This window comes from Streptomyces sp. NPDC002868 (assembly GCF_055563295.1).
Genome location: NZ_JBVHDR010000005.1, coordinates 284539 through 342209, shown reverse-complemented (window position 1 = coordinate 342209; position 57671 = coordinate 284539). Strand labels below are relative to the sequence as shown.

General features: G+C 70.5%; 40 protein-coding genes and 4 pseudogenes (2 of these 44 only partly in view). 31 read left to right on the top strand and 13 right to left on the bottom strand.

Translation table 11 applies throughout. The annotated features are described in order from the left end of the window. The 3 genes and pseudogenes from hglS to ACZ3H8_RS18215 all read right to left on the bottom strand — a co-directional run. A protein-coding gene (gene hglS, locus ACZ3H8_RS18225) for a 2-oxoadipate dioxygenase/decarboxylase (protein WP_467402886.1) crosses the window boundary here: on the bottom strand, nucleotides 1–1102 show its 5' portion. 239 nt of this gene lie to the left of the window's left edge; the window shows 1102 of its 1341 coding nt (coding positions 1–1102); the start codon lies at nucleotides 1100–1102; the stop codon falls past the left edge of the window. A 32-nt stretch (nucleotides 1103–1134) separates the two neighbouring features. Then, nucleotides 1135–1515 (bottom strand): annotated as a pseudogene (locus tag ACZ3H8_RS18220) (NAD(P)/FAD-dependent oxidoreductase); the annotation flags it as partial. A 39-nt stretch (nucleotides 1516–1554) separates the two neighbouring features. After that, nucleotides 1555–1685, bottom strand: a pseudogene (locus ACZ3H8_RS18215) (sarcosine oxidase subunit beta); the annotation flags it as partial. Between the two features lie 164 nt (nucleotides 1686–1849). Here ACZ3H8_RS18215 and ACZ3H8_RS18210 point away from each other — a divergent pair. Beyond that, complete coding sequence (locus tag ACZ3H8_RS18210) at nucleotides 1850–2761, top strand: LysR family transcriptional regulator (RefSeq protein ID WP_467402884.1); 912 nt, start codon at nucleotides 1850–1852, stop codon at nucleotides 2759–2761. Nucleotides 2762–2769: 8 nt separating this feature from the next. Here ACZ3H8_RS18210 and ACZ3H8_RS18205 read toward each other — a convergent pair. Continuing rightward, nucleotides 2770–3234, bottom strand: a pseudogene (locus ACZ3H8_RS18205) (ABC transporter ATP-binding protein); the annotation flags it as partial. A gap of 254 nt (nucleotides 3235–3488) precedes the next feature. On the opposite strand from ACZ3H8_RS18205, the gene ACZ3H8_RS18200 reads away from it, so the two are divergent. From ACZ3H8_RS18200 to ACZ3H8_RS18180, 5 genes are all read left to right on the top strand, one after another. Continuing rightward, a complete protein-coding gene (locus ACZ3H8_RS18200; protein ID WP_467402883.1) occupies nucleotides 3489–3911 on the top strand; it encodes a secondary thiamine-phosphate synthase enzyme YjbQ in 423 nt (140 codons plus the stop codon). 63 nt (nucleotides 3912–3974) lie between these two features. Next, nucleotides 3975–4178: an IS3 family transposase gene (locus tag ACZ3H8_RS18195; protein ID WP_467403248.1), complete on the top strand. Its 204-nt coding sequence runs from the start codon at nucleotides 3975–3977 to the stop codon at nucleotides 4176–4178. A gap of 133 nt (nucleotides 4179–4311) precedes the next feature. Then, the gene (locus ACZ3H8_RS18190) at nucleotides 4312–8241 is read left to right on the top strand and encodes a hypothetical protein (protein WP_467402880.1); all 3930 of its coding nucleotides are present in this window, start codon (nucleotides 4312–4314) and stop codon (nucleotides 8239–8241) included. Between the two features lie 55 nt (nucleotides 8242–8296). Continuing rightward, nucleotides 8297–9850, top strand: a complete 1554-nt coding sequence (locus ACZ3H8_RS18185) for a phospholipase D-like domain-containing protein (RefSeq protein ID WP_467402878.1) — start codon at nucleotides 8297–8299, stop codon at nucleotides 9848–9850. Further along, nucleotides 9847–16254 (top strand): hypothetical protein, encoded by a 6408-nt coding sequence (locus tag ACZ3H8_RS18180; RefSeq protein WP_467402875.1) that lies wholly within the window; start codon nucleotides 9847–9849, stop codon nucleotides 16252–16254. The genes ACZ3H8_RS18185 and ACZ3H8_RS18180 overlap by 4 nt, the downstream gene beginning before the upstream one ends. A 158-nt stretch (nucleotides 16255–16412) precedes the next feature. Here ACZ3H8_RS18180 and ACZ3H8_RS18175 read toward each other — a convergent pair whose 3' ends face one another. Both ACZ3H8_RS18175 and ACZ3H8_RS18170 read right to left on the bottom strand, forming a co-directional pair. Further along, on the bottom strand, nucleotides 16413–17657 hold the full coding sequence (locus ACZ3H8_RS18175; RefSeq protein ID WP_467402873.1) for a PucR family transcriptional regulator: 1245 nt from the start codon (nucleotides 17655–17657) through the stop codon (nucleotides 16413–16415). 33 nt (nucleotides 17658–17690) lie between these two features. Next, nucleotides 17691–17873 (bottom strand): hypothetical protein, encoded by a 183-nt coding sequence (locus tag ACZ3H8_RS18170; protein ID WP_467402871.1) that lies wholly within the window; start codon nucleotides 17871–17873, stop codon nucleotides 17691–17693. Between the two features lie 239 nt (nucleotides 17874–18112). On the opposite strand from ACZ3H8_RS18170, the gene pgfA reads away from it, so the two are divergent. From pgfA to ACZ3H8_RS18130, 8 genes are all read left to right on the top strand, one after another. Further along, on the top strand, nucleotides 18113–19066 hold the full coding sequence (gene pgfA / locus ACZ3H8_RS18165; RefSeq protein ID WP_467402868.1) for a cell envelope lipid trafficking protein PgfA: 954 nt from the start codon (nucleotides 18113–18115) through the stop codon (nucleotides 19064–19066). 328 nt (nucleotides 19067–19394) lie between these two features. After that, nucleotides 19395–20603 carry a glycosyltransferase family 4 protein gene (locus ACZ3H8_RS18160; protein ID WP_467402866.1) on the top strand — a complete coding sequence of 403 codons (1209 nt, stop codon included), beginning with the start codon at nucleotides 19395–19397 and terminating at the stop codon, nucleotides 20601–20603. A gap of 78 nt (nucleotides 20604–20681) precedes the next feature. Then, nucleotides 20682–21359, top strand: coding sequence for a class I SAM-dependent methyltransferase (locus ACZ3H8_RS18155; RefSeq protein WP_467402864.1), 678 nt, complete (start codon nucleotides 20682–20684; stop codon nucleotides 21357–21359). 22 nt (nucleotides 21360–21381) lie between these two features. Beyond that, nucleotides 21382–25659 (top strand): alpha-(1->3)-arabinofuranosyltransferase domain-containing protein, encoded by a 4278-nt coding sequence (locus ACZ3H8_RS18150; protein WP_467402862.1) that lies wholly within the window; start codon nucleotides 21382–21384, stop codon nucleotides 25657–25659. Beyond that, complete coding sequence (locus tag ACZ3H8_RS18145) at nucleotides 25656–27266, top strand: condensation protein (protein WP_467402859.1); 1611 nt, start codon at nucleotides 25656–25658, stop codon at nucleotides 27264–27266. The genes ACZ3H8_RS18150 and ACZ3H8_RS18145 overlap by 4 nt, the downstream gene beginning before the upstream one ends. Next, nucleotides 27263–28054 (top strand): class I SAM-dependent methyltransferase, encoded by a 792-nt coding sequence (locus ACZ3H8_RS18140; RefSeq protein ID WP_467402857.1) that lies wholly within the window; start codon nucleotides 27263–27265, stop codon nucleotides 28052–28054. The genes ACZ3H8_RS18145 and ACZ3H8_RS18140 overlap by 4 nt, the downstream gene beginning before the upstream one ends. Before the next feature lie 3 nt (nucleotides 28055–28057). After that, nucleotides 28058–28963, top strand: coding sequence for a DMT family transporter (locus ACZ3H8_RS18135; protein WP_467402855.1), 906 nt, complete (start codon nucleotides 28058–28060; stop codon nucleotides 28961–28963). Continuing rightward, the gene (locus ACZ3H8_RS18130) at nucleotides 28960–29181 is read left to right on the top strand and encodes a Trm112 family protein (protein WP_467402852.1); all 222 of its coding nucleotides are present in this window, start codon (nucleotides 28960–28962) and stop codon (nucleotides 29179–29181) included. Before ACZ3H8_RS18135 ends, ACZ3H8_RS18130 begins: the two co-directional genes overlap by 4 nt. 385 nt (nucleotides 29182–29566) lie before the next feature. On the opposite strand, the gene ACZ3H8_RS18125 is transcribed toward ACZ3H8_RS18130, so the two are convergent. The 4 genes from ACZ3H8_RS18125 to ACZ3H8_RS18110 all read right to left on the bottom strand — a co-directional run bounded on the left by ACZ3H8_RS18125 (nucleotide 29567) and on the right by ACZ3H8_RS18110 (nucleotide 35480). Beyond that, the gene (locus ACZ3H8_RS18125; protein WP_467402850.1) at nucleotides 29567–31129 is read right to left on the bottom strand and encodes a DUF4139 domain-containing protein; all 1563 of its coding nucleotides are present in this window, start codon (nucleotides 31127–31129) and stop codon (nucleotides 29567–29569) included. A gap of 8 nt (nucleotides 31130–31137) precedes the next feature. Beyond that, nucleotides 31138–33243, bottom strand: coding sequence for a DUF4139 domain-containing protein (locus ACZ3H8_RS18120; RefSeq protein WP_467402848.1), 2106 nt, complete (start codon nucleotides 33241–33243; stop codon nucleotides 31138–31140). A gap of 530 nt (nucleotides 33244–33773) precedes the next feature. After that, nucleotides 33774–34595, bottom strand: coding sequence for an SCO6745 family protein (locus ACZ3H8_RS18115; RefSeq protein ID WP_467402846.1), 822 nt, complete (start codon nucleotides 34593–34595; stop codon nucleotides 33774–33776). A gap of 3 nt (nucleotides 34596–34598) precedes the next feature. Beyond that, entirely contained in the window at nucleotides 34599–35480 is an 882-nt protein-coding gene (locus ACZ3H8_RS18110) for an alpha/beta fold hydrolase (RefSeq protein WP_467402844.1), read from the bottom strand. 383 nt (nucleotides 35481–35863) lie between these two features. On the opposite strand from ACZ3H8_RS18110, the gene ACZ3H8_RS18105 reads away from it, so the two are divergent. The 11 genes from ACZ3H8_RS18105 to ACZ3H8_RS18055 all read left to right on the top strand — a co-directional run bounded on the left by ACZ3H8_RS18105 (nucleotide 35864) and on the right by ACZ3H8_RS18055 (nucleotide 47107). Then, nucleotides 35864–37063 carry an acetyl-CoA C-acyltransferase gene (locus ACZ3H8_RS18105; protein WP_467402842.1) on the top strand — a complete coding sequence of 400 codons (1200 nt, stop codon included), beginning with the start codon at nucleotides 35864–35866 and terminating at the stop codon, nucleotides 37061–37063. Between the two features lie 22 nt (nucleotides 37064–37085). Continuing rightward, on the top strand, nucleotides 37086–37811 hold the full coding sequence (locus tag ACZ3H8_RS18100) for an HAD family hydrolase (protein WP_467402839.1): 726 nt from the start codon (nucleotides 37086–37088) through the stop codon (nucleotides 37809–37811). 420 nt (nucleotides 37812–38231) lie between these two features. Next, nucleotides 38232–39746: an AMP-binding protein gene (locus ACZ3H8_RS18095; RefSeq protein ID WP_467403245.1), complete on the top strand. Its 1515-nt coding sequence runs from the start codon at nucleotides 38232–38234 to the stop codon at nucleotides 39744–39746. A 25-nt stretch (nucleotides 39747–39771) separates the two neighbouring features. Then, nucleotides 39772–40851 (top strand): TetR/AcrR family transcriptional regulator, encoded by a 1080-nt coding sequence (locus tag ACZ3H8_RS18090; protein ID WP_467402837.1) that lies wholly within the window; start codon nucleotides 39772–39774, stop codon nucleotides 40849–40851. Between the two features lie 436 nt (nucleotides 40852–41287). Continuing rightward, nucleotides 41288–42106 (top strand): SDR family oxidoreductase, encoded by an 819-nt coding sequence (locus ACZ3H8_RS18085; RefSeq protein ID WP_467402834.1) that lies wholly within the window; start codon nucleotides 41288–41290, stop codon nucleotides 42104–42106. Next, a complete protein-coding gene (locus tag ACZ3H8_RS18080) occupies nucleotides 42103–42915 on the top strand; it encodes an enoyl-CoA hydratase-related protein (protein ID WP_467402832.1) in 813 nt (270 codons plus the stop codon). Before ACZ3H8_RS18085 ends, ACZ3H8_RS18080 begins: the two co-directional genes overlap by 4 nt. Beyond that, nucleotides 42902–44131, top strand: coding sequence for an acyl-CoA dehydrogenase family protein (locus ACZ3H8_RS18075; RefSeq protein ID WP_467402829.1), 1230 nt, complete (start codon nucleotides 42902–42904; stop codon nucleotides 44129–44131). The genes ACZ3H8_RS18080 and ACZ3H8_RS18075 overlap by 14 nt, the downstream gene beginning before the upstream one ends. A gap of 1 nt (nucleotide 44132) precedes the next feature. Then, nucleotides 44133–44915 carry an SDR family oxidoreductase gene (locus tag ACZ3H8_RS18070; protein ID WP_467402827.1) on the top strand — a complete coding sequence of 261 codons (783 nt, stop codon included), beginning with the start codon at nucleotides 44133–44135 and terminating at the stop codon, nucleotides 44913–44915. Next, the gene (locus tag ACZ3H8_RS18065; RefSeq protein ID WP_467402825.1) at nucleotides 44908–45945 is read left to right on the top strand and encodes a phosphotransferase family protein; all 1038 of its coding nucleotides are present in this window, start codon (nucleotides 44908–44910) and stop codon (nucleotides 45943–45945) included. Before ACZ3H8_RS18070 ends, ACZ3H8_RS18065 begins: the two co-directional genes overlap by 8 nt. Nucleotides 45946–45957: 12 nt before the next feature. Next, nucleotides 45958–46269: an enoyl-CoA hydratase/isomerase family protein gene (locus ACZ3H8_RS18060; protein ID WP_467402822.1), complete on the top strand. Its 312-nt coding sequence runs from the start codon at nucleotides 45958–45960 to the stop codon at nucleotides 46267–46269. Nucleotides 46270–46315: 46 nt separating this feature from the next. Continuing rightward, nucleotides 46316–47107 carry a DUF429 domain-containing protein gene (locus ACZ3H8_RS18055; RefSeq protein ID WP_467402819.1) on the top strand — a complete coding sequence of 264 codons (792 nt, stop codon included), beginning with the start codon at nucleotides 46316–46318 and terminating at the stop codon, nucleotides 47105–47107. Between the two features lie 112 nt (nucleotides 47108–47219). Here the strand turns inward: ACZ3H8_RS18055 and ACZ3H8_RS18050 are convergent, their stop codons facing one another. Further along, entirely contained in the window at nucleotides 47220–48902 is a 1683-nt protein-coding gene (locus ACZ3H8_RS18050) for a CocE/NonD family hydrolase (RefSeq protein WP_467402817.1), read from the bottom strand. Between the two features lie 411 nt (nucleotides 48903–49313). On the opposite strand from ACZ3H8_RS18050, the gene ACZ3H8_RS18045 reads away from it, so the two are divergent. From ACZ3H8_RS18045 to ACZ3H8_RS18030, 4 genes are all read left to right on the top strand, one after another. Beyond that, complete coding sequence (locus ACZ3H8_RS18045; RefSeq protein ID WP_307664902.1) at nucleotides 49314–49517, top strand: cold-shock protein; 204 nt, start codon at nucleotides 49314–49316, stop codon at nucleotides 49515–49517. A 262-nt stretch (nucleotides 49518–49779) separates the two neighbouring features. Beyond that, nucleotides 49780–51330, top strand: coding sequence for a DEAD/DEAH box helicase (locus ACZ3H8_RS18040; protein ID WP_467402815.1), 1551 nt, complete (start codon nucleotides 49780–49782; stop codon nucleotides 51328–51330). Nucleotides 51331–51604: 274 nt separating this feature from the next. Next, entirely contained in the window at nucleotides 51605–52396 is a 792-nt protein-coding gene (locus ACZ3H8_RS18035) for a hypothetical protein (protein WP_467402812.1), read from the top strand. A gap of 147 nt (nucleotides 52397–52543) precedes the next feature. After that, entirely contained in the window at nucleotides 52544–53215 is a 672-nt protein-coding gene (locus ACZ3H8_RS18030; protein WP_467402810.1) for a class F sortase, read from the top strand. 23 nt (nucleotides 53216–53238) lie between these two features. Here ACZ3H8_RS18030 and ACZ3H8_RS18025 read toward each other — a convergent pair whose 3' ends face one another. Next, the gene (locus ACZ3H8_RS18025) at nucleotides 53239–54594 is read right to left on the bottom strand and encodes a glutamine synthetase family protein (protein ID WP_467402807.1); all 1356 of its coding nucleotides are present in this window, start codon (nucleotides 54592–54594) and stop codon (nucleotides 53239–53241) included. A 292-nt stretch (nucleotides 54595–54886) separates the two neighbouring features. On the opposite strand from ACZ3H8_RS18025, the gene ACZ3H8_RS18020 reads away from it, so the two are divergent. Beyond that, the gene (locus tag ACZ3H8_RS18020) at nucleotides 54887–55459 is read left to right on the top strand and encodes a MarR family winged helix-turn-helix transcriptional regulator (protein WP_467402805.1); all 573 of its coding nucleotides are present in this window, start codon (nucleotides 54887–54889) and stop codon (nucleotides 55457–55459) included. 29 nt (nucleotides 55460–55488) lie between these two features. Then, nucleotides 55489–55726, top strand: a pseudogene (locus ACZ3H8_RS18015) (acetoacetate decarboxylase family protein); the annotation flags it as partial. 121 nt (nucleotides 55727–55847) lie between these two features. On the opposite strand, the gene ACZ3H8_RS18010 reads toward ACZ3H8_RS18015, so the two are convergent. Further along, nucleotides 55848–57671: the 3' portion of a SpoIIE family protein phosphatase gene (locus ACZ3H8_RS18010; protein ID WP_467402803.1), read on the bottom strand. The gene runs 678 nt beyond the window's last position; the window shows 1824 of its 2502 coding nt (coding positions 679–2502); its start codon lies beyond the right edge, outside the window; it ends in the stop codon at nucleotides 55848–55850.

The window sequence follows — 57671 nt, the reverse complement described above, 5'->3', positions numbered from 1 at the left end:
CGCTCACCCAGTCGCCGTCGACGAGGCCCGCGAGATCCTGCGGCGGGGTGCGGCCGTCCCGGGGCCGGTCGGCTGTCGGCTCGTAGCGGAAGAACGCCTTTTCCTGGACGGCCAGTTGGCGTTCGGTGCGCGGGAAGCGGGCGGCCCAGACCTCGGCGGGCTCGGCGATCAGCTCGTCGTAGAGGGCTCGGCCCGCCCGGGTGAGCGCGATGCCGCGCGCCTCGACCTCGCCGAAGCGCACCCGCAGGGAACCTTCGCCGACACTCCCGTCCGGCTCGCGGAAGCGGCGCGGCTCCGCCAGCGCGCGGAACGACGTCTGGCGCAGCAGCACATCTGGACCGTCCCAGCGCGGCGGCCCCTGGATCCGGTCGATCATCGTGATGCCGCGCTCGCCCATGCGCCGGTAGAGCTCGTCGATGTCGAGCACCCGCGGTGTGAGGTGGTTGATATGGGTGCTGGTGACGCCGCCGATGTCGGCGGCGACGGCGGAGATCCTCTCCAGCTCGGCGTACCAGGCACGGTCCACCGGCTCCGGGGACAGTTCGAAGGCGGCCACGGCCAGGGTGAGGAAGCGCTCCGCCTGCGGGTCGTCGAGGCCCTGTTCCCGCTCGGCGCGCGCTGCCAGGTCGATGAGCTCGGTCGGGAAGAGTTCACGCCGGCCCAGGAACGACACGAGGCGGGCCTCGAGCCCGGCGTCGAAGAACCGGCGGTCGGCGGTGGTGAGCATGGAGGTGAAGACCCGGAAGGGGTTGCGTTCCAGCTCCTCGGCGTCGATGGGCCGGAACGCGGTGGAGACGACCGGGACCGCGCTGGCCGCGGCCTCACGTAGGTCGTAGAAGCCCACCGGCTCCATGCCCAGCGCGGCGAAGATCTGGGCGGCCTGGCGCATCTCGCGCGCGGTGCCGACGCGGATGGCGCCGTGCCGCTCCGCCGTGACGCGCTCGATGCCGCCGAGCCGTCCCGCGTCGCCGTTCTTGCCGATCACCTCGTCGTTGACCTGCGCCGACACCTCCAGAAGCGTGGTGTACGCGGGGACTTCCGTGCCGTACATGTCGGAGAGCCGACGGGCGAACGCGGCCCGCAGCCGCCAGGTGGGGATCACCAAGTCCTCCTTCCGGTCCGGTGGGGATGGGGTCAGATGATGTGGGCCTCGGGACGGACGGCCGCGGCATGCCCCTCGAAGCGGGCCGCGGAGAGCGGTCCGACATCGATGAACGGCGTCCTGTCCAGATAGAGGTCGCGGACGATCTCGCCGACCGCGGGCGCCTGTAGAAACCCGTGCCCGGAGAAGCCGGTGGCATACAGGAAGCCGCTCACTTCCCCCGCCCGGCCGATCAGCGCGTTGCGGTCGGGCGTCATTTCGTACAGTCCCGCCCAGCCGCCCTTCGCCTCCAGATCCGCCAGCGCCGGTGCCCGCCGCAGCGCCGCGTCGCGGAACGGCTCCAGCCACTCCCGGCTGTACTCCCGCCCGAAGCCCGGCTCCCGCGAATCCCGCCGATCGGCTTGCCCGACGAGCCGGACGCCGGCTCGTCGCGCTCCACCACCAGGACATCCCTGACCCCGGCCTCGGCCAGGTGGAAGGCGACGCTCGCCCCGACGACGCCACCGCCGACGATGACGACGTCCGCGGCCGCGGGAAGGGGAGCGGAGGGAGCGGAATCCGAACGGAGAGCACTGTGAACCATGAAAGAGCCGTCCCGTCTGCTCGACACATCCCGGTATACATCCCGGAATACATCTCGGTATGAGCCGGTATGAGGCGGAGTCTGTGCGGTGAGAGCCATGGTGGACGCCGCCGACTCTTCGCGTCCATTGACAGTTTCAGCAGTCGATCTTTTAGATCCTCTCCATGGAACTGGGCGGAGTACATCTGCGCGCGCTGGTCGAACTCGCCCGCTGCGGCACGATGACCGCTGCCGCGGCAGCCCTCGGCTACACCCCTGGCGCGATCTCCCAGCAGATCGCCCAGCTGGAGCGCACCGCGGGCGCGGAACTGATACGACGGGTCGGGCGCCGGGTCGAGCTCACGGACGCCGGGCACACCCTGGTCGTCCACGCCGGGCACATCCTGCGGGCCCAGGCCGAGGCGGCGGCCGCGATCGAGCGCACCCGAACGGAGATCGCGGCGCGGCTGCGGCTCGGGGTGTTCGGCACGGCGGCGGCCGCGTTCCTGCCGCCCGCCCTGCGCTGGCTCGGCGAGCACCACCCTGGCGTGCGGGTGGTCAGCCAGGAGGTGGACGTCGACCAGGCCCATGCGGAGGTCTCCGCCGGGCGGGTCGACCTGGCGCTCGGACTGGACTACCCCGACGCCCCGCTTGCCCGGGACGAGGCCTCTGAACTGGTACGGCTCCACTCCGAGCGGTTCTCCGTGGCTGTGCCGACGCCGGACGCGCCGCCGGCCGGGACGGCCTGGTGGCTGACCGAGCTGGCCGGGCGGGAGTGGATCCTGCCTGCCCCCGAGTCGTACTACGGACGTGCTGTGCGCACGGCCTGCCGCCGGGCGGGGTTCGAACCGCGCGTCGTCCACGAGGTCACCGACACCGCGACCTCACTGGCGATGGCCGGTGCGGGGCTCGGTCTGGCCCCGCTGACCCGGCTCATGCTGCGACTGCGCTCGGAGGGCATCGCCCCGGTGCCGCTCCACGACGTGGTCGAACGCCATGTGGTGGTGGCCGTACGGGCCGCATCCCGCGGGCGGCCGTCGGTGGAGGTCCTGATCGAGGCGCTGCGCCGCGCGGCGACGACGGGGGCCGACGGCTGAGCGGCGGGCTCGTCGACGCCGAGTTCGGTGAGCAGCCGCGAGCGCAACGCGGCAAAGGCCGGATCGCCGACGGCACGCGGACGGTCCAGCGCGACCGGCGTCTCGTACGCGATGACGCCGTCCCGCATCACCAGGGCCCGGTCCGCGAGCAGCAGCGCCTCGTCCACGTCATGGGTGGCCAGCAGCACCGCGCAGCCGCGGCGCTGCCACAGCTCGGCGACCAACTGCTGCGCCTTGAGCCTGGTCAGCGCGTCGAGCGCGCCGAACGGCTCGTCCGGCAACAGCAGATCCGGCTCGCGCACCAGCGCCCGCGCCAGGGACGCGCGCTGGGCCTCGCCGCCCGAGAGCGTCTTGGGCCAGGCCCCGGAGCGATGGCCGAGCCCGACCTCCTCCAACGCGCTCTCCGCCACAGCCTTTTCCGGCTTGCTGGGAAGCCCGAGCAGCACATTGCGCCGCACCCTCTTCCAGGGCACGGGCTCAGCGAGGGGAGGCAGCAGAAACGAAAGAACGCCCGGGGAGGGCGCTGCAAACGGGGAGGGAGCTGAAGGCGTCAGCAGCCGCGACAATACGCGGCGGAAGCCACCCGCAGCAGGTCAAATGTGACCGCGTGTGGTGAGCAGAGCTGTACGCAACATGGCGCAGAACGTGGCGACCGGTCCTGGATCCGGTCACCGGCGTCTCGGTCCTCGGACGCGCGATCTTGCGGGACGAACGAGATGATGAACCCATGCCCGGACCCTTCACCACCAGAATCCTGAACATCTCCACCGGCTCCGACGAGACGGTGACCGATCTGACCCGCGCCTGCGAGCAGTTTCTCCAGGAGGCCGCGGGCGGCAGGGACGGCTTGCTCAATGTCTTCGTCCCGCATGCGACGGCCGGCATTGCCGTCATCGAGACCGGCGCGGGCAGCGACGACGATCTGCTCGCCACGCTGCACACGCTGCTGCCGGCCGACGACCGCTGGCAGCACCGGCACGGCAGCCCCGGCCACGGCAGGGACCATGTCCTGCCGGCCCTCGTCCCGCCGCACGCCACTCTGCCGGTGATCGGCGGCCGGCTGGAGCTCGGCACCTGGCAGTCCGTCTGCCTCGTCGACACCAACCAGGACAACCCCGACCGTCAGGTGCGGCTGAGTTTCCTGGGGTGAGCAGGGCTGTCCAGGTCCGGCCGCCGAATCTCGGTAACCGGCGGGTTTGCGCCGGTCGACTGACTGAACCGCTTCGCCCCCGAGCATTTCCTGCACGAGCGCCGCGAACTCGGCAATGCCGTCTTCGAGTACATCGAAGCCTGGTACAACCCCCGCCGACGCCACTCCAGCAACGGCATGCTCAGCCCCAACCACTTCGAAGAGACCCACCCCATCTCCACGAGCAGCGTGATCAGCTCACCCGAACCGTCCGGGAAACCGGGTTAGCTCCACAAGGTCGCGTACTTCTCGACTGGCGGGCCGTTGACAGGCCGTGTGGCAAGCCTCACTGTGAGGCGCAACGGGGCGCGTGGCGGGGCCGGTTCGAGGCAGCCGAAAGCGTGCCTCTTGGGGGGCAGCTTTGGCTGACATCGCGCTGTTCGGGGTGGGGTCCGACGGTTCGGTACCGCAGTGGGACGGCTTCGTCACCTCACCTGGCATCCTTCTACGTTGGTTCAACCCGGCGGGACACGGGTTCCCGGACTTCGGGTACGAGATTTACCGCGCAACAGTCGACGACGTGCGCCCCCTTGCGTTCGATCACGACCGGGTCGCACAGATGGAGGGGACGACCTCGTACGCGTACTCGCCCGATGTGTTGATCGAATCGAACCGGCCTTTCCGTTTCCAGCCGCTCACCGCGTTTCTCCACACGCTGATAGTCGGGCCGGGAGAGACCGTCTCCTTCTCCTTCGCCGATCCGGCGTGGTACGCGGAACTGCGGGCGCGCGCCGGTGGCGCGTCGATGCGCGCGCGGACGTACGCGGGAGGCGTGTTGCGAGGGGAGACGGGCGTTGCGCCTGGGCTCCCGGGAGTTCGTTGGGTGACGCGCGGCATCGGGCGGCTGGAGCTCACGTCCGGCAGTACGACGATGGACAGCGCGATCGACTTCCTCGGGTACCGGCCGGTGCACGCCCGGCTGAAGTGGACACGGATTGCGCATCTCTGCCTGCCGGTGGCCGACCCGCTGTATCCGTGCCGTCCGGTCGCTGCTCCCGAGTCGGACGAGCAACTGGCCGCCAAGCGGCTCCCGGCGGGTGTGCGGGCGGACTGGGATCGCCGCTATCGGGAGGGATTCGCCCAGATGGCTCCCGTGCTGCGGGCCTTGGTCACCAACGCGCCGGCACCACCACTCACGCCCGCCGGTCCGCAGGATCCCGATCCCCGGGCGGACGCTGCGACCGCGCTTGACCTTGCAATGCTGGAGCCTCACATCGCCCGCGTTCTAGGGCTCGCCCACGACGATTCCGTGCCACCGGACGGCCGCTTCTACGCCTACCGGGTTGTCGGGCGCTGGCACGGCGACCGGGAGGAGACCCGGCTCGACGGCGGCCTTGCGCTGGACAGGCTTGCCGACAACGGCATGGCGCTGCACACGACCGCTGCCCTCGCCATGGCCGAGGACAAGGGACTGCGGCTCGACCTCGAGCCCGGAGGGCAAGCGGCACTCGATCTGTCGGCGCCCGTGGTCTGGCTGGCGCTTCGGTGCCCGGCCGTCGAGACACCGCGTACCGCGCCGCTGGCCTGGTCGGCTCTCGACGCGCACGGCCGGATGCTCGCCGAAGGAATCCTGCATCCGTCGGACGAGGCGCTCACCGCCGGCGTGCCCGGCGGAGCACGGAAGCTGCACCTGGCGGCAGTCGGTGTCCAGTCGCCTGTCTCACTGCTGTTCACGTCACTGGTCCGGAGCACCGTGACGGTGGAGCACACCGGTCTGCTGCCAGGCATCGCGGCGGCCGAGGCGGGCGTGCCGCCGACACCGTCCGGGGTGGTGGTGCAGCCGGACCAGCCCGGAGGGACGGCGGGGCCCTTGGAGGCCCTGGTCGGATGGCATGTTGCCGTAGGCTCCGACGGCTCCCAGGACGAACGTGCCCCCGTGTTCCACCAGGTGGCCGCTGCGCAGTTGGGCACCGACCCGCAGTCTCCCCGGCCGGCGCCGCCGGCGTTCGAACCGCGGCTGCTGCTGCGCCACGGCGCCTTGGTCAGTGTGCTGCCGGAGACGGCGGCCGCGGCATCGCGCCGCCTGTTCGTGGACCGGGGCGACCGGGGTACCGGTCTGCGGGAGGGCTGGCGCTGCTGGTGGGTCCGAGGCGTCGACCTGTTCGGCAGGGCGAGTGCTCCAGCCGGGCCGGAGGTACGACGACTTGTCGACGAGGCCGCGCCGCCTTCGCCGTCCCTGCTGCTCGCCGAGTATGTGCAGGCCGCGCTGCCCGCGACGGCCGTCGACCTGCTCGGGCAGTCGCCGCAGTCCCGTGCGTGGCGGGCCACGCATCCGGGCCGCGACGCCGTCACGGCGGCATGGGCGTGGACCCCGGAACTGGCGGAGCAGTGTCCAGACGTGGACGGCTTTCGCCTATATGTGCGGCGCCCGATGCCGTACGGGCCGCCGCGCCGCCCGCAGGACCCGGAGACGACGTACGAGAACGTGCCATGGGGTGACCCGGTCGCCGAGGTGGGCCCCGTCACCGTTCGGTACGACGGTGAGGTTCGCGGCTCCGAGACCGGGATCAGCGAACCGTTCACCGTCACCACGGTGACCCCGCTGCAGGCCGGGCACGCAGTATGCGCGACCGACCTGGCACTGGACGGCGGTGCGGGTGCGCTTGCGGGGGCGTATCTCACCGCCCCGGACGGCACCCCGTACGCCGTCACCGGCAACGGTGTGGGGCTGGGCGCGTCCGTGCGAATCGAGCACGGCGGGGCGCCACCCGTCGCCGGACCCGGCTGGACGGTGACGGCCGGGACCTCCGGTGTACTGACGGTCCGTACCACCGTGACCGCTACGCAGCCTGCTTCCGTGGCACGGGCCGGGACCGGCGTGCTGGTTTCCTCCGACGGCTCCCGGCTGGCCGTGCTCGCTTCACGCCCGAGTACCTTCGTGTGCCACGGCAGGCCGCCGGTGCTCCCTGCACCGGGTGCGCGGGTCCAGTGGTATCCGGCCTGGAGCGCGGTCGTGGAGGATACGGGGTTCGGGCCGGTCGCCTCGGCCACCGTCCCCGTCGCCCACGCTCAACTGGCGGTGTCCGCGGTGCGGCGGTGGGGGCCCCGGTCGGTGGCCTCGCCGCCGAGTACGCCGACGGCTCTGACCGCTGTCGACGCGCGTACGCCCGAGACGCCGGTGCTTCCCCGTCTTGAGACCGGCCCTTACTGTGCCGAACTCGCCACGCCTGCCGACTGGTACGGCGTCTCCCGCTTCACCCTGGACTGGCCGACGCACCCGGCCCTGGGGTACGTCGTGTACCGGGCCCTGGGTGACACCGTGATGAAGCTCGACCTGAGGGAGCACACCAGGGACGGTCCGCGGCCACACGTCCTGCCCGAGGACGAATGGGCGGCGGAGATCTGGCAGTCCCCCGAGCGGCGGGCGCTGGTCGAGGCCGATCTGGCGGGGCTGGACCAGGCGATCGCCCTGCCCACCGGAACAGCGCGGGACACCGCGGTGGCCGCCGCGTATGAGGGACTGCATGCCGATGCCCAGCGTCTGCTGGCGGGACAGCCGTACGCTCGCTCCGCCTACACCGCCCTGCACGGCGAGCCGCTCGCCACGGACGCCGTCCCGTACACCGATGAACTCGACGGCCGGTCCCGCGCTCACTGGTTCTACCGGGTGTCCGCGCGCAGCGCGGCCGGTACGGAAAGCCCCCTGTCGCCTCCCACGCCCCCGATCTGCTGTCCGGACGTGGTTCCTCCGGAGACCCCGGTCACGCTGGTGGCTCTCGCCCGGCACGGCAAGGTACTGCTGCGCTGGACAGCCTCCCCTGCGGCTGGCCTCGCTCGCCACCGGATCCTGCGGGCCGGAGCCCCGGCCGACGCGGCGGACGTACGGACCATGCGGGAGACTGGACCGGTCGTTGCGGCGCAAGTGGCCGGCAAGCCGGGCGTGTGGGAGGCGGAAGTGAGCGCACCGGCCGGGACCTGGTACTTCCGGATCCTCGCCGAGGACGCGTCGGGCAACGTGTCGCGCCCATCCGCCGTGCTGCGCGGCCAGTCGCTGCTGGCTCCCCCGGCTCCGCCAGTGTGGGGTCCGCCCGTCCGGGACCAGGGCCTGGTGCGGCTGAGCTGGACACACTGCACCGATCAGCGCCTGGCGTGCCGGGTGGAGCGCCGCGCGCCCGGCGGTGCGGTCTGGGGCCCGGTGACCGAGTGGCTGCCGCGCGGCGTCTACCGGACCGACGACGTCCCACCGGTTCCGGCAGCTTCCTGGGAGTACCGGCTGCGGGTGCGGGACGTCCTCGGGCAGGCCGCCGCCGAGATGCCCCTTGCTGTCCTGACGGCCGAGCCACCCGCCTGAGATGACACCGCGGGCCCGGCAGCCCGCGCGACAGATCCTCCTGGAGGGAGGCGCGATGCCAGGTCCGCCTAGTACCGCACTGGAGGTCAAGTACCTCAGCGACGTCACCGATGTGCACTCCCGGAATTCGCCTCTGCTGCCGCACATCGACGGCGCGAGTTACTTCACTGCCCTCCACCAGGTGATCGAGGCGACCTCGGGTGCCGGTGACGTCATCTACATCGTCGGGTGGCAGTTCGACCCGGATCTGCTGCTGACGCCACAAGCAGAGGAACTCGGCCGGATTCTGGCGCGCAAGGCGGAAGCCGACGTGGACGTGCGCGTGGTGCTCAGCGGTGCCGTTTACGCCCGGTTGTGCCGTTTCTTCACCGCGTTCCAGCGCAATCTGGAGGCGGCGGAACGACTGCGGAGCCTGCGCCGCCCAGGGTCCGCGGAGTCGCCGCTCGCCAGCCGCGTGCTGTTCGACTTCTCCGGCGCTCTGTCGGGCAGCCATCACCAGAAGGCGACGGTCGTGAAAGCCGGTGGCGAGCTGTGTGCCTTCGTCGGCGGCATCGACTTTTGGTCGAACCGCCGGGACGAGGCGCCCCACACGTCACAACGGTGGCTCGACGGCACCGTCTGGGGGTGGCACGACGTCGGAGTGGAGCTGCGCGGCCCCGCTGCGGTGTCGGTCTGGGAGAACTTCGCGGCACGTTGGGCCGAGGCGGCGAGCCTGCCGACCCGTTCGTACCGCAGGGGACTGGACGAGACGCTCCGCCCGTTCAACCCCCCACCGGTCAGCTCGACGGTGGATCCGCCGCCCGTGCTCGCGCCAGTGGCGAGTTTCTCCCACAGCGTGCAGGTCCTCAGGTCGCGGTGGGACTACAAGTTCCCCTACCTCTTCTTCCCCGGAGGACAGGAATGGACTGCCCCCCGGCCCGGCGCGTTCCGAGACGTGTACCGGACGCTGAGCCATGCTCTGAGGGCGGCCGAGAAATATGTCTACGTCGAGGACCAGTTCCTCGGCGACATGCTCGCCCCGGAGTACACGGTCGACCTGTACTCGCTCTTCCCCCTGCTGAAGGACGCCGCACGCCGGGACGTCAAGGTCGTCCTTCTCACGTCCGGCAAGAGCGATCCTGAAGACCTGCGCCGCGAGGCCGACATGAACGCCGGGCTGAACGATCAGCTCGGACAGATCGTCACTGAACTCGGCCCTCGGTACGCGCGGAACCTGGCGGTGTGGCGGGTCCGGGATCTGACCGTGCACGCCAAAGCCGTGCTGATCGACGACCGGTTCGCGGCCATCGGCTCGGCCAACCTCTTCACCCGGTCGATGGCTGGCGTGGACGACGAACTCCAGGTGGCCGTCGTCGACGAGGGCCCCTGGATCCGTGATCTCCGCGTCGCCCTCTGGGCCGAACACCTGCGGTTGGACACGACGCGGCCGATCCCGCCCGCTGTACGTACCGCACTGGAGGACCTGCCCACCGCGCTCGCGATCTGGCGGCAGGAGTGGCTCCCCGATGCGCCCGGAATCTGGCGGCAGTCCGACAATCCCCCGGGGTTCGCGCCCCTGGCCGCCGCGCTTGCCCTGGTCGGCCCGCCATGGCAGGAGACCACACCATGACCGACCCCACGGTTTTCCTGCCCCTGCAGGAGTGGCTCGACGCGACAGGCTGGCCCCTGAGCTCCTTCGTACCGGACGAACTCGACCAGGTGCTGTTCTCGCCGCCGGCCTCGGACCCGACGACGGGCGAGACGCTGATCGGCGTGCTGCTGGAACGGGAGCTGGTCCTGCGCGTTCCCGGTGTCGATTTCATGGCACTGGCCGTCGCCCCCGGTGCCCATGGCACTCTGCTCACCGCGCGTCTGCGCGCCGAGCCGTTCCGCCTCTCGCTGAGCGCCACCATAAGTCTGCGGGTGGATGCCGACGTACTGCGGCCGGTGGCCCCCGACACTCTGGAGCCGGACCGGAATGCCGAGACGCTGGATATCCCCCTCGGCGCGGTGGAATTGAGGTACACCGGTGAAGACTTGGCGCTGTTTGTCGAAGGCACGGTCAAAGTGCCCCACTGTATGGTCGGTGACAGCGGCGTGGTGCTCGCCGTCGGGAAACTGCGCTGGCTGACCCCGGATTCGGCATCTCCTCCGCCGACGGCCCCGCCCGGCTTCACGGGCCTGTTCCTCGACGACGTCCGGGCGCAGATCAAGGGGCTCCCCGCAGGGCGGGTCGTCATGGACGACGTCTTCCTCGGCACCGGCGGATTCAGCGGCGCCATCGACTGGGAGGACCCAGCCTTCGGCTGGGACACGGCCGCCGACCGGTTCACCGGTTTGCTCACCGGTGAGGTGCTCGGCTTCACCGGAGCTGTCGCGAGCATTGGCGTCCGGTTCGAACAGGGCGGCCTTGTCGAATGCGACATCGCCGGCGACATCTTCGTTCCGTATCTCGACCGGCGGGTCGGCCTGTCCCTGGCCCTCGATGGTGCCGGTGGCCTGACGGCCATGGTGGGCGTACCGACGTCGCGGGACCCACGTGTCAAGCCAGGCCCACCCGGATATCTGGTCAGCCTGGATCTGGACCTGATGACATTGGACGTTGCGTCACTCGTCTTCGACATTTCCCCGACCGCTGCGGCGGTGGCGGTCGACGGACGGCTCACTCTCACGGTTGCGGGGCTGGACGTGCCGCCGGTCCAGTTCCGCGGGCTCGGCGTCGACACGGCTGGGAACGTGACGCTCGGGGGTGGTTGGATCGACCTGGCCCAGGCGCGCAGCGCCTCGGTCGGGGGGTTCCCACTGGAGCTGACCCGGGTCGGCTTCGGTGCCGAGGCACCGTCCGACGGGCAGCCCGGCCGCCGCTGGGTGGGCTTCAACGGTGGCCTCAAACTCGCCGAAGGCCTGCCGCTCGGCGTCTCGGCCGAGGGCTTGCGCGTGTCGTACGTGCCGATGCCGACGCCCGAAGAGACGCTCGCGACGGCCCGGGTGAGCCTCGGTGGGGTCGGCCTGGAGGTGAGCATCCCGGGGGCGGTCGAGTTCACCGGCAAGGTCGCGTTCTTCGACGACGACTCCGGTTCGGGTTTCCAAGGGCATGTCGTACTGAAGCTGCCGACACTCGGCCTGACGGTCGACGGAACGCTGCTGGTGGGCCGTACCCCGGCCGAGGACACCTTCTTCTTCCTCTTCGTGTCCGTCGACTTCCCGACGGGCATCCCGCTGTTCGCCACGGGCGCGGCCCTGTACGGGTTCGCGGGCCTCGTGTCGACCGGCATGGTCCCCGACCGCCGCGACGACGAGCCCTGGTACCACGGCTGGTACGCGCGCCACCCCAAAGGCATCGGCACCGACGATCCGCGCGCCAAATGGCGGGTCCGGCCGGGAGCGTTCGCCGCCGGGCTCGGGGCCACCCTCGGCACCGGAACCGACGACGGATTCGCCTTCGCCGCCAAACCGTTGATCGTCCTGGTGCTTCCCGGCCCGCTCCTGTTGCTCCAGGGAAAGGCCACGTTCCTGGCCAAACGACCTGACTCGCAGCGCACCGACCAGGAGGGCACCATCGAAGCACTGATCGTCCTCGATCTGCCCGCCAGGCTCTTCCAGGCCAATCTCGCCGTGACCTACCGGGTCACCGGTCTGCTGGAGCTGGCGGGCGGTGCCGACGTGGCGTTCAGCTGGGCACCGGACCCGCCCGCCGACGTCTGGCACGTCTACCTCGGCGAAAAGGCGCCCCTGGAACGGCGCGTACGAGCCGAGGTGTTCAAGGTATTCCGCGCCAACACCTACTTCCAACTGCGCCGCACTGGCATCGCGCTCGGCGCCTGGATAGGCATGGGCGAACGCTACCGATGGGGCCCCGTCCAGGCATGGTTCACCTCCTCGTTGGAAGGCGACGGGCAGGTGAGCTGGGCCCCGGAGAGTTTCGAGGCATCGCTGCGGCTCTACGGGGACGCGGGCATCTCCGTCTTCGGCGCCCGCATCGAGATGGTGCTCGACGCCGGAGTACGGGTCCAGGCACCGCATCCGCGGCTCCTCAGCCTCCACCTCCGCCTCGCCGTCAAGATCGACCTCTGGCTGTGGAAGTTCTCCTTCGAGGTCGAGTTCAACCCGACCTGGGGACCCGAGGGCGATCCCCCCGCACCCGTTCTGCCCATCGTCCCACGCATGGGCTGGGAGCATCCTTTCGCCCAGGACAACGCCTCAGGAGACGCACCGACCGGGCTGGACGGTGCGGTGATTCCTCCGGACGCCCGGCCCGTGGTCGTGTTCCGCAGGCCGGTACGGGACCTCGCAGGGCTCGGCGCCCCGGGCAGCGACACCCTCCCCGCCGACCGCGTGCCGCCCGACGGACAGGCGCCCCGGGCTTTCTCATACCAGCTCGGCCATCTCGTGCTCTCCCGCGAGGAATCGGCGGACGTCGACGAGGAGCGCGCCGGGGCCGGTGACCGGGAACTGGTCGCCGCGGCGGGTGTCCTGGACGTCACCGGCACCGCCCTCACTCTGCCCGGTGCGCCCGTTCTCGACGGAGCCGTCGGCGGGATGCTGGAACTCTCCGACGGGCAGCGCCTCCTGGAGATCACCGCGGTGGAGCCCGGGCGGCTGTGGGTCGCAGGCGGATCCGGGCTTCCCGACGGGCGGTACCCGTACCGGCTGCGCGGCCCGCGCCACCGTCTCACCGTACGGGTCACGGCCGTCGAGCCCGACGCCTTCGGTACGGCCCTCGTCACCTTGGCCGCCGATCCGGGCACCGCCCACGGCACGTTCACCGGCGGCACCCTGCGCACGGCGCAGGGGCAGTGGCTCGTCCTGGGCGCGACAGGGACCACCCTCACCGTCCGAACACCGGCCACTGCCCCCCAGGACAGCCCTCCCGAGCGGCCCGCTCCGGGCGAGGCGACACTGGAACAGCCCACCGGACCGCACCTGGGTGGCGTGTGGCTGCCCACAGCGGACAAGGATCCGCAGCCGACCCGGCTGCAACTGTGGGCCCGCACCCCGTACGCCTGGTTCCGCCGCGCCGACGAGCAGACGCGCCGCCTCTGGGAGGAACTCAACCCCTCCTACGCCTGCGGGCCCGAGCAGACCGAGGAACCGGTGTGCGTGGACTTCGGCGCGATCGTCCCCGGGCCGGTCCCCGACGCGTTTCGCATCGACCGGCTGCACGGCACGACCAGAGGCGACGTCCTCGCATTCGGCCCCGAACACCGCCGGGTCGTCTCGGTCGGCAGTCGTGCCGGGCACCTGCCCGGCACGGGCACTCTCACCCTGCGCTTCGACCCGCCGGTCGAGGAGGTGACCGTCACCTGCTCGACGGGGGAGGGCGGCCCGGTCTCCGTACTCGGCCAGGGCACCGTGCTCGACACGAAGTACCCGCAGGGCGAAGCACCGCAGCAGCTGCGCTTCGCCGCTCCCGCCGGCCTCATCGACGAGTTGCGTGTCAGCGGCACGCTCATCGATCTGTACGGGGTCTGTTTCCGCCCCGGCTGGACGTGCGTCGGCTTCGACCCGGCCACCTTCCCCCAGGGCTCCACCGGTCGGCAGGAATACGCCGGGCTGCGCTGGGCCGGCAACTGCACCATGACCGTGAACGGCCGCGAATTGACCCTCGCCCCGCCCTTGCCCGGCACCGCGGTCATCGGCCCCGCCTCGGCCGGCCGGATCGGCGTCGGCGTCACCGTGGAACTGCCGCAGCCCGTGACCCGGGTACGCGTCGGCGTCGGCCACGGCACGGCAGCCGTCCTCGCCTGGGCATCCGCACTTCCGGAACACTCCTTGGCACAGGAACGCGGGAATCCGGGCGGCGACGTCACACTGACCGCTGAGGGCACATGGTTCGACCGGATCACCGTCATCGGGCGGCCTGCCGACGCGACGCTCTCGCTCACCCGCATCTGCTGGGACGCAGGCCCCTTCGGCTGGCATCGCTACCGCCAGTGGTTCCGCGCGCGGACGCTGCGCCGCTCGATCGAGGCGTACTACCAGGAGGATCCCGTACTCGCCCCCGGCACCTACCGGCTCGAAGCCGTCACCGCCTGGGACGACGAGAACGAGCCCGCGGCAGGCCCCGTCTGGTCAACCACCGGTGCGCGGTTCGCCGTCGGCCCGCCACCGCAGGCCGCTCCCGGCACCACCGGGCGCTACCCCGACGGTGGTCCGCTCAGCGACCTGTCGACGTACGTCACGCACACCATGCCCTCCTCCGAAGCCGGGGAACCGGGCGGGGAGCAGCCCTTCTACCGGGCGTTCGACGTGGCCGTCTCGTTCACCGGCAGCCAAGTGACCCGCATGTACCTGGCCGCCGACCGGCGACTCACCGTCGCTGTGACCGACGCCAACGGCACCGACCGCAGGGCCGGAGCCGTCAACGTATGGGGACGCGGGCACCAGCTCGATCTCATCGGCCTCTCCCGTGAGGACACCGCCTGGATCAGGACCCTTCACGGGGACGGACATCAGCGCTGCGCCACCGTCGACCTCAGCAGGATCGTGCGCGCCGAGGCGGTCAGCGCGGGCGCGGGGGAACTCCTCGCCCCCGCAGCGACGCACCGGGGCGAACTTCGTGCTGGTGACCAGCGGCTGTTCCACTTCCCCCTGGTCACCTCCCGTTACGCCCACTTCACCCAGCACATGCGCACGTTCGACGGCCGATGCCGCACCCGTTCCGTTCCCCGTCCCGGCCCCGCACCCGCCGACCTGGAAGCCGCCGATCAGCCGGTCATGGCCGCCCGCCGGGCCCTCGCCGACGCCCTCGCCGAACTGGAGCGGGCCCGCGGACCGGTGGTGTCGGGAGCCCCGACGCGAGACCAGCTCGACGCCTACGTCTCGGCCCGCGCCGCCGTGCCACCCGCCCGCACCGAGGTAACCGCCGCACGCATCCGCGCCTTCGACCGGCTGTGGGGCACCTACTCCGACACCCCGCCTCCCGCCGCGCCACCGGACCACGTGGAGGTGACCCGGCTCGTTCCCGATCCCGCGACCGGTCGCCCGGCAGCGCTGCTGATCGAGTCCCCCGAACCCCTGTCACCGGACCGGGTCGTCGTGACAAGGGTCGGCTACCACCCCCTCCTGCCGCGTCGTCGGCGCTCCCTGACGTTCACAGCCCGGCACTTCGGTGTTCCTGACCGGGGCACGTTCACCCACGGCGGCCTCACCTGGACCAGCGACAGTGAACCGCGCGTCGTCCACGACGGCGTCGAACCCCGCAGCCAGGGCTCGTGGATCCTTGATCTGGGCATGCCGGTCACCACCTCCGTCACGGCTGCCGTGCGCGTCGCCCCTGGCGGCGAGGCATGTCTGTCCGCCGATGGTCTCGCCCCGGTCGTTCACGGCCCGACAGACGGCACCACCGCCGCTCTGACCCTCGCGGGTTCCCGCATCACCGCCGTACGCCTGTCCGGCACGGGCCTCACCCTGGTCTCACTGGACACTGACGAGATCTTCCAGCCAGTCCCGCCCAGCGGCCCACTCCGTCTCACCGAAGGCCGCCTACCGGCCAACGAACACGACCTCGACCATCACATCCGCCTCCTGCCGTACGGAGACATCGACGCAGGCGGCTGGTCCCTCGGCTGGTTCGGCGTCACCGACCCCGGGCAGCGTGGCCGTTACCTCACCTTCCCGGCCGGAACGACCCTGCGCGACGGCAAGCCCGTGTACGTCTACGGAGGTCGCCCCGATCCGCGGCCCGTACCGGGCGCCGACGTCTACGGCAACGGCGGTACCTCCGCCGATCCACTGCCTTCCGACGGCGCTGTCGTCCAGCTCATCGACGCGGCAGGCACGGTCATACACGAGTTACCCGTCCTGCCCGGCCGCGCCTACGCGTCCCCCTCCCTGGGCCCGGACGATCTGCTCGCCCACCCCAACGGTGACGGCACGCGGATGCTCGTCGTCCCGCGACACGGCTCGCTGGGACCGGGGCATCTCGGCCTCAGCCTGGAGTGGTACGGGGACGCGGGCCCGGAACTGCCTGTCATGACCGTCGGGGGCCGACCGCAGAACGAACGGGTGGCGCTGGTAATGACGACTGATTGAGAAAGGCTGGGAACACGCCGCAAAGGTGCCGGCCCCGCCGCTGCCGCAACACGGCGGGCTTCGGCACCGCCAGGATGTATCTGACCCCCCCTTCAGAAACACCCTGACGGGCTGTCAGGCGCGAGGCGTCCGACAGTCCGTCAGCGTCGCCCCCCGGGTCAGTCAGGCGGTGGGACGAGATCACCGCGCAGCCGCCGAGCGCGAAGCACCAGCTCCAGTTCGAAGCGGCGGTCCGGGTCGTCCAGGTCCTCGCCCCACAACTCACGGAGCTGTCTCATCCGGTAGCGCACGGTCTGCGGGTGGACTCCGAGCCGGGCGGCCACTTCCGGCGCGCCACCCCGCGTTTCCAGCCAGGCCAGCAGGGTCTCGGCGAGACGGTGGGCGTGCGCCGGGCCGCCACACTCGCCCAACTGGGCGAGCCGCCGCCGCGCCAGCTCGTCGATCAACTCCCCTGCGGGCAGCAGCACCAGGGCTTCGACGTGCTCGCCGCAGTGCAGGAGCCGCCCTTGCGGCAGCAGGCCCTGCTCGATCATCCCGACGGCGGTCTCCGCCCAGCGCAGCGACGTGACGGCCTCCGCCAGGGGAACCGACGGGCCGATCGCGCCGGACCAGTTGGCCATCGCCCGGTGCAGCAACTCCGCGCGCCCGGGGGCCTCCGGGTCCGGCACCACCATGCGCGGGTGCTCGCCCTCCATGTCGAGCAGCACCTCGACGCCCACGGCGGGGGCGACAGCCTCTTGGGCGGGGCGGAGCAGCACGGCCACCGCCACCTTTGCCGGCAGTTGCCAGCCGACGCCGGCCGCGCGGTCGGCGAGGAAGGCGGACGGATCCGTGCGGTGCTCGGCGAGCAGGAGCTCGACGAGTTGTCGTTGCAGGCGCAGCCGCTCCCCGGCCTGGCGGGCGACGGCCTCGGCGTAGCCGCGTACCGACTGGGCCACCATGACGTCGAGGTACTCGAATGCGGACTCGGCGAGTTCGTACATGGCTGCGGGCGGGATGTCGACCTGCTGGCCGATCTCCGCCATACGCCGCCAGGAAAGGCGTACGCCCAGCCGGTAGATCCCCTGCAAGGAGTCCAGGCTGCGCCCCTGCGTGACTTCGCCGCGCCCGAAGTCCTGGAACATCTCGGGAAGGGCGCGCGGCCGGTCCGACCCCGTGGTCATCTGCTCCACGAAGAGCTCCAGCGCGTGCCGGATCGCCACCAGGGCCTTCGGCTCTCCGGACTCGTCGGCGATGAACGCCAGACCCGGATATTCCCGTCGGATCGCGGCGAGGATGTCCTGTGCAAGCTCGGGGACCTGCTCCAAGGCTCGGTCGGCGAACCGCTGAATCCGTTCTCGTGGCACGTCGTGCCACGCTGACGACGCTGCCACAGCACCTTCTCCCGGACGTCCGGTCCGCATGCCGCTCGATCAGCGGGCCTGGATCTTCACAACCTAGCCCGCGCTGGAGCTCGGTGTGCTGGACGTCCCGTTGGCGGGAGGGTCGGGGAACGTGACGAGCGGCACATTCTGCTGCTCGGGTGTGACATTGAGGGCGGCGACGATTCCGAAGGCGGCGCCTGTGGCCAGGACGGCGGAGGCGACGCAGGTCAGGAAGGCGGCGAGCAGTCTGGGCATGAGGGTGATTGGCCTCTCTATCGATGAGGTTGTCACCCAGCGCGCCGGCCCGGTCCGGCGCGATCAGTATGCGAGTCGCATTGACAGGTGGTCAAGCTCCGCCTAATTTCGCCGGTCAAAGCGCTGTTACTCCCGGGTACGCCACTCCTCGGCCCGGACAGGCTGAGATCCGTGCGTGTGACCCCTTCCCGCACAGTCCACGAACGCCCCGCATATCCCGCCCGCATTGGAGTACCCGCATGCGCCGTTCAACGTCGCGTTTTTCCCTGATTCTGCTGGGTACTGGCGTTTTTCTGCTGGTACTCACTCAGCTGCTCGTCTGGTACGTGGAGCCGCGTGCCAAGCGCACGCCGACCGACGTGAACTCCACGACGGTCTTCAGTGGTGAGGGTAGATATTTCGACACCGGATCCGTCTCCACGGTGGACGGCCAGACGATAACGATCACCCGCCGGGTGCTGGGCGACGTCGCCGGCAGCGAGCGCAGCGGAAACGCGATCTGGGACGTGTCGACACAGATCGACACCCCGAAGACGCTGCCGCTGGCAGACCCGCGGAAATCCCTGCAGTGGACCACGGAACGCTGGGTCACCGACCGCCGGACGAACCTGCCGGTGCACTGCTGCGAGGAAAAGCCCAGGTTCGAGGGCGAGGCCTACCTGAAGTTCCCGTTCGACGTCGAGAAGCGCGTTTACACCTGGTGGGACAGCACTCTGGGTGCCACCGTGCCGCTGGAGTTCAAGGGCACCACCAAGATCCGCGGCCACCGGGGCTACCTCTTCGTCGGCACCGTCGCAGCCACCGCCACCGGCACCCGTCAGGTGCCCGGCGTGCTGGTGGGCCGCCCGCAGGGCCAGGTGCTCGCCGAGGAGTGGTACTCCAACGCGGGGATTGAGCTGACGGTGGACCAGCGCACGGGCCGGATCATGAACGCGGTGATCGCGCCGACGAAGACGCTGCGGGCCCCGGGTTCGAAGAAGGACGCGGTCACCCTGCTGTCCAGTAAGCGGCTGGAGTTCACCGAGGCGACCCGGCGCGAGCAGGTGACGCTGGCCTCAGACGACGGCAGTCGGCTGAAGCTGCTCGGCGAGACTGCGCCCGTTGTGGGCGGAATCGCGGGCGGTCTGCTCGCCGCCGCCGGCGTGGTGATGCTGATCCGTGGCCGTCGGCAGACGAAACACTCAGGCGAGTGATGAAAGTGGGCCGCCGACCAGCCCAAACTTCTCACCCGCGTGAGTAGTGGAACGAATCACTCGAACGAACACTTGGGTTACCCCGCAGTAAGAACCAGTCATTCCGGTTCATGCCAGGCTCCCACCCTCAGGAGTCCGCCACCGGCCCGATGCTCACACACATCGACCGCACATCCCGGTCGGCGTCCCGGCAGTCCCGGCAGTACCGGCAGTCCCGGCAGTCCCGGCAGTACCCCGCACACCGAGCCAGCCCAGCGCTTCACCCCCGGAAGCCCGGCAATCCCTCACCCGCCTGCCCCCCCCGCAGCTGCCGAGTTGGAGCACCTCTATGCCCCAGCACGCGTCCGCTCTGGCCTCCGGCCAGGAGGACTCCGTCCCCGCTCAAGCCCGCACCGGCAGCGCAGTCACCAACTCGCTCGCCGATGACCCGCACATCGCACCCGTCGCGGAACCTCTGCCGCGCCGGATCACCTTCCTCGCCCGCCGTGACCTGGGCAACCAGGCCGCCGGCGGCTCGGAACTGCTCATCGACCGGATAGCCGGCGGTCTGACCGCCGGCGGCCACGAGGTCACGCTCGTGTGTGGCGGCCCGGCCGCAGAACGCGACTACCGGGTGGTCTCCGCGGGCGGTGACGCAGGACACTTCCTGCGCGCCAGGAAGACCTTCGCCCGCGAGGTCGGCGACTGCGACCTGCTGGTCGAGGTGTGCAACGGCATGCCGTACCTGGCGCCGCTGTGGCACCACGGACCGACGTTGTGCCTGGTCAACCATGTGCACACCGATCTTTGGCAGATGCGTTACCCGGGCCCGGCGGCCCGGCTCGGCCGCAGGCTGGAGCACTGGGCGCTGGCAGGCACCCACCGCGCAAACCTGATGGTGGCCGTCTCCGAGTCGACCGCCTCCGAGCTTCGCGGCATCGGCGTGGCCGCGGACCGCATCCGGATCGTCAACAACGGCGTCGAAGACCCCGGCGCGCTGCTGCCCGAGGCGAAGGAACCGCTGTTCCTGGCCGTCGGCCGACTGGTGGAGTACAAGCGCATCGATCTGCTCCTGCGGCTGTGGGAGCGGGTCCGTCCGGTCACCGGCGGTCGGCTCGTCATCGTCGGTGACGGCCCCGAACGGGAGCGGCTGGAAGCCATGGCCGGCCCCGGTGTGACGTTCGCCGGCCGGGTGTCGGAGGCCGAGAAGCACCGGCTGATGTGCGAGGCGTGGCTGCTGTTGCACCCCTCCCTCGTCGAGGGCTGGGGGCTGGTCGTCACCGAGGCCGCCGCCCGGGCCACTCCCGCAGTCGGTTTCGACATACCGGGCCTGTGCGACTCCATCGAGGACGGGGAGACCGGGGTGCTGGCCCGGGGCGAGAGTTCGTTCGCCGCCGCGTGGTGCACTCTGTCCCTCAGTGCCCACCGGCGCGCAGCCATGGGACGTGCCGCCGCGCGTCGCGCCAAGCGCTTCCGCTGGAGATCGACGGTCCGTCAGTTCCAGGCGGTCGCCGCCGAGGCCGCGGCGCTCGCCTCCGCCCCGGGACGCGGGAGGTGAGCGGCCATTTTTGATGTCACCGAACGCGCGTTCAAGGATCCGTCGCTGCGGCGATCGGCCACCCTCTTCCGGGCGTTCATGCGCGAACAGAGCGCCCCCGAGCGGTGCTACACCCTGCTGGCCCGTGACTCGGTCGCACAAGTGGCACGTCACATCGACCTGCCCGGCAAGATCGTCGTCGACATCGGCGGCGGCAGCGGCCACTTCACCGAGGAGTTCCGCCGCCACGGCGCGCGGAGCTACCTCTTCGAGCCCGACCTGCGGGAGCTGAGCGCCCGCGGCCCGGTGACCGAGGACGCGGTGCTCGCCGACGGCTATCTGCTGCCGCTCGCCGACGGCGCGGCGGACGTGTGCTTCTCGTCCAATGTGCTGGAGCACGTGTCGGACCCGCAGACGTTCATCAGCGAGATGGTGCGGGTCACCCGCCCCGGCGGACTGATCTACCTGTCGTTCACCAACTGGCTCTCCCCCTGGGGAGGTCACGAGACAGCGCCGTGGCACTACCTCGGGGCCGACCGGGCCCGCGAACGCTACGAGCGGCGCACCGGCCGCGAGGCCAAGCACACGGTCGGCGAAAACCTGTTCCCCGTCCATATCGGTCCCACCCTGCGGGACGTCCGCGGCCGCGACGACGTGCAAATCGTCACTGCGCGGTCCCGTTACTGGCCATTCTTCGCGAGCACGATCACCCGGGTGCCGGGACTCCGCGAGATCGCCACCTGGAATCTGCTGCTGATTCTCAGGCGAAGCCCATGAGGAAGCGAAGCGAGGAACGGTCATGACCACTACGGTCCAGGCGCCCACCCGGGCGCCGCAGCCCGGCCCGACGCCGTCCGAGGCGTCCGGGGCGCCGCGCGGACGAGGTCTGCTTTTCGGCTTCTGGGCCGTCGTGCTGGTGTCCTTCCTCGCGGTGTCACCGGGGAAGATGACGTTCGAGACCAAGCTCGGCGTCGCCCTCGACCCCGGGCGCTTCCTCGGCGACCTCGGTTCGCTGTGGAACGGCAACGCGGGCCTCGGCGGCATAGCCAACCAGTACATCGGCTACGCCTTCCCGGCGCTCCCTTACTACGCGTTCATGGACCTGCTGCAGGTGCCGGTGTGGCTGGCCGAGCGGCTCTGGTTGTCGATCATCGTGACCGCCGCCTTCTGGGGTGCGCTCAGGCTCGCCGAACGGCTGCGTGTGGGCACGCCCGCGACACGGCTGCTCGGTGCGGTGGTATACGCGCTGTGGCCCACCTTCACGATCGTCATTGGCTCGACCTCCGCCGCCGCGCTGCCCGGTGCCCTGCTGCCCTGGGTGCTGCTGCCGCTGACCTCCGCGGCGCTGAGCCCCCGTATGGCCGCCGCACGTTCGGCCATGCTCATCCCCTTCATGGGTGGCGTGAACGCCGCGTCGACGCTGGCCTCGCTGCTGCCCGTGGGTCTGTACCTGCTCAGCCGCCCGGCCGGCCGGCGTCGGCGCGCGCTGCTGGGCTGGTGGATACCGGGCGTCGTGCTGGCCACCGTGTGGTGGGTGGTGCCGCTGCTCCTGCTCGCCATCCACGGCGAGAACTTCATGCCGTACGTCGAGCAGGCCGAGACCACCACCGCCACCATGTCCGCGACCGAGCTGCTGCGCGGCGCCGGCAACTGGGTGGCGTATCTCAACTTCGGTGAGGCATGGCTGCCGGCCGGCTGGACCGTCGCGGCCTCCGTCATCACCGTCCTGGGTTCGGCGTTCGCCGCGGCACTGGGGCTGGCGGGCCTGGCCCGCCGGGACCTGCCGGAGCGCCGCTGGCTGCTGCTGACCGTCCTGGCCGTCGTCCTGATGACGCTGGCCGGGTACGGCGGCGCCTTCGGCGGTCCGTTCCACGGTGTCGTGCAGGAGTGGTTGAACGGGTCGCTGAAGCCCTTCCGTAACATCTACAAGTTCCAGCCGGGACTGGCCCTCGCGCTCGCCCTCGGCCTGGCCCACCTGACGGCTGTGTTCTCCGTGAGCAGACGTCCTCGCGCACTTCCCGGTCGCCGCTGGGCACCCGCGGTGGTGGCGGTGCTGGTACTGCCCGGCCTGGCCCTGCCGTACCTCAATGGCTCGATCCTGCAGCCCGGCGCCTTCACCAAGCTGCCCACCCACTGGGAGAAGGCTGCCGACTGGCTCAAGGACAACGCCCCGAACAGCCGGGCCATGGTCGTACCGGCGACGGCGCACGGCATCTACACCTGGGGTTCCCCCATCGACCAGCCGTTCGACGTGCTGGCCGAAACGCCCTGGGCACAGCGTGACTTCGTCCCCTTCGGTACACCCGGTTCACGCCGTGCGACGGACGCCGTCGAGCAGGCGCTGCTGTCCGGCACCGAGGTTCCGGGCCTTCAGGCGTACCTGGCACGGGCCGGCATGCACGAAGTGGTCGTGCGTAATGACCTCGACCCCGACCAGATCGGATATGTCCCGCCGCAGACGGTGAAACGGACCTTGGAATCGTCCGGCTACAGCAAGGTCGCAGGGTTCGGCCCGCTCGTGACCGGCGGGCGCATCGCCGCCGACACCCCGCTGCAGGTGCAGGGGCTGTATCCGCGGCTCCAGTCCGTGGAGATCTATCAGCCGCAGGACCGCGACAGGCGTCCCGACAGGGTCGGTGTGTCGGCCGCGGCCGACACGGCCGTGGTCAGTGGCGGACCCGAGGCGCTGCTCCAGCTGTCGGCCGATCCCTCGATGGCCGACCGGCCGGCCGTACTGGCCGGGGACAGTCTTCCCAAGGGCGTCACCGCACCGGTGAAGGCCGTCGCGGACGGGCTGCGCCGAGCCGACACCCGGTTCGGCCTGGTCAACAACAACACCTCGTACACCTACACCCCGGACGAGCGCAATCACTCCGGCAGCCTGCAGAACCCGGGCGAGAAGCCCAAGCAGATCCTGCCGTCGGAGGGCACCGATCACCAGACGACGGCCGACCTGCGCGGCGCGACGTCCGTGACGGCCTCCAGCAGCGGCAACTGGCTGTTCCACCTGCCGCAGTACGACCCGGTGAACGCCTTCGACGGGAACCCGGACACCGCGTGGGCCGAGGGCAGCCCGGGCAAGCCGGCCGGTCAGTGGCTCAAGGTGGACTTCTCCGGGCCGACCGACATCCCGGCCTCCATCCAGCTGACGCCCCTCCCGGGCGACAGCATGCGCGCTGCGCCCACGCGGGTGCGGATCGAGACCGACCGCGGTTCGGCCCAAAGCCCGCTGCAGACGAACGGCCAGCCGCAGACCGTCAAGGCGCCCGTCGGCGAGGCCTCCTGGATGAAGATCACCGTCCTTGCCGCGCAGCAGGCGCGGCCGGGCCTGTCCGGGGCTGGCTTCTCCGAGGTGTCGATCCCGGATGTGCAGGTGACGCGCATGCTGGCGCTGCCCGCCGACGCGAAGCGCACCGACGCGGCGGCGACCGTGTACTCCCTGCACCGCGGCACCGACGCGGGCGGCTTGTCGCCCGTATCGGCCGAGGTGGGACTGCACCGGCAGTTCAGCACCCAGGAATCGGGCGAGTACAAGGTGTCGGCGCGAGCCGTCGCCGTGCCCGGCGGCCCATTGGACGAACTGCTGGACCTTTCGGCTCCGGGATCGAAGAACCGGGTGACGGCCTCCGCGGACTCCACCAGCCGCAACGGCATGTCACTCAGCGCCCGCAACCTGGTCGACGGTGATCTGACGACCGCCTGGATCGCGGGCGACCGGCCGGTCGTCCACCTGAGCTGGCCCAAGAAGGAGAAGGTTGACGAGATCATCCTGGCGTCGGCGGGCGGGGTGTCCACCCGGCCCGAGCAGGTGCTGATCAGCTCGCCGCACGGCGCCGCGACGGCTGATGTGGACGAGAACGGGCGGGTGCGCTTCCCGGAGATCGAGACGAACCGGCTCGACATCACCGTCAGCAGGGTCGCCCCGCTCACCGTCCACAATCCGGTGGCGGACGCGCAGTTGCAGCTGCCGGTCGGGCTCAGTGAGGTCCACGTTCCCGCGCTGGCCGACCTGCGGGTGCCGCCTCCGAAGCCGTCCGCGCGCTTCTCGCTGCCGTGCGGTGAGGGCCCGGACCTTGCCGTCGGCGGCGTCCTGCACCAAACGAAGGCCTCCGGATCCGTCCGGGACCTCACCGAGCGGCGTCCCGTCACCGTCGCACTCTGCGCGGGAGAGGAAAAGGACGGCACCCTGGACCTTCCGGCCGGAAAGCACGAGGTGGAGGCGGGTGACGCGGGTCCGCTGGCGATCAGCGACGTCACGCTGACCCAGGGCACCCCGCAGGAGATCGCGGGAGCGGCGGGCCGCGAGGCCACCGTCACCAAGTGGACCGACGACAGCCGGACCGTGTCGGTGTCGGCCGGCTCCGGCGAGGCCACGTACCTGCAGACCTACGAGAACGCCAACGACGGCTGGAAGGCCACCCTGGACGGCACGGAGCTGGAGTCGGTGCGGCTCGACGGCTGGCAGCAGGCCTGGGTGGTCCCGGCCGGGGCGTCCGGCACGGTGAACTTGGAGTTCGAGCCCTCCAGGCCGTACCGGGCCGCCCTGATCGGCGGTGTGATCGCGCTCGCCACGCTGGCCGCACTGGCCTTCGTGGGCCGCAGGCGCAACGTCGGCGGACCCACCGGCCTGGACGCGGAGCTGCCCGAACCGCCGGCCCCCGGGATGCTGCTCGGGACGCTGGCGCTGACCGCCGTCGTCGCGGTGGCGGCGGGTCCGCTGGCCCTGGTGGTGCCCGTACTCGCCGTGGCGGCCCGGTTCCGGCCGGCCGTCCCGGTGCCGATCGCCGCGGTGGCGATGGCCGGAGCGGGCATCGCCGCGGCCGTCGGCGCCGGGGAGCCGGCTGCCGCCGGGCAAGGCGCGTTCAGCGCCTTCGCCCAGGTACTGGCACTGGTGGCCCTGTCCGCCGCCTTGGTGACGGCGGTAAGCCCGGCGTCCGCGGTCGCCGGTCGGGAAGACGATGGCGGTGCCGACGCGCCGGAAGCCGGAGAGATGGTCACGGCCCAGCAGGGAAGCACCGGCGCCGGGGACTGGCCCGAGCCGTCTCCTTGGTATCCGGGAGGCGGTGGCCCGTCATGACCTCGTCGCGAACCGCCGCCGGGTGGGGGACCGCAACCCCTCCCGGCGGGGTCCGGCTTCCCTTTCCGATCATCGATGAGGTGTCGCGGCACTGCCTCAGTGACGACGAGCCGGAGACCGTACACGTCGAGGTCCATCTGCCCGGACGGCTGGACCCGGCACGGTTGCGGACCGCGTTCCGGCGGGCGCTGCTGACGCACCCCCGGGTGTTGATGCGGGAAGTGCCCGGCCGCTGGCACCGGCAGTCCTTCGCGTGGGAGCTGACGGGCGAACCGGACAGCGACCCGGTGAGCTTCGCGCGGCCGGGACCCGACGCGTTGGGCCGCGCCCGCGCGCGAGCCCTGACGGAATGCCCGTCACTGGCCCTGTCGCCGCCGATGCGCCTGGAAGTCATCGAGGTGGACGGGGGAACGGCCGCCGGTGAGCCGCCGGAGGCGGGTGTGCCGGGGGCGACCCGGACCGTGCTGCTGCTGACGATGCATCACACGGCCCTCGACGCCGGGTCCGGGCTGCGGGTGCTCGCCACGACCGCGGAACGGTACGGCGGCTCGGCCGCGATCCCCGTCCCCGGGCCGGTTCGGCTGGACCCCTCGGGGCCGGCCGCGACCGACGGCACGGGCCTCGCGGTGTGCGCGCGGCCCGTGCGAGTCGCGCCGGACTCCCGCCCCGAGCCGGTGCGCGCCCGCGCCGCGGGCAACGGCATGCTGCAGGCGGAACTGCCCGTTCCGCCGCGTGTGGGTCGGACCGGCGGTCTCGCGCCGTGGACCGTCAACGACCAACTGCTGGTCGCGGCGTCACTGATGGTGGGCCGCTGGAACGTCTCGCAGGGCAGGCCGGCCGGTCCGGTGCGGATCACCATGCCCGTCGACGACCGTCCGCGCGGCAGAGAGATGCCGATGGGGAACGGAACCCGGCTCGCCGAGGTGGCCATGACCTCCGAGGACCCGCGCGACACGGACCTGCTGCTCGGTGAGCGGCCGGACCTGGCGGCCGTGGCCCGGTTGCTGGGCACCACCGCTCGGCGCACCCGCGCGCTGAAGTCGGCCCAGGGTGCGCCGCTGGGTTCCGGGGCGGGCCTGTTGACCGCGCGGCTGCTGCCGGTCGGAATCCGGGGCGCGCTCACCCGTGGCGCGCGGCGGGCGGCGGCGCCCTGGACGTCGACGGCGCTGGTCACCAATATCGGACGCGTTCCGTACTCGCTGGACTTCGGTGACGCCGGCCGGGCGAAAGCCGTGTGGTTCTCCGCACCGGCGCGGATGCCGCGCGGGCTGAGCGTGGCGGCGGCTTCCACCGACGGGCGACTGCATGTGACGCTGCGCTGGTCGCGGGCGCTGCTCGGTGACGTGGCGGGCGCGCACCTGGCAGGCTTGTTCGAGCAGTCGCTTTCGACGACGTCACAGGTCACCCGGGCCGGGTCGAACGCTTGGGGTTTTGGGCCGGAAGCCGACATTCCGGAGGCGGACGCCACCGCTCCGGACCCCGAGGCGCCCGGAGCTCGGGACAAGGCATGCCGGCCCGGCGGGCCGTACGACCGCGACGCATTGCGTCCGGACCCGACACCGGGTGGAGCCCGCTCCGCCCGGGAGAACCGTGGGAGGCCGTCATGACCCCCTCATCCAACGGCTCCGCCGCCGGGAAATCGCCCGAGGCACCGGTGCATTCGCCGAGCCGGCCCGTCCCCGGGCTGCGGGATTTCTACGAGGACCCCACCGTCCCCGTCGCCTCCGGCGAGGCCCGTAGCCTGCGCCAGGCCCGGATGCTGGCCGATGCGCTCGGGCCCGCCGGGCCCGGCCGCCCGGCCGCCACCGTGCTCGACGTGGGCTGCGGTGACGGCTCGGCGGCCGCGACCGCCGCCCGCGTACTGAACGGGCACCGCATCGTAGGAGTCGACTGGTCGCAGGACGCGCTGCGCCGGGCGGCGCCGCGTCTGAGCCAGGTCGTCCGCGGCGAGCTGACCGGCGGTGGGCTGCCGTTCGCCTCCGGCAGCGCCGATGCCGTGCTGTTCAGCGAGGTCGTCGAGCACCTCGTCGACCCCGACAGCGCCCTCGACGAACTGCACCGGGTGCTGCGACCCGGGGGGCATCTGATGCTCTCCACGCCGAACCTTGCCGCCTGGTACAACCGCGGGCTGCTGCTCGCCGGAGTCCAACCGGTGTTCTCCGAGGTGAGTCTGCGCCGCATCCACGGCAGGCCGGGCAGCCAGGTGGTGGGCCATCTGCGGCTGTACACGGCGCGCGCGCTGCGCGAGTTCGTGGCGGCGTCCGGGTTCGAGGTGGTGACGGTCGCCGGTGCGCCGTTCCACGGAGTGCCGCGCCCGCTCCGCCCGCTGGACCGCTTGGCCTGCCGACTGCCGTCCCTCGCCTCCATCCTCCTGGTTCACGCGAGGAAGGTGTAGCCCGTGGTGTGGGGAGTGGCCGCCGCACTGGCGGCGAACGTCCTGTACAGCACCGGCTTCGTCCTGGAGAAGCGGGCTCTGGCCGGCATGCCGCCGCTGAGCGCCGCACAGCCGGGCCGGGCCCTGCTCCTGCTGGCCGGCAGGCCCTTGTGGATCTGCGGGGCCACGGCGCTCGCCCTGGGGTTCGCCGCCCAACTGGCCGTCTACCGCACACTGCCGATCGCCGCCGCCCAGGGTCTGTTCCTGTCAGGGCTGGCCCTCCTGCTGGTGCTCTCGTCGGTGGTGCTCGGCGAGCGCCCCTCCGGCCGTGAGCAGCGCGCGGTGGCCGTCATCGGGCTGGCGCTGGTCATGGTGGTGTCCTCGCTGTACGAGAGCAGCGAGGAGATCAGCCGCAGCGCGCCAGCAGGTCTCCTGCTGGCACTGTGCGTGCCGACACTCGCGGCCGGACTGCTGCTGTACGCGGCCGCGGAACGGCGAGCCCGCCGGCGTCACCGGCAGCCGACCACCGGCGTGGCCTACGCGGTGGCGGTCGGTCTGCTGTACGGGGTCAGCTCGCTCGCCATCAAGGGCATCTCCGGGCACCTGGGCACCTCGGACCTCCAAGGCTCCGTGCCGGCCCTGCTCGCCTCCCCCTACCCGTACCTTCTGCTGTTCACCGGAATCAGCGGACTGGTCCTGTCCCAGACCGCCCTGCAGCGCTGCCGCGCGTCGCTGATCGTCCCGGTCTGCTCGACGGTGACCTGCGTGTTCACCATCGTCAGTGGCACGATCGCGTTCGGCGAGCCACTGCCCGAGGACCCGCTGCGGCTGCTGCTGCGCCTCGGCGGCATCGCGTTGGCCCTAACGGTCCTGCTCACCATGCCGCGACACGACGCGGACACCTCCACCTCCGAAGGAACCCGGCCATGAAGCCTGACAACCCGCTGCTGAAGATCCTCGCCTGCCCGCTCGACAAGGGTCCGCTGATCCTCGACGAGATCAGGGGCGCTCTTTACAATCCGCGCCTGCGCCGCCGCTATCCGATCGTCGACGGCATCCCGCAACTGCTCCCCTCCTCCGGCGAGCCCGCCGTCGAGCAGGAATACGACGCACTGCCCGCCGAACTGCCCGACTCTGGCAGTTCGTGACCGTTGCTCCGCCTTGACCTGCGTCTTTACGGGGATCCCGCCATCTCCATGCCTTCCCGACGACGAACCATGTGGAGTGCCCAGTTCGGGGTAGTGTGGCGTTGCCCTAACGGAGTTTGGCCGATACCAATAAAGACAATGCCAACCGTCAAGTGCGGTTGACTTTCCTTGGGTAGCGGCCGTACCCGGCATCCGGGCGTACGTGCTGTCGGCAGGCGGGAGGCCCGCCCTCGCAGCGGCCGGTCGCGACCGGGCGACAGGCCGCGTACCGGCGGCCCCAGCGGTGACCGGCCCTCATGTCCTTCGGGTGTGCGAGACGGCCCCCGGCTGGGGGCGGGAGCCAGGATCAGGCCTGCACCAGCAGGCGTGCAGCGGCCCACCGAGCTCAGAGCCCGGTGACTTTGGCGCTCGCCGACAGCTCGTAGACCAGGGTGACCGTGCGGCGGCTGCCGGGCGGGAGGGAGACGTCCCAGCGGGCGATGCCCTCGGCGTCGACCACGTCGGGCGCGGGGGAGCATGAATCCTTGTGCAGGCGTATCTCCACCGCCGAGACCTCGGAGACCGGGATCCGCTCCCGAAGGACGACCACCCGCTCGCCGTGCTCCCCGGGGGCGGAGAACCGGGACAGGTGCAGCCGGACCGTGCGGGTGACCACGGTCCGCTGGGTGATTCCGGCGGAGTCGCGGGACTCCTCGGCATGCCGGACCACCCTGTAGTCGTCGCAGCTGCCGAAGGCCAGCTCAACGGGGGCGCCGGGGGCTGTGAAGTCCAGCGTGCCGCGGCCGCTGAATCCGCTGCCACGGACCAGGTCCACGGGCCCGGCGAGCAGCGCGTGGCCGGACAGGTTGTCGAACCGCACCACCTGGGTGACCAGGGGGGACAACTCCGGTGAGCACGCGTACTCACTGGGCGCGGCCGTGGTGAATGCGGAGAGCAGCACTCGGTGGGCGCGGCCGTCACCGGGCACCGAGACCGGCGCGGGGGATCTCAACACCCGCGCCTCGCCGCCGTCGTCCACCCCCGGCAGGCCGAGCACCGGGGCCGGGCCGAGGGCCCCGATCTCCTCCTCGCGCAGCTCGACGTCGACCGTGCGGCGCTCCGCTGCGGAGCGGTCCTTGAGCGTCAGCCGGTCGTCGCCCAGCCGTGGCGGATCGGTGGCCAGCGCCGAGCGGGCCGTCGACAATGTCAGCCGTACGTCCGACCAGTCCTCACCGGTGCGCTGCCAGACCATCGCGTCGGTCTCCAGTGTCAGGGAGTCCCCGTCGAGCACGGCCCGGTAGGCGGGCCGCCACAGCGCACACGGGGTGAGGTGGCTCAGGCGCAGCCCGACCGGCCCGGCGACCGCGGCTTCCACGGTCAACTCGATATGGCCGACCAGCTCGGCGGGCTCCTCCTCGGAGAGGTGCATGGCCCGCTGGGCTTCCCCGAGTTCGGCAGCGAGGGCGGCCAGCCGGGCCTCCACGGTGCGGAGTTGCTCGCCGTGCGCGTCGCGCTCGTCGTCCACCCGGTCCAGTTCGCGAGCCCAGCGGGGCCGTTCGGTCTCCCCGGAGCCGGCGCCTTCGCCGATCTCCCGCAGCAGATCGGCGGCGAGGCGGCCGAGCAGGTCAAGGCGGGCATGCAGCCGGTCGCGTCGCTGCCCCAGGGTCAGCCGCTCCTCTTCGAGGGTGTGTACGCGGTGGCGCAGGGCGGAGTCGTCGTCGGTGGACGGCAGCGGCCCGCGCGGCGTCCAGCTGCGGACGATCCGCACGTCGAGCACGGTCGCGGGGTGATCGGCGGTCAGCTCGGCATGGAGGGTCCGGTCGACGGCCAGCGCACTGACCGGCCCGAGACGCAGCCGCTGGACCCCGGCCTCCAGGTCGAGCACGACGGCGCGCTCGATGTGGGCGCGATCCTCGAGGCACGTGACGGCGGTGACGGGGAGGGCGATCGGCTTCGGGGCCGTGGACATGGCGTGTGTCAGCTCCTGCGGTTGCCGCCGACCAGGGCCTTGCCGGTCGGGATGCGGATCTCGTAGCCGCCGTCGAAGGCGGCAGTGGCGCCTGCGGGCAGGTCCAGTCGCCAGACGCGGGTGCCCGGCGCATGTCGATCGGGCCCCGTGCCTTCCTCGGGTGCTGTCCAGTCGGCCCGTTCCTCGATCCGGACGTCCGGTTCGGAGGTGACCGGCACCCGCTCGCGGACTTCCACGGTGACAGGCCTCGCGAGCCGGTTGGCCAGCTCCACGTGGACGCGGTGGTCGAGCACGGTGGTGTTGTTGCGCAGGCCCGAGGTCGACTCGTGCAGGTTCGTACGGCGGGTGACCCGGATGCCCTCGGCCGGCCCGAGCCCCACCCGGCGGACACCGCCGGGGGCAAGCGTGGGCAGTGCGGCGGTCAGCAGGAAGTCGTCGTCGACGGTGACCTCCACCGGGCCGGCCAGCAGTGCCTGGTCGGTGGCGTTGGAGAGCACCAACGTCGCGTACACGGTCTGCTCCACGGACGGCACGCAGAGGTACTCGGTACGCAGGCCGACCGGGATCTCGCCGACGGTGACGGTGTGCCAGGTGCCGTCCGACGGAATGTCGGCGCGGGCGGTGGCATCGAAGCGGTGGTCGAAGGAACCCGCCGACTCGCGGGGCCGCACGGCCTGTCCGGGCAACGGCAGCGCGGCCACCGCTTCGGCGCGGCGGCGGTACTCGGCCGCCACCGGGTCGAAGGGAGAGTCGGGAAACAGCCGGCCTCTGCGACCGCCCTGCTCGTCGGGGCCGCACAGGACAAGGGCGGCATAGTCGAGCTCGGCGCCGCTCGGCTGCGGGGGACCGGCTACCGGTGCCGGAGGGGGTGGCGGGGCAGCCCGGCCAGGAGCCGCGGGCGCCATGGCGGCGGGGGCACCCGCGAAGGACCTGCCGCCGGTGCGCGGCCTGTCGCCCGGTCGCGACCCGGCGGGCTGCGCGAGGGCGGGCATCCCGCCGCCGAAGACTTCCGGGGGAGCGCCGTCTGCGCCGCCGGGCACCGGGACTGCGGCCGGCGGACCGCCGTAGCCCTGCGGTGCCGGCGGCGGGGGAGGCGGTGGTGGCGGAACGGGACCGGACGCGGAGCCGCCCGCGGCGCCCACGGGCGCGGAGCCGGCCCCGACAGCCGCGGGTGCGGCGGTCGTGGCTGGGCCAGGGCCTGCCGCGTCGTACCCGGAGAACAGGTCGACGAGCCCGGCCGGGGGCTCGCGCCAGCCAGAAGGCGCGGGGGCGGGCTGACTGCGTCCGATCCGGATCGAGCGGAGCCTCGGCAGGTCGGTGCGGCGCCGAAGATCGGCGGTGGCCAGGGCGATGCGCACGCCGGTCCAGTCCTCGCCGGTCCGCTGGGCGACCGAGGCGCGCAGCACCAGACGGCCGCTGCCGTCGCCCTGACGGTGAGTGAGACGGTAGGCCGGCACCCAGACGGCGCCCGGCACCCCGTATTCCAGCTCCAGCTCCACCTCCGCGTCACCGGTGCCGTCGAGGGTCAGGACCGCGCAGACCGTGGTCTCCACGTGCGCTGACGGCGCGTCGGTGGAGGCGCGGGCGAGCCTGTCGGCGGCGACGGTGAGCTCGTGCTCGACGTAGCGCAGTGCCTCCTCCAGCTCGACGAGGCGGTTGTGCAGTCCCGTCAGCCGCTCGTCGACGAAGTCGGCGAGCTCCAGCCACGCGTCGACCGGGGTGAGGCGGTGCGGGTCCTCGCGCCTGCGGGCAGGTGGGACCGGGTGGAGAGCCCTGACCTCCTCGATCAGGCTCAGCTGCCGGTCCCGGCGTCCCTGCGCCGCCGCGTACTCGTCGCTCAGCCGCTCGACCTCGCGCCGCAACTCGTCGGGCGTGCCCGTGCCGAGCGGCTCGGCCTCGACTTCCACCCGGGCCTCGGTGACGCGCACCCCGGGGGCGCCCAGGACACGGGCCCGCAGCGAGCCCGGGTCCAGCGAGCGGGGCAGTCCCGTCACCCGCACCCGGCCGTCAGGCGACACGCCGCCCCGGGCCAGGCGGTGGCAGACCGCGCCCTGCGCGTACACCACGACCGAATCGAGGGTCGACCCCCACCTCGGTGTTGACTCAGCCGTCATGTACTCCGCCCCCCGCCGCGTCCATGCTGAGCGAAGCCTACGCCCGGGCGGTCTGCGCGTCCGCGTCGAATCAGGAGGATGGCGTCCAGGACCACACGCCCTGTTGGCTGAGCAGCCGTTTCACGGCCTCCTACAGGGGGCGGGTGGCATGCACTGCAGTGCTGCGGACGGCTTCGGTTGCCCGCACGCAAGCGGGCAGCCCGCTGCGAATGCCCAACGCTCCTTCTGAGGCAGACCTTTTTCTTCGGCCGGCCGGACTTTGCCTTGGGGCCTGCCCGGACGAATGAGCCAAGGTGCTTGCCCCCTCTCGGGCCCGCGGTCGCAGCTGTTCGGTATGCCCGTGCCGGGGAATAGGGTCGGGGTTGTCTCAGCGGAGGTTGGTGGACACCAACCACGACAACCCGGACCGGCAGGTGCGGCTCAGCTTCCTCGGGTAGCGCGTGAGCTGGGTATGGAGTGCGCTCTGCGAGGCCATGGCCGCCCAGTTCGAGCAGATCAAGCGCGAAGCGGAGGGGGCGTGAAGCGCGCGCTCAGCCGAGCTTGAGGAGCCCGGCTTCGATGACGGCGCGGCCGAAGGGGCTCGCCAGTTCGGCGAGACGTTCGCAGTCGGCGTCACCCAGGGCGGCGTAGGCGGGCAGGGCCAGGCGGTCGGTGCGGTCCTCGATGTGCTGGCGCAGGCGTACGCCTTCCGGGCTGAGGGAGTCGCCGTCGAGGAGACCTCGTGTGCGCAGGCGCTCCTGGGTGTCGGCCCACTCCTCCTCGGGCCATGCGCGGCTTGCCCTGAGGAAGTCGACGGGAACCTCACCGGTGGCAGCGTGCAGAACCAGGGCCTCCAAGCCCCCCACACCCTCGCTCAGCAAGCACGCGACATGGCCGTCTCCACGGAACTCCCGGAGCAGCGTCTGAGCGTGCCACAGCTGCAGTACCGGCTCCTCCGGCCAGGGCAGGGCGGCGTGCGCGGCGAACAGCGGTCGGCCCTGCGCGTGTTCGCAGGCCGCCTCGGCGGCCGTGCGGGTCAGCGCCAGGACCTCGTCCAAAGCGGGGAGTTCGTGGATCCCGGCCCGTCGCAGAGCCTCGCTCGCGGCGGCGTGCCGCGCGTCCAGCACCTGCTGCGGCGTTGCCGCCTCCCAGACCCCGTCGACCGCCTTCCGTACGAGACCGGGGTTGAAGTTGTAGAAGGTCGAGATGACCAGCTCGGCGGACGCTCGGCCGAAGGCGGCGCTCCGGGAGGCGAAGTACCCGGCGCGACCGCTCAGTCCGAGGTCCGCGTACCGTCGCCTTCCCTCGGGGGCGAAGTAGATCATGCCGTGTACGGGCTCGAGCCGTCGCCAGGCTGCTCGCGCTGTCTTCATGGGTCACCTCTTCTGGGAGTCGGCCGACGGGGTGTTCGCCGTGGTTCCGTACTCGCCGTGCGCTCGCAGATGTTCGAGCAGCAGGCGGCTCAGCGTCTCGGGTGCCTCCTCGGGGATCCAGTGGCTAACGCCCTGGAGGGTCTCGAACCGGTACGGCCCGTTGACCCACTGCCCGGTCTCCCGCGCGGCCGCCGGGCCGAACGCGCTGTCCTGTGTGCTCCAGACGTACAGCGTGGGCACGTCGATGACACCGATCGCGCCGTCGGGGCGGCCGGCCCGGTACCAGTTCAGCGCCGCGGTGAGAGCACCCGGCTGGGACAGGTGCCGCACATAGGCCTCGGCGCTGGCCTGCGGGACCTTTCCGGCGTACGTGGCGCGAAGTGCCTCGGCATCGCCTGCGAGCATGCGCCCCTCGGTCGCGGGCGTCTCACGCCAGGCGATCATGTACTGCGATCGTTCGCGCTGGTCCTGGTCGGTACGCAATGTGGTGGCCAGAGCGCCGGGGTGCGGGGTCGAGACCACTGTCAGGGTACGTACGCGGCCGGGGTGGGCATCGGCGGTCCACCACGCCACCGCGCCTCCCCAGTCATGGCCGACCAGGTCGAACGACGCCCAGCCCAGTTCCTCCGTGATCGCGACCACATCGTCGACCAGGACGCTGATGCGGTAGTCCTCGGGCCGTTCGGGGCGGGCCCCGGGGGAGTAACCACGCTGGTCGGGTGCCACCACCCGGTAGCCGTGCGCGGCCAGCTCCGCGATCTGCCGTTGCCACACCAGCCGCGTCTGCGGGAAGCCGTGGAGCAGCAGCACCGGGCGGCCCTCGGGCGGACCCTCCACGGTCGCGTCGAACACGCCCGCAGGAGTGGAGATGCTCAGCTCGGTCACGATCCGCCCCCTCATACCGACTGGTCGGTCAGCCTTAAACCGCGGAAGGTGATTGTCAAGGTCGAGAGCACGAGCATTTCCGGCAACGGCAGCCGCGAGCCGCCCTCCCCCAGAGATCTATTGAACTTGACGTCGAATTCAACTATAAACGATCGCGAGGCCGGCTCCCGTCACCCTGCGCCCGTGGCGCACGTCATCGGTAACGGAGGGGACGGTCGCTAACTGCTCACAGCGCTCCGGTTGGCGTTCGGCACCGCCTACCGGCATCGAGCCCGGCCAGCCGGCATCGAGCTCCAACCGGTATCGACTCCGGCTGACGGAGCTCGGGATTCCAGCCCTGCAGTGCCCAGATGAACCGGACCGACAGGAAGCAGTGAGGCGACATGAGGGAAGCAGTCATCGTTTCGACGGCACGGACGCCGATCGGGAAGGCGTACCGCGGCGCGTTCAATGACACCCAGGCGCAGGAACTTGCCGCCCATGCCCTCTCGCACGCGGTGCAGCGCGCCGGGCTCGAGGGAGGCGAGGTCGAAGATGTGATCTTCGGCTGCGCCATGCAGCAGGGGTCATCCGGTGGCAACGTCGCCCGCCAGGCCGCTCTCCGTGCCGGACTTCCGGACTCCGTGTCGGGGATGACGATCGACCGGCAGTGCTCGTCGGGCCTGATGGCGATTGCGACGGCCGCCAAGCAGATCGTCGGCGACGGCATGCAGGTCGCTGTCGGCGGCGGTGTCGAGTCGATCTCCCTGGTGCAGAACGAGCACATGAACACCCACCGCATGACGGATCCCTGGCTGGTCGAGCACAAGCCGAGTATCTACATGCCGATGTTGCAGACGGCCGAGATCGTCGCCGAACGCTACGCCGTGAGCCGGGAACGACAGGACGAGTTCGCGCTGGTGTCACAGCAGCGCACTGCGGCGGCGCAAGCGGCCGGGCGGTTCGACCAGGAGATCGTCGCGCTCGACAGCGTCAAGAAGGTCATGGACAAGCAGTCCGGGGAGGTGCGGGACGAGGCTGTGACCCTGACCAGGGACGAGGGCAACCGCGCGTCGACCACACTCGAGGGCCTGGCCGGGTTGGCGCCGGTGCTGCCGGACGGCCAGGTGACCGCGCATTCCAGCGTGACGGCGGGCAACTCCTCGCAATTGTCGGACGGGGCTTCGGCGTCGGTGTTGATGGAGTCGAAGGAAGCCGAGCGCCGCGGACTGGAGCCGCTGGGCGTTTACCGGGGTATGGCCGTTGCCGGTTGCGGGCCGGACGAGATGGGGATCGGTCCGGTGTTCGCCATTCCGAAACTGCTGAAGCAGCACGACCTCACCATCGACGACATCGGTCTGTGGGAAGTCAACGAGGCGTTCGCTTCCCAGGCGCTGTACTGCCGTGACGAACTGAACATCGACCCGAAGCGGTTCAACGTCAATGGCGGCGGAGTCTCGGTCGGCCATCCGTACGGAATGACCGGTGCCCGCCTGGTGGGGCACGCCCTGATCGAGGGCAAGCGCCGTGGTGTCCGGTATGTAGTGATCTCGATGTGTGTCGGCGGCGGAATGGGCGCAGCCGGGCTGTTCGAGGTCGCTTAGTCCTCATGAGAATCGGCGGACCATGGCTGCCGTCGCCACGGCCGGTGCAAGGCCGGCCGTGGTCGCATCGGCCGGTGGGAAGCCGGCCGCGAGAGAGGGTGTGGATGCTGTGTCGAGCGTGGTGGAAAAGGCCCGAACCGCGGTCCTCGTGGACTTCGGCGGGGTCATCACCTCCAGTGTGTTGCGAGCTTTCACCGACTTCGGCGCCTCACTCGGCGGCGACCCGCGCCTGCCGCTGGACCTCCTCAGCCGGGACCAGCCGTCACGCGCCCTCCTGGCCGACCATGAGTGCGGCCGTATCGACGCGGAAGCCTTCGAGCGAGGATTCGCCGAACGTCTCCGTGCCCACGGCGCCGACGTATCCGCCGAGGGCCTCACGGCCCGGATGCAAGCGGGAATGTCGATCGACCAGGACATGCTCGCCCTGCTCGGTGATCTTCGCGCCGCCGGCTACCCCGTGGCGCTGGTATCCAATTCGTTCGGGAACGGAACCTACGATGGCGTCGACCTCGCTGCTGTGGCCGACGCGGTCGTCATCTCCGCCGAGGTCGGGATCCGCAAGCCTTCCCGGCGGATTTACGCGATCGCATGTGAACGACTCGGCGCCACCCCCGAGGAGGCAGTCATGATCGACGATCTGCGGCAGAACCTCGACGGAGCGGCGCGAATCGGAATCGGGGGTGTGCTGCACACCGGTGCCGCCGACACCCGCCGCCAACTCGCCGAACGCTTCGGGATCACCGCCTGACCGATCGACCGACCTGACCGACCGGCCGACCTGACCGACCGGCCGACCTGACCGACCGGCCGACCGGCCGACCGATCGATGGGAGGCCGGGCGCGGGAGAACGGTCATGCCCGGGACCGATGCCGCCCGCGGGCGGAGCGACAGTGCTCGCGCCCGCCCAGCGCGGGCTCATGCACTTCGGTACCACCTCTGCCCGCCCAAGCGGGCAGGACGCCTGCGCCCTCCTTCAAGTCCCGCCGTCGGCCGAATCCTTTCCGGATGAACTTCCGTACGCGGTTCGTGGACGGCCTCGCCGCGACCACGGCCGGACGCCTGGGCGATGCACGCCCCTGCCATTCCCGCCGTCACATGACTTGAAGTTGAGGTCGGATTCAATTATACTGGTGGGCGAGGGGGACCCGTACCGCATCAGCTGCTCACATCCCCGGAAGGCACCGCCCATGGCCGGCTGCAACTCCCGACAACCTGGCGCTGCGCGGCGGCGCGGATCAGTGGACCTACCGGCAACTGCGCGACGCGAGCGTTCGGTACGCGGGCGCCCTGGCCACCGCCGGCCTGTCCCCGGGGGACCGGGTGCTGCTGGCTGCGCCGTCGGTGCCCGAGTTCGTGGTGGCCTACCTCGGGATCCAGGCCGCGGGCTGCGTTGTGGTGCCGGTCAACACGATGTCCACCCGGGCCGAGGCCGAGTACGTCCTCGGCGACGCCGGGTGCTCGTTGGCGATCGCATGGCACGCCCTCGGCCCCGCCGTCGCCGAGGCGGCCGCGACGCTCAAGGTGCCCTCCTGGACGCTGTCCCCGGGCGCGATGGTCACCGATGCCGACCCCGTCTCCATGGTCGACCGGGACGGCGACGAGACCGCGGCCATCCTGTACACCTCGGGTACGACAGGGCGCCCGAAGGGCGCCCAGCTCACGGTCGGGAACCTGTTGTCCGCCGGGGAGATCGGCGCCCAGTGCAGCCGCGGATCGAGCGCCGACCGCACCGGCACCGGACTCCCACTTTTCCATGTGTTCGGCCAGGCGTCGGTCATGATGGCGACCTTGACCGCGGGCGGTTCGATGTCGTTGCTGGCCCGATTCGACCCGGCGTCGATGCTGGAGATGCTGCGCCGCGACCGGCTCACCATCATGGCCGGCGTACCGACCATGTGGAACGCAATGCTGCACGCGGCGGGCGATGCGAACCCGGCGGACTTCGCCCAGCTCCGTATCGCCGTCTCCGGCGGCGCCTCGCTGCCCGGGGAGATCGCCCGGGCGTTCGAGGCCCGGTTCGGCTGCACCATCCTCGAAGGCTATGGGCTCACCGAGACCACCGCGTTCGGCACCTTCAACGACATCGACCGCGGCGGCAAGACCGGGTACACCGGACGGGCGGTCCCGCGGCTGCAGATCCAGGTGCGTGACTTCGAAGGCAACGAGTGTCCACCGGGTACCGTCGGCGAGGTCCACATCAAGGGACCCACGGTGATGCGCGGCTACTTCAACCGCCCTGCGGACACCGCCGCGGCGATCTCGCCCGACGGCTGGTTCCGGACCGGCGACCTGGGCGAAACGGACACGGACGGCGACCTGCGCATCGTCGACCGGATCAAGGACCTGATCATCCGCGGTGGCTACAACGTCTACCCCGGTGAGGTCGAGGAAGTTCTCTACGAGCACCCGGACATCATCGAGGCAGCCGTGATCGGCGTTCCCGACGACCACTACGGCGAGGAGGTGGCCGCGCTCATCACTGCCCGGCCGGGTTCGGAGCTCGGTGCCGCCGAGGTGTCGAGCTGGACACGGGAGCGACTGTCCGCCTACAAGATCCCGCGCATCATCCGGTTCGTTGACGAGCTGCCCAAGGGCCCTAGCGGGAAGATCCTCAAGCGTTCCATCGACCGTACGGAGCTGACCCGCGCCCCCGCGCTCGGCGACGCACCCGCCCGCCGGTAACTGAACATCCGTCGGCGGACGAGATGTGTCCGGCAACGTGGGCAAGGTCGGCGCCGGCGGCCTGCGCCGCGAGGATCGAGCGGCCGTGGGTTCGGCGTTCACCGCCACCGACGAGGCGAACGCGGAGGACCCGTACAAGCAGATGATCGTGGACTCCACCGCTGCGGACATCGTGTACTCCAACCCGTTCACCGGCGTGCACGGCGACTGCGTCCGCGGCAGCATCGAGGCCACGGGGCTCGAGCAGGCCGCACTGCCGGATCCGGTCCGTCCGCCATGGACTTCGGAAACCAGGACATCAAGCAGGCGAAGGCGTGGCGGGACATCTGGGGCGCCGGTCAGGGCGTCGGCGACCCTGCGCGCACTTGGCGAATTTGTGACTCCGGTGTCGGATTCAAGTACCCTTCCGGCGATGGATACCACCGCGCCCGAGGAGCATTACAGCGAGAAGGCACCGCCGATGGCGCCCCTCTCGTCACTTCGCGAGCCGCCGACGACGAAGCGCGGAGCTCGGACACGGGCCGCTTTGGTGAAGGCCGCGCGAAAGGTGTTCGAGAGGGACGGCTACCTCGACACCCGCCTGATCGACATCGCCAAAGAGGCCCAATGCGCGGCGGGATCCTTCTACACCTACTTCGCGAACAAGGAAGAGGTGCTTGCCGCCGTCCTGCTGGAGGCGCAGGAGGACATGATGCACCCCGGCATGGGCCGGGTGCAGGGTACCGACGATCCATACGCCGTACTCGAGGCGAGCAATCGCGCGTATCTCGAGGCGTATAAGCGGAACGCGAAGCTGATGGCACTGCTTGAGCAGGTCGCACAAGTGGAGCCGGAGTTCCGTGAGTTCCGGACCCGGCGCACGGATGCGTTCATCAGCCGCAACGCCCGCGGCATCGCCGACCTGCAGTCGCGGGGTGTCGCAGACCGTGAGGTCGATCCGATGTTGGCCTCCCGTGCGCTGTCGGGCATGGTCAGCGTCATGGCCTACAACGCCTTCGCGCTCGGCGAAGGGCAAGAAGAAGGTACGCCGGTGGACTTCGAGGAACTCGTCTCCACGGTCACCCGGCTCTGGGCGAACGCCCTGCGGTTCCCCGGCCACCGCTGATCCTGATCCGGCAGTAGCGCCGGCCGGGGCGGAGACCGCCGCCGCGGGTCTTCTCCTCTCCTCCACGGGTGTGACGTCGCGCGCAGGCGGATGGGTGAGCCGACCGGTCAGGGGCCGGGGAACGGTACCTGGCCGTAGCCGTCGTCGATGGCTCAGGGCGCAGCCGTCGGACGTCGGCAGTTGAGACGACGCGGCGCCGGGCCGTGCCTTGTTCGGTGGGCCGCTCCTGCCCCTGGGGCGGACGAAGTTGCGGCGACGTCCACCGTGAATTCTCTGTCCGCAGTCCAGTGGGGCGAGGCGACCTGCTCCGCGTGGTGATGCGTCCAGACAGTTGAACTTGACGTCGGATTCAATTATACATTGGGCGGAGGCCACGGTCGCACCATCTCGGGGACCGTGCCCGGCACCGCACGCCCCGCCATGGAGAGGGTTCGCTGTGAACGTTGCACAAAGAGTCGCCATCGTCACCGGTGGCGGAGGCGGCATCGGCGGCGCGCTGGTCGCACGGCTCGCTCGCGAAGGTGCCCGGATCGTCGTCGCGGACCTTGATGCGGACACCGCGCGGTCGGTATCGGAGTCAGTCAACGCCGACCATCCGGGAAGCACCGTGAGCGCCGGCGCGGACGCGTCGGACACCGCGCAGATCCAGCAGTTGATCGACCTGGCGGAGAGCGCGTTCGGTCCGGTCGACCTCTACTTCGCGAACGCGGGTATCGCCGGGGCACCCGGCCTCGACGCGAGCGAGCGGGACTGGGACCTCTCGATCGACGTGAACCTGCGAGCCCACATCCGAGCGGCAACGCTGCTGGTGCCGCGGTGGCTCGAGCGCGGCGAGGGCTACTTCGTCAGCACCGCCTCGGCGGCCGGGCTGCTCACCCAGATCGGCTCCGCCACGTACGCCGTCACCAAGCACGCGGCCGTCGGCTTCGCCGAATGGCTGAGCGTCACCTATGGCGATCGCGGAGTCCATGTCAGCTGTCTGTGTCCGATGGGGGTGAACACCAAAATGCTGTCCTTGGGGAAGGACTCCGGGGACGCCCTGGGGCAAGCGGCCACGCGGGCCGTCACGTCCGCGGGTGACGTCCTTGAGCCGGCCGAGGTCGCCGACGCCGTCCTCGCCGCGATCGAGGACGAGCGCTTCCTGATCCTGCCGCACGAAGAGGTTCTGGACATGTACCGGCACAAGGGCTCGGACTACGACCGGTGGCTGCGCGGGATGCGCCGCTACCAGAGCTCCCTGCTGGCGCAGGCATGACCGGCGCGCCGGGTGAGCTCGTCCTCGCCGAACATCGCGGGCCCGTACTGGTGCTCACGTTCAACCGGCCCGCCAAGCTGAACGCCTGGACCGACGAACTCGAAAACCGCTACTTCACGCTGCTCGACGCCGCCGAGGACGACCCGGACGTACGCGCCGTCGTGGTCACCGGCGCGGGACGCGGATTCTGCGCCGGCGCCGACCTTCAGCGGCTGCAGGCGGTCGGCGAGGTCTCCGAGGCGGACGGGGCGCGGCGCCGGCCGCGCGACGTGCCGCTGACCCTGCGCAAACCGCTGATCGGCGCGGTCAACGGGGTGGCCGCGGGCCTGGGCATGGTGGAGGCGCTCTACTGCGACATTCGCTTCGGCTCGCCCTCGGCCCGGTTCACCACGGCATTCGCGCAGCGCGGGCTGATCGCCGAGTACGGGATCTCCTGGCTGTTGCCCCGGCTGGTGGGCCACAGCCGGGGAACTGACCTGCTGCTGTCGAGTCGCATGGTGGACGCCGATGAGGCACTCCGTATCGGACTCCTCGACCACCTGGTCCACACCGGCAGTGTCGTCGATGCCGCTGTCGCGTACGCCGCCGATCTGGCGACGCGCTGCTCCCCGGCGTCCATGGCCACCATCAAGAACCAACTGCGCGACGACGCGGACGGAACCTACGGCGATTCCGTGACCCGGGCGGAAGGCGTCATGCTCCAGGCCTTCCGCGGGGCCGATTTCGTCGAAGGCGTGGCCAGTCACCTCGACAGGCGCCCACCGAATTTTCCCTCCCTACCCATCAGGAGTTCAGATGTCGCTGTTTGAGACCTCGGACCGCGCCAAGAAGTACCAGGCGGATCTGCTCGAGTTCATGGATTCGCACATCTACCCCGCTGAGGCGGTGTACGACGAGCAGATGCGCGCGTCGGGTGACCCGCACTTCCAGCCCCCGATCATCGAGGAGCTCAAGGTCGAGGCCCGTCGGCGGGGACTGTGGAACCTCTTCCACCCGCATCCCGAGTGGGGGCCCGGACTCACCAACCTCGAGTACGCGCCACTGGCGGAGATCATGGGGCGCAGCCACATCGCTTCGGAAGCGTGCAACTGCAATGCCCCGGACACCGGGAACATGGAGGTGCTCACCCTCTTCGGCACCGACGAGCACAAGGAGAAGTACCTGGGGCCGCTGCTCGAGGGCACCATGGCCTCGGCCTTCGCGATGACCGAGCCGGCAGTGGCCAGTTCCGACGCCACCAACATCGAGTTGCGCATGGAGCGCGACGGCGACGAGTACATCCTCAACGGCCGCAAGTGGTTCGCCTCGAACGCGATGCACAAGAACTGCAAGGTGCTCATCGTGATGGGCAAGACCGACCTCACGGCGGCCCCACATCGCCAGCAGTCGATGATGGTCGTCGCCATCGACGCCCCCGGGGTCACCGTGATCCGGAACCTCCCGGTCTTCGGGTACGCCGATCGCGAGGGCCACGCGGAGATCACCTTCGAGAATGTGCGCGTGTCGGCCAAGGACATCCTCAAAGGTGAGGGCGAGGGCTTCGCGATCAGCCAGGCCCGCCTCGGGCCCGGTCGTATCCACCACTGCATGCGGGCGATCGGCGCGGCCGAGCGGGCGCTGGAGCTGATGTGCCGGCGCGCGCAGTCACGGGTGACGTTCGGTCGTCCGGTTGCCGAACGGTCCAATGTCCAGGACTGGATCGCGGAAGCGCGTATCGACATCGAGATGATCCGCCTGCTCACGCTCAAGGCCGCGCATCTGATGGACACGGTCGGGAACAAGGAAGCGCGCACCGAGATCGCGGCCATCAAGGTGGCCGCCCCGAACATCGCGTTGAAGATCATCGACCGCGCGATCCAGGTGCACGGGGGAGCCGGAGTGACCGACGACTTCCCGTTGGCCATGATGTACGCGCATCTGCGGACGTTGCGGCTGGCGGACGGTCCCGACGAGGTCCACAAGAGGGCCATCGCCAAACAGGAACTGCGGCAGTACCGCGACGCGGCCACGGCAGCGGTGAGCTGACATGGCAGGACTCGATCTCACCGGTCGCACCGCGGTCGTCACCGGCGCCTCACGCGGTATCGGGCTGGCGATCGCCCAGGCCATCGCCGCGGCAGGGGCAAACGTCGTCCTCACCTCCCGGTCCCAGGAGGCGGCAGACGCCGCCGCGGCCCAGGTCAAGGGAACGGCGGTCGGCGTCGGTGCGCATGCGGTCGACGAAGAGGCGGCCCGGCGCTGTGTGGATCTGACGCTCGAGCGCTTCGGAAGCCTGGACATCCTCGTCAACAACGCGGGGACCAACCCGGCCTTCGGGCCGGTCATCGACCAGGACCACGGCCGGTTCGCCAAGACCTTCGACGTGAATCTGTGGGCTCCCGTCCTGTGGACGGGGCTGGCCACGCGGGCCTGGATGGGCGAGCACGGCGGGGCGGTCGTCAACACCGCGTCGGTCGGCGGCATGGCCTTCGAGGCGAACATCGGGCTGTACAACGCCTCGAAGGCCGCACTGATCCATCTCACGAAGCAACTGGCCCTGGAACTCTCGCCGAAGGTTCGCGTCAACGCGGTGGCACCGGGTGTGGTTCGTACGAAGCTGGCCGAGGCTCTGTGGAAGGAGCACGAGCAGGCTCTGTCCGCCTCGACGGCACTTGGGCGCATAGGGGAGCCTGCCGACATCGCCGCGGCGGTCGCCTTTCTCGTCTCGGACGCCGCGAGTTGGATCACCGGTGAGACCCTGGTGATCGACGGCGGGCAGCTGCTCGGTGACGTGCTCCCGTTCAGGCAAGGGGCCGGCATCGGTGTCTAGCGCGGACCTCGTCGGAATCGACGCCGAGGCGGTGAGCCGCTGGTTCGAGACCCTCGGCGTCGACTCCGCCCGGCCGCTGACCTTCGACCGGATCGGGCTCGGCCAGTCGAATCTGACCTACCTGGTACGGGACCAGGACGGCCGCAGGTGGGTGCTGCGGCGCCCACCGCTGGGTCACCTGTTGGCGTCGGCGCACGACGTGGCCCGCGAGGCGCGGATTCTGACGGCGCTGGAGGGCACCGCCGCCCCGACCCCACGGGTGCTCGGGCTGACCGGTGATCCTGCCGTGACCGATGTCCCGCTGCTTCTCATGGAGTTCGTGGACGGCCAGGTCGTCGACAGGATGTCGATCGCGCAGTCGTTGACGCCCGAGCGCCGGCGGGCGATCGGGATGTCGTTGCCGCGGACGCTGGCGAAGATCCACGCGGTCGATCTCGAGGCGACCGGGCTGACCGGTCTGGCCAGCCACAAGCCGTATGCGCAGCGTCAGCTGAAGCGGTGGTCGGGCCAGTGGGAGAAGTCCAGGACCCGCGAGCTGCCCGCCCTCGAGGACGTCACCCGGCGCCTTGTCGCGGCCGTCCCGGAGCAGCGCGAACTGACGCTCGTACACGGCGACTTCCATTTGCGCAACGTCATCACCTCCTACCACAGCGGGGAGGTGACCGCGGCGCTCGACTGGGAGCTGTCGACGCTGGGGGATCCGTTGGCCGACATGGGCAGCCTGCTGGCGTACTGGCCGGAACCGGGAGAGGAGGAGACCGGGGGCGATTTCGCCGCCTCCGTCCTCGAAGGCTTTCCGGGCCGTGCCGAGCTCGCTCAGACGTATCTGACCGAAACAGGCCGGGACCCGGCGGCACTGAAATTCTGGCACGTGCTGGGCCTGTGGAAGGTGGCTGTGATTGCCGAGGGCGTGATGAGGCGAGCCATCGATGAACCGAGAAACAAGAGCGCGACAGGCACGCCCACCGTGGAACGCATCGATGCGCTCGTGGACAAGGCATGCCGAATCGCTGACGAAGCCGGGATCTGAGAAGGAGCAGTGATGTCCGCCCAGGGCTCGGCGGTGCTGTTCGAGCGCAGCGAACACATCGGCATCGTGACGTTGAACCGGCCCGAGGCGATGAATGCGGTGAACGCCGCGCTCGCCACCGCGCTCGGGAACCTGCTCGATGAGTGCAGTGCCGATCCCGAGATCTGGGCGGTGGTGATCACCGGTGCCGAGGCTTCCGCGCAGGCGCCGATCTCTATCGGCGCGAGCTCGGCTGGGGCAAGGGAAGGGCGCTCGGTGCCCGCACCGCGGTCGGGCCCCGGTTCCCGGACTGAGCTTGTCCTGCCGGTCCGGCATTGCACGTAGCGCCCGGGTGCGGTGGTCTGCCGGCCTGCTGCGGGAGGATCGCGGCATGAGGCAACGACAGTCGGTCACGGTCGGGGTCGACCTTGCTGCGAGTGCACGGCGTACGGCTGTGTGCCGGGTGCTCTGGGGTGGCGGAGACGGCTTGGCGGTGGAGTTCGTCGTGCCCGAGGGGGATGAGGGTCTGCTGGCGGTTGTCCGGGCTGCCGACAAGACAGGCATCGACTGCCCTCTTGGCTGGCCGTCGAGCTTTGTGGCAACGGTCCTGGCCCACCACCGGGGTGAGCGGCTGCCGCCTGCCGTCAGGTTCGAGGAGCGTGCGGACGGGAGGCCCGGTCTGGATGCGCTGCGATTCAGGGTCACCGACGACCTCACGTGGAAGGCGACCTCGATGCGGCCTCCGCTGTCGGTGTCCACCGATCTTCTGGGCGTCGTGGCGCTGCGAGCGGCTCATCTGCTGGATGGACTCGCGGCGACCGGTGCCCCCGTGCCCCGGGACGGGTCGGGACCGGTTGCCGAGGTCTACCCCGCTGCCGCACTGCGGCGGTGGGGGATCCACCTTCCTGGTAGCTACAAGAGCGCCACGCCCGGAGCGCGTGCCGTCCGGGAGCACATCGTCCGCACGGTCGAGGCGGGCTTGGGGGTGGCGCTCCCCGAGCCGGTGCGCGGGCAGTGTTTCGACAGCCACGACCATCTGGACGCGTTGGTCTGCGCCCTGGTCGCTCGCGCCGTCCTGATCGGGGACACTCTGTGGCCGCGTTCTCCGGACGAGCGCGCGGCCGCCCGGCAGGAGGGCTGGATCCACCTGCCCGGTACGGATCTGGTGGCCCTCCGCCGCTGACGGCTGACTGAGGATTGCCCTGACGGAGTTTGGCGGACACCAACCACGACAACCCCGACCGTCAGGTGCGGCTGAGCTTCCTCGGCTGACGGGTGACCATACGGGTCGGCACTCAGCGCAGAGGCAGCACCAGTTCGGACGGGTCGTCCTCCGGCGAGCCGAACGACACCTTGCTGCCCAGCGGTGTGCGACCGCCGTACAGCGGGTCCTTGGTATCCAGGACCAGAGCCAGCCGGTGTCCTGCGGGCAGATCGTAGGCGGTGGCGAAGAGCTGGATTTCGAGGGGGAAGGCCCGCCCCGGTGTCCTGCCGGACCAGCTCTGCGGGGCGTGGGAGATCAGCTTCCCCACGCCGAGGGCGTTCACGTCGTAGAGGTAGCCGATCACCGTGCCCTGCGGCGCGGAGGCGGTAACGGTCGTGTGCAGCCTGACGGTTCCGCGTATGTGCTGCGTGGCCGCGTACGGCGCCGACTGCCATACGGCTCCGGCCCAGCGGGGCAGCAACGGGACCACGACGACGGGAGGCAGCTTGACGACCTGGTCGAGCAGCCCGGACAGTTCGGTGATGCCGCCGTCGGCGCCCGAGTTCGTACCGCCGACGACTGGCGTCTGCCATCCCGTCCCAGCCCTGCCGCTGCTCCCGGGCGTGCCGCCGTCGAGCGCACCGGTGCCGAAGGCGTTCGCTCTGCCGAGCTGCAGCCGCTCGGTCCGGGAACTGACGGCCTGCCAGGACGGATAGGTCTCGAGTGCACCGCCCGGCCGCACTTCCAGTTCCACGGGCGGCCGAGGTGTGCCGCCGCTGCCCTTGAGGTGCTCGTCGAACCAGCTGAGCGCGCTCGCCCAGGTGGCGTTGTCCAGCCCGAGCAGGCCGGTGACCTCCTGCGTGGCATGGTCGCCGGGACGCAGCTCGATCCGTTTGGGGCCGGTCAGCTTCTGATAGAAGGCAGTGATCTGGCTGGGGTTGAAGATGCTGTCCCCCCAAGCACTGGCGAGGAAGACAGCCGTGCCGTTGGCATTGATGCGGTCCACGTACGCGCCCGGGGACCTGGTCCGCGCCCATCTGATGACGTCGGGGGTGTCACGGTCGGCGAAGAGGTTGGCCAGCATCCGCCGGAACTCGGCGCTCTCGCGACCGACAGGCGCCCCTACGGCGGTGAGTGCCGCGGCGGCCTGCAGGTGCCGGGTCTCGCCGCTGTACAGTGAGTCGACCAGGTCCCCCCAACCGCTCATCGCAGCCACCGCTTTGATCCGCGGGTCGGCGGCAGCTCCCATCAGGGTCAGGCCGCCGCCCAGGGAGAGACCGGTCATCCCAATCCGCTGCGGATCGGCCGGAGTCCGGGCGACGGCCCAGTCGATGACCGACGAGATGTCCGCCACGTCCTTGGGTCCCGCAACGTCGACCTCGCCTCCGGAGAGCCAGAAGCCGCGGACGGTGTAGGTGACCACGACATAGCCGCGTGCGGCGAGCTTCCTGCCCTGGAGGACGTACTCGAGGTCGTTCTGCCCCCAGCTGGCCGGCTGCACGATCACCGGGTAGCGGCCGTGCGCGTCAGCGCCGGGTGTGCCGGGGGCGGGTGTGAACACGTTCGCCTTGAGGACTACACCGTCCTTCATCGGGATGTCGGCGAGGCGGAAGACGGGGCCTGCCGTGGCATGGGCTGCCGCGTGCTCCGGCCCCGGGGTCGCTGACGCGGGTGCCGCGGCGACCGTTCCGACGAGGGCGAGCGCCGCGGCGACGGCGGCACTGGTCGTCCGGACCCTGGCGCGGTGTCCGCCGTGGCGTTGCGCTCGTCTCACTGGGGCTCCATCTGGCTCGGACCGTCGTGCCACGGAGGCACCGCCCACCGGCGCGGTGACTCGGAGCGTAGAGGTGCAGAACCGGCCGCGGTGAGACGATGATCAGCCAAATTACCCGCGGGTAGGGGGAGGATCCGAGGCTTGCACGCATCCACGTCGCCGATCGCGCGATCCCATGCCTCGGACGCCCTTGGGCAGCGAATATGCTGGTGCTGGTTCAGAATTTGCGCGCCGTGCTACTCTTGATCCAAGTTGCAGTTGTGGTTCCCAAAGACTTCAAGTGCCTTTGATGGCTTTATGCCGTCGGGCACTTTTGTATTTCCGGTACTGTTTTCCGGACGGGGCAATCATTGCGGCGACGCGGAGCTCGCACAGTGCGGGCACCGGGCACTGCCCCGAAGGAGATTTGATATGGCTACTGGCACCGTGAAGTGGTTCAACGCAGAAAAGGGTTTCGGCTTCATCGAGCAGGACGGCGGCGGCCCCGACGTCTTCGCCCACTACTCGAACATCGCCACCTCGGGCTTCCGTGAGCTCCAGGAGGGCCAGAAGGTTTCCTTCGACGTCACGCAGGGCCAGAAGGGCCCGCAGGCCGAGAACATCGTTCCCGCCTGACGCTGACGCGTACGACGCAGCTGGGGCCCGCACCGTGGGTGCGGGCCCCAGCTCGTTGCTGTGTGCAGGGTCCGCCCGCACCCCGATTCCGGCCCCAGCCGCCCGTTCCGGTGGATTCCTGGAATTCTGACGCCAGGCGCCGCTGTTTTCTGCGCCGGTGCGGCCGGCTTCGTCCCAGTCTTTTATCCGGCTCGTTCTTGCAATTCATTCGGCCATTCCGCCGAGAATTCCTCGATACGTGCCATATCGAGGAAGGTTCTGCATGAACCGTTCAGTTCGCACGAACGACCGCTACTCTAACCCCCGCAAGGGCGGCTCCGCCGGTTCCGACCGCGGCGCCCGGTTCCGCCCGCAGGGGCAGGGCCAGGGCCAGGGCCGCCCCGGCAACCGTTCCGGTGGATACGGGCGCCGTCCCTCCGCGCCGCAGGGCGAGTTCGCCCTGCCCGTCACCATCACCCCGGCCCTCCCCGCCGCTGCGACCTTCGGCGAACTGGACATGCCGGCCGAACTGCTGAAGATGCTCACCAGCCTCGGCATGAACGAGCCGTTTCCGATCCAGGCGGCGACGCTGCCGAATTCGTTGGCAGGCCGGGACGTTCTGGGTCGTGGGCGTACGGGGTCGGGCAAGACACTTGCTTTCGGTCTGGCCCTGCTGGCGCGCACCGCGGGCCGGCGTGCGGAGCCGCGCCAGCCGCTGGCTCTGGTGCTTGTCCCGACCCGGGAGCTGGCGCAGCAGGTGACCGACGCGCTGACCCCGTATGCCCGGTCGTTGAAGCTGCGGCTGGCGACGGTGGTCGGTGGGATGTCGATCGGCCGGCAGGCCGGTGCGCTGCGCTCTGGGGCCGAGGTCGTCGTTGCGACTCCGGGCCGGTTGAAGGACCTCATCGAGCGCAAGGACTGCCGTCTGGACCGGGTGGACATCACCGTGTTGGACGAGGCGGACCAGATGGCGGACATGGGCTTCATGCCGCAGGTCACCGAGCTGCTGGACCAGGTCCGTCCCGGCGGTCAGCGGATGCTGTTCTCGGCCACGTTGGACCGCAATGTCGACCTCCTGGTCCGCCGCTACCTGCACGATCCGGTGGTCCACTCGGTGGACCCCGCCGCGGGCGCGGTCACCACGATGGAGCATCACGTACTGCACGTCCAGGGTGCCGACAAGTACGCCACCACCACCGAGATCGCCGCCCGCGACGGGCGGGTGATCATGTTCCTGGACACCAAGCACGCGGTCGACGGGCTGACCAAACATCTGCTGAACAGCGGCGTACGGGCCGCGGCGCTGCATGGCGGCAAGTCCCAGCCCCAACGCACCCGCACCCTGGCCCAGTTCAAGACCGGTCATGTCACGGTGCTGGTCGCCACCAATGTCGCGGCCCGCGGCATCCACGTCGACAACCTCGACCTCGTCGTCAACGTCGACCCGCCCAGCGACCACAAGGACTACCTGCACCGAGGCGGGCGCACCGCCCGCGCCGGAGAGTCCGGCAGCGTCGTCACCCTGGTCCTGCCCAACCAGCGCCGCGACATGACGCGCCTGATGGCCGCCGCCGGCATCACCCCGCAGATCGCCCAGGTGCGCTCCGGCGAGGCCGAACTGAGCCGCATCACCGGCGCCCAGGCCCCCTCCGGCGTCCCAATCAGCGTCAGCGCGCCGGTCACGGAGCGCCCCAAGCGCGGCGGCGCCCCGTTCCGCGGCCGGGGCACCCGCCCGGGTCAGCCCGGCCGCTCTGGTGGTGAGTCCCGTCGGTCCGCCGAGGCCCGCCAGACCGCCGAGGCCCGCAGGGCCGCCCGGGTCCGTCGGTCCGCATAGCCCTCGCGACTTCACTTCCGGTGAGCGGAGAGTGAGGCGCCGTCAGTGGATGAGCGTGGCTGCGACGGATGAAACCTCTACTCGGCGTGGCGTGCCGTCCAATGGGTGACTATTGGCTGGTTGTCACACGAAGGGCCCCATGGTGTAGCTCGAATGCGGAGCTCTCCGGTGGTGCGGAGGCGAAATCCGGCTAACGGTGAATCACGTCGCCCCTGCGATTCCATGAGCCGATGAAGTGTCGGCCGTCGCAGTCGCGGCGAAAGGAATGTGCCTCATGCGCTCTGCCCGCACCCTGTTCGCGTCGGCGGCCGTCTCCGCGGTCCTGGCGATCACCTCTCCCGCCGCATATGCGCTGGCCCTGGGCGAGGACCACGACAGTGGCTCCTCCTCCAGCGAGTACGGCCAAGAGTCCGAGAAGGGCGACAAGTCCGAGAAGGACGAGAAGTCCGAGAAGGGCGACTACGAGAAGTCCGAGAAGGGCGACAAGTCTGAGAAGGACGAGAAGTCCGACAAGGACGAGAAGTCCGACAAGGACGAGAAGTCCGACAAGGACGAGAAGTCCGACAAGGACGAGAAGTCCGACAAGGGCGACTACGACAAGTCCGACAAGGGCGACTACGACAAGTCCGAGAAGGGCGACTACGACAAGGGCGACCACGACAAGGGTGACCACGACAAGCCGAACGGTGGCGTTCACACCGGTGGCGGTGCCCTGGCCATGACTCCTGCCGAGGGCGACGAGGACAGCTACGGCGACAAGTCCGAGAAGGGCGACAAGTCCGAGAAGGACGAGAAGTCTGACAAGGACGAGAAGTCTGAGAAGGGCGACAAGTCTGACAAGGGCGACTACGACAAGTCCGACAAGGGCGACTACGACAAGTCCTGGAAGGGCGACCACGACAAGGGTGACCACGACAAGCCGAACGGCGGCGTTCACACCGGTGGCGGTGCCCTGGCCATGTCCGGCGGGAGCCTGGGCGCCGGTGCGGTGCTGATGCTCGGTGGTCTCGGCGTAGGGGCGTACAAGCTGCGCCGCCGCAACTCGTCGGGTACTTCGGTGGCCTGATGGGGCCGAACCTGTAGCAGTTGGCTTGCCGTCGCGGCCGCCGCCCCTCCCGGGCGGTGGCCGCGGCGATTGCCCTTCCCGCACCGCAGCCTGTTCCATCGCCTGTCCGCGCCCCATTGACGCCTCGTACGTGAAAGGCACGCTCGCATGACCGCCCAGCAGCCTCCCGGTATCGCCCTTGCCTCCCGTCCCATCGGCCGTGCCCTGCTGTGGCCCGCTCTGGCGGTTGTGCTGGGTTTCCTCCTTATTTACAACTCCTTCGGCGCCTCGGTGGGACTCAAGCCGCCAACCCGCGCTGCGGCCTCCGCCCCCGCCGCACCCGGGGCTGTAGCCCCTGCCGACGATCTGGTGCTGCCCCGGTCCGCCCCGAAGCGGATCTCGATCATGGAGATCGCCGTCGACGCGCCCTTCACGGCGTTGTCCATCGGCGCATCCGGACAGCTGGACGCGCCACCCGCAGACGACAACAACCTGGTCGGCTGGTTCGAGGGGGGTGTCACACCCGGCGAGCCCGGCACCTCAGTCGTCGCGGGCCACGTCGACACCAAGACCGGCCCGGCCGTATTCCTGCAGCTCAGCCTGCTCAAGCCTGGGAGCAAGGTCGACATCACCCGCGAAGACGGCACCGTCGCCACGTTCAAGGTCGACTCCGTCGAAACCTTCAGCAAGGCGCGCTTCCCCAATGAGCGGGTCTACGCCGACACCCCGTCCCCGCAGCTGCGTCTGATCACCTGCGGAGGCGACTACGACAAGAAGGCGAAGGACTACACGGACAACGTGGTGGTGTTCGCCCACCTCGACTCCACCAAACGCGCCTGAACCGCTGCCCCCGGAACATCACTTCAGAGCAGCTGGGCGTACTCGCGGAACTCCCAGTCGGTGACATGCCGCCCGAAGCGGGCCAGCTCGTCGCGCTTGAAGATCAGGAAGGCGTCGACAAAGGGCTTGCCGAGCACTTCGGTGAGTTCGTGGTCGCCTTCGAGAGCGTCGAGCGCTTCGCCGAGACTTGTCGGCAGCTTGGGGGCGCCGGCCGGATCGTAGCCGTAGCCGCCGGTCGGGGTGGTTGGCTCGGCCCCGGACCGGATGCCCAGCTGGACGGCGGCGACCAGGCCGGCGATGGCGAGGTAGGGGTTGGCGGTGGCGTCGCCGAGGCGCATTTCCAGGCGGGCGGCGCTGCCGCGCTCGGGCGGGATCCGCACCATGGCGCCGCGATGGTCCAGGCCCCAGTCGACCAGCCAGGGCGCGGTGGTGCCGGGGCCGAAGCGCTTGTAGGAGTTGATCGTGGGGTTGAACAGTGCTGCGAGTGCGGGGGCGTGGGCGAGCAGACCGGCGATGGCATGGCGGGCTGTGTCGGACAGTCCGAAGGGCTGTCCGGGCGCGTCGAAGACGTTGCGCCTGTCCGGGTCGACCACGGAGATGTGCAGGTGGAAGCCGGAACCGCCGCCGTCATTGAGGGGTTTCGCCATGAAGGTCGCCAACCGGCCCTCGGCGCGGGCGAGTTCCTTGACCGCGGCCTTGAAGCGGAAGGCACGGTCGGCGGCGTCCAGCGCCTCGGAGTGGTCCAGGTTGATCTCGAACTGCCCGCCGTCGTACTCCCTGTTGCCGCCGCTGACGCCGATGCCGAGGTCGTGCAGGTGGCGCAGCGTCCGCAACAGGTGTCCGTCCGGGTCGCCCTTGCGCCCGACGGTGTAGACATTGCCGGGGGTGGCGGCGTAGCGGCGCCAGCCGGTGGGGGAGCCCGGGGCGGGGTCGAGCAGGACGTACTCCAGTTCGGGGCCGATGACAGCCGTGAACCCGCTCTCGGCCAGCTGTCCGGTGACCCGGCGCAGCAGGTCGCGGGGTGATTCCGGGGCGGGCAGGCCGGTCTCGGGGTCGCGGGCGTCGCCGATGCACCAGGCCACCCCGGGTTCCCAGGGCAGCGGGACAAGGGTGCTCAGGTCGGGGCGTACGGCAATGTCGGGCATTCCGGCGTCCAGCCCGCCAGGGACGTCGGAGTGGTCGCCCAGAGCGCCGGTGTGGTAGATCGCGCGGCAGAAGGCCAGGCCGTGGCCGGTCGCGTTGGGCAGGTGGTGGAGCAGGATGTCCCGGCCGCGGTCGGAGCCCATGAGGTCGGGGTAGGTGATGCGCACGACGTCGATGCCCTGGGCGGCGAGCGCCTCGATCTTCTGCTGGATCTGTCCGGACTGATCAGTGCTCACCGTCGGTCTCCTGGGGGTACGGGCAAGGCATGGCGGTACGTGTGGAAACCCGTATCACCATGGTGCACATACGATCTGTGCCTTGGGCGCACCGCGGAAGCCGCAGATATTTGTTTGAAGCCAAACAACATGAGCGGGATGACTTCGTCACAAGAGCCGGCCTGCAATTCGCCTATGCATCGAGGGGGATCGGCTCCTGCGGAGCCCGTGTGAATGCGGGGTGGGAGCGTAATATTTGGGGGCAAACGAACGAAGTGGGGCGGCGCGTGCCACCCGCGACGGAGGGGAGCCTGTGTCCGGCCATCGATCCATCATGGAGACCGAGAAGGCCGTCCAGGCGAAGCTCGGCGACTTCCGGCTGCAGCGGGAACAGATGGCGGCCGTCGCCAGCATTCACCGTGCGGCAGCCGCCGTCCGGCAGCACCTGGAGAACTCGGTGCTGCGTCCCGCCGAGCTGACCTGGACCGGGTTCGTGGTGCTCTGGTTGCTGTGGATCTGGGGCGAGACGGAGACCCGCCATGTGGCCGAGGAGGCGGGGATCACCAAAGGCACCCTCACTGGCGTCGCCCGGACCCTGGAGTCGCGTGGCTTGGTTTCTCGAGCGCCCTGTCCCGAGGACGGCCGACGGGTACTGCTCTCGCTGACCCAGGAGGGGGAGGCGCTCATGGAGCGGCTCTTCCCGGCGTTCAATGAGGAGGAGGCCTTCGTGGCCTCGCGGCTCAGTGCCGAGGAGTGCCTGCGACTCGCGGACGGGCTGCGGGCCATCGTCGCCCAGCTCGAGGAGCGCGGGGAGGAGCGGCGCCAGGAGTTGCTGGGCGGGGCGGAGCCCGCGCCGAGGCGCTCTGGCCGGCGGCCTCGGACCTGAACCTCCATCGGCTTCTCGGCGCCTTTGGGTACATCTGGGTGGACGAGGACTTCGCCATCGCGCGCGGCTTCCACCAGGGCTACCCGAAGAAGCTCGGCTCGATCGACATGGCGCGTCCCCATCCGTACGGGCCCGCGCCGCGGATCCGAGGCCGGTTCGTCCTTCGGGGCCACTCTCGCCGCCGCCGACCGGCGGCCGGCCGAGGCGGTTGTGACACTTCGGGAGCCGACCGTGGGCAACGGCTTCGTGAACGGCCATCCGATGGCCACCGCTACCTCCGGCGCCGGGTAGCGGCAGCCGGGTCCGCCGACGGACGCGGAATCGCGGTCCTGCCGGGCTCCGGCAGGACCGCCGACGCGTCGTACGGCGGGCGGGTGCGGGTGGCCGCTCACACGGGTGAGCCCCGCAGGTCCGTGGTGAAGGCACCGTCGCCGTCGGGGAAGGGCTGCTCGGCCCAGATGGTCTTGCCACGGTCGTGGTGACGGGTGCCCCAGAGCTGGGCAACCTGCGCGACCATGAACAGCCCGCGTCCTCCTTCGTCGGTGTCCAGTGCGCGCCGGACGTGGGGGGAGGTGCTGCTGCCGTCGGAGACCTCGCAGATCAGGTTGCGGTCGCGGATCAGCCGCAACTGGATCGGCGGAGCGCCGTAGTGGATGGCGTTGGTGACCAGTTCGCTGACCACCAGCTCTGTGGTGAACTCCAGCTCCTCCAGGCCCCAGTCGGCCAGCTTGCGGGCCGCGAGCGTGCGGGCCCGGCCCACCACCTCGGGTTCGGGCGGCAGTTCCCAGGTGACGTGATGGTCCGGATCCAGCTCACGTACACGTACCGCCAGGAGTGCCACGTCGTCGTGCGGGCGGTACGGCATCAGCCGGCCGATCACCACGTCGCAGACATCATCGAGTCCGTGTCCGGGACGGGACAGACCGGCAAGCGGGGCGAGTTGGGCGTCGGACAATGCCTCGCGCAGTCGTCCGACACCCACATCGATGCTCTGGTCCCGCGACTTCACCAGACCGTCGGAGTACAGGACGAGCAGATCCCCGTCGGTCAGAGTTACCTCGCCGCTCTCGAACGGAGCTCCGCCGAGCCCGAGGGGAGGTCCGCCGGGCAGATCGAGAACCTCGACCTTGCCGTCAGCCGTCGCCAGAACGGGCGGCGGATGACCCGCCCGTGCCACCACGCACAGCCGTGAGATCGGATCGAAGACCGCGAACACACACGTCGTGCCGGCGGCTTTGCCCGTCAGCCCATCAACGTACTCGTCCTGGAACCGGCTGACCTGGTCGTCGAGATGCGTGAGCAACTCCTCGGGTGACAGATCGAGGTCCGCGAGTGTCCGTACGGCGGTACGCAACCGCCCCATGGTCACCGCCGAGTGCAGGCCGTGCCCCTTCACATCCCCTACCACCAGCGCTACCCGCGCGCCCGACAGCGGGATAATGTCGAACCAGGCACCCCCCGGCACCGTATGGCCACTCGCCGGAAGGTAGCGGGACACCGCCTCCACGGCCCCGAGCACCGGCATTCGCTGGGGCAGCAGACTGCGTTGGAGCGCCAAAGCCGTCGTCCGCTCCCGGGTGTACCGGCGTGCGTTGTCGATGCAGACGGCAGCACGCGCCACGATTTCCTCGGCCAGCAGCACATCGTCGGTCTCGAACCCGTGGGCGCGCCTGCAGCGGATGAAGACCACCGCGCCGAGTACGGCACCGCGTGCGGACATCGGCACCAGCAGCCAGGAGTGGACTCCGTGTTCATGGATCAGCGCGGCACGCCGGGGATCGACCGGGGTGAGCTCGGTGGCCAGTTGCTCCCCTGTCAGCAGGAGGGGCTCGCCGCTCGTCATGGCTCCGGCGAACAGGGATCCCACTCCCGAAGCGAAAGGGTCGACATCGCCGGTCGCGACCACCGGGTCCGCCGACGCCCCGGCGGGTGGGGAGCTCGCCGCACGGCGCAGCGGCACGGCCTCGCCGACGGGTTCGGCTACCGGGTCTTCGCCGCCGAAGACCGGGTCCAGCAGGTTGACGTAGGCGTGGTCGGCGAACTGCGGGACGGCCACATCAACGAGTTCCTGCGCGGTCCGCAGCACGTCCAGGGTGCTGCCGATGCGCGTACTCGCATCGTTCACCAGCGCCAACCGCTCCCTTGCCCTGGCCCGTTCCGTCGTATCGGCCACCGCGTGCGCCAGCGCGATCACCTCCCCGGACCGGCTCCG

Excerpts from the sequence above, each read along its gene's own strand:
- ACZ3H8_RS18115 (WP_467402846.1), bottom strand. The coding sequence starts at position 34,595 with ATGAAGACAGCGCGAGCAGCCTGGCGACGGCTCGAGCCCGTACACGGC.
- ACZ3H8_RS18170 (WP_467402871.1), bottom strand. The coding sequence starts at position 17,873 with ATGCCCAGACTGCTCGCCGCCTTCCTGACCTGCGTCGCCTCCGCCGTC.
- ACZ3H8_RS18100 (WP_467402839.1), top strand. The coding sequence starts at position 37,086 with ATGGCTGCCGTCGCCACGGCCGGTGCAAGGCCGGCCGTGGTCGCATCG.
- ACZ3H8_RS18075 (WP_467402829.1), top strand. The coding sequence starts at position 42,902 with ATGTCGCTGTTTGAGACCTCGGACCGCGCCAAGAAGTACCAGGCGGAT.
- ACZ3H8_RS18045 (WP_307664902.1), top strand. The coding sequence starts at position 49,314 with ATGGCTACTGGCACCGTGAAGTGGTTCAACGCAGAAAAGGGTTTCGGC.
- ACZ3H8_RS18140 (WP_467402857.1), top strand. The coding sequence starts at position 27,263 with ATGACCCCCTCATCCAACGGCTCCGCCGCCGGGAAATCGCCCGAGGCA.
- ACZ3H8_RS18155 (WP_467402864.1), top strand. The coding sequence starts at position 20,682 with ATGCGCGAACAGAGCGCCCCCGAGCGGTGCTACACCCTGCTGGCCCGT.
- ACZ3H8_RS18060 (WP_467402822.1), top strand. The coding sequence starts at position 45,958 with ATGTCCGCCCAGGGCTCGGCGGTGCTGTTCGAGCGCAGCGAACACATC.
- ACZ3H8_RS18175 (WP_467402873.1), bottom strand. The coding sequence starts at position 17,657 with ATGCGGACCGGACGTCCGGGAGAAGGTGCTGTGGCAGCGTCGTCAGCG.
- ACZ3H8_RS18180 (WP_467402875.1), top strand. The coding sequence starts at position 9,847 with ATGACCGACCCCACGGTTTTCCTGCCCCTGCAGGAGTGGCTCGACGCG.
- ACZ3H8_RS18130 (WP_467402852.1), top strand. The coding sequence starts at position 28,960 with ATGAAGCCTGACAACCCGCTGCTGAAGATCCTCGCCTGCCCGCTCGAC.
- ACZ3H8_RS18070 (WP_467402827.1), top strand. The coding sequence starts at position 44,133 with ATGGCAGGACTCGATCTCACCGGTCGCACCGCGGTCGTCACCGGCGCC.
- ACZ3H8_RS18040 (WP_467402815.1), top strand. The coding sequence starts at position 49,780 with ATGAACCGTTCAGTTCGCACGAACGACCGCTACTCTAACCCCCGCAAG.
- ACZ3H8_RS18125 (WP_467402850.1), bottom strand. The coding sequence starts at position 31,129 with ATGTCCACGGCCCCGAAGCCGATCGCCCTCCCCGTCACCGCCGTCACG.
- ACZ3H8_RS18145 (WP_467402859.1), top strand. The coding sequence starts at position 25,656 with ATGACCTCGTCGCGAACCGCCGCCGGGTGGGGGACCGCAACCCCTCCC.
- ACZ3H8_RS18105 (WP_467402842.1), top strand. The coding sequence starts at position 35,864 with ATGAGGGAAGCAGTCATCGTTTCGACGGCACGGACGCCGATCGGGAAG.
- ACZ3H8_RS18030 (WP_467402810.1), top strand. The coding sequence starts at position 52,544 with ATGACCGCCCAGCAGCCTCCCGGTATCGCCCTTGCCTCCCGTCCCATC.
- ACZ3H8_RS18185 (WP_467402878.1), top strand. The coding sequence starts at position 8,297 with ATGCCAGGTCCGCCTAGTACCGCACTGGAGGTCAAGTACCTCAGCGAC.
- pgfA (WP_467402868.1), top strand. The coding sequence starts at position 18,113 with ATGCGCCGTTCAACGTCGCGTTTTTCCCTGATTCTGCTGGGTACTGGC.
- ACZ3H8_RS18150 (WP_467402862.1), top strand. The coding sequence starts at position 21,382 with ATGACCACTACGGTCCAGGCGCCCACCCGGGCGCCGCAGCCCGGCCCG.
- ACZ3H8_RS18210 (WP_467402884.1), top strand. The coding sequence starts at position 1,850 with ATGGAACTGGGCGGAGTACATCTGCGCGCGCTGGTCGAACTCGCCCGC.
- ACZ3H8_RS18120 (WP_467402848.1), bottom strand. The coding sequence starts at position 33,243 with ATGACGGCTGAGTCAACACCGAGGTGGGGGTCGACCCTCGATTCGGTC.
- ACZ3H8_RS18200 (WP_467402883.1), top strand. The coding sequence starts at position 3,489 with ATGCCCGGACCCTTCACCACCAGAATCCTGAACATCTCCACCGGCTCC.
- ACZ3H8_RS18035 (WP_467402812.1), top strand. The coding sequence starts at position 51,605 with ATGCGCTCTGCCCGCACCCTGTTCGCGTCGGCGGCCGTCTCCGCGGTC.
- ACZ3H8_RS18160 (WP_467402866.1), top strand. The coding sequence starts at position 19,395 with ATGCCCCAGCACGCGTCCGCTCTGGCCTCCGGCCAGGAGGACTCCGTC.
- ACZ3H8_RS18080 (WP_467402832.1), top strand. The coding sequence starts at position 42,103 with ATGACCGGCGCGCCGGGTGAGCTCGTCCTCGCCGAACATCGCGGGCCC.
- ACZ3H8_RS18055 (WP_467402819.1), top strand. The coding sequence starts at position 46,316 with ATGAGGCAACGACAGTCGGTCACGGTCGGGGTCGACCTTGCTGCGAGT.